The organism is Streptosporangium sp. NPDC051022 (genome assembly GCF_040683035.1).
In the GTDB taxonomy this organism is placed as follows: domain Bacteria; phylum Actinomycetota; class Actinomycetes; order Streptosporangiales; family Streptosporangiaceae; genus Streptosporangium.
Genome location: NZ_JBFBCF010000028.1, coordinates 1 through 55,681, shown reverse-complemented (window position 1 = coordinate 55,681; position 55,681 = coordinate 1). Strand labels below are relative to the sequence as shown.

Here is a 55,681-nt window from a genome sequence, read left to right as displayed (position 1 = left end):
GCCGACAGACCCGGAGCCGTGAACCAACTCGCTGACGCGCTCCGCTCCCAGGCCGCACTCGCCGCCGACAAGAAAACCGATCAGTGACCAGGACGCCCGAGCAGGCGGCCGTCTTCGCTAACGCTTCGGACGGCACCATGCCGTGCCCAGTCCCTGGCCCCGAGTCGGGCATGCCCTGCTCCAAGAAGATCCCCGCCGGATGGACCGCCGACGAAGGACACGGCGGTGGACACTTCTGGATCGGCCCCGAACTGGAAGCCATCTTCGACGGGGGCCACTACGACGCCGTGGCGGCGCTGTCCGGGCAACCGTTCGAAGGCCACCTGCCGGAGAACTGCCACCCTGAGTGCCCGAAGTGGAAGGCCCCTCATGAATCCTGACGAGCACCGTCCCGCAAACCGCGAGCTCGACGCCTTGCAGAAGGTCGCGGACGCGGCCAGCCAGGAGCTCGCCGAGCACATAACCATCACCTCTGCCGAAGGTGTCGTAGCGAGCGCCCGGGTGGCCCAGCTCAATGAACAGAGCCGAAAGGCGTTCCGGAGGATCTCCTCGATGCGTGGGCAGCTGACACGGGCACAGAAGGATGGCGACGCCGCGAAGATCGCCGCAGCGCGCAAGAAGCTGGACCAGGCATCGGATGAATTCGACCGGATCTCCAAGGCGTGTATCGCTGAGGGGCACGAGATCGTCCAGGCCGGGTTAGAACGCACCGGAACAACGTTTGCCCTGATGAGAGAGTCATGGGATGCGGGCGACGCGGTGGTCGAAGCGCACCGCCATCCGAACGAGAGCAGGCAACGAGATGAATGAGGAACCCCGCAAGGACTCCAACCCCCGCCACGCCGGGACCCCGGAGGGAGAGTTTCGCGAGTTTCGCGAGGCATTCGCGCACGCGCGCGCGGGAGGCGGCGCGGACGCCTCGGCCGAGGTGGCTCCGTCTGAGGTGCGGGAGCTCGCCGAGACCCTGCGGGCATCGATCGCCACGCTGAACGAGCAGATCGAGGCGCGGGCCCAGCAACTCGCCGCAGAGCGGATCGCGAAGCTGGAGGAAGGAATCCGCTGGCGGGACGACATCCTGCGGCGCGCGTTCGGCGGACCTGACGAGATCGGCTCTCTCGAACGCCGGGCCCAGGAAGTGAGCGACATGATCAGGCACCTCTTGGAACGCCTGACGGGCATGACGGTTCCAGGTACGGGGAGGCACTGATGCTCACGTTCTGGATCGACCATGAGGACGACCGCAGCCGGGCGTCGGACGGGGTGTCCCGGTACGGGGCGTACGTGCGGGACCGGGCGGTCGCGTTCGCCGAGTACTGGGGGGAGGACGGTGAAGGGCCCGACCAGGTGAGGTTCGCCGTGAAGGCGTGGGAGGTCGCGACCCCGCCGATCCTGACCGGCTACGTGCAGACCCACGCCCGGGTTCTGGGATCCCGGCTGGAGCGCAACTCGTGGGAGGGGGCGTTGCAGGGCGTTGTCGAGCTGGCGGTGCCGTGGCCGGCGCAGCTCGCCCGGGAGGAGCGGGCCTGGCGTGGCGGGGGCGGGTTCTGGCGGGACTGGGAGCGGACCCCCTTCGGGGGATTCCACGAGCCTGACGAGGAGCAGGCGTCCCGGGCGCCGTACCTACTGACGACCTCGCACCTGACGTTCCCGATCCCCTTGGACGGGCTGCCGCCTGCCCCTGCCGGGCCGTACGACGACGTCGCGACGATCGCGGCCCAGACGGTAGACGTGCTGGTCGGCAAGCTCAACGCGGTGGTTGACCCGATCATCGCTCAGTTGGAGAAGTAGCAGTGGTTGTTGAACGTCTGCCCGCGGTCGTCGACCATGAGGGGGCGGGGCGGCTCCCCGCGGTCCCGGTGCCGGTGGACCCGGCGAAGGACCCGTACCGGGTGTACCTCGACCGGCTGGACGAGAAGACGTCGCGGCCGACGATGCGGGGGTGCCTGGACCGGATCGCGCGGCTGCTGAACGAGGACGCGGTGTCGGGGGCGGGCCAGCCGTGGCACCTGCTGCGGTATGAGCACACCAGCCGTATCCGGGCGATGCTGGTGGAGCAGACCCGCGTCAACCCCCGCACCGGGCGGGAGGAGCCGTGGTCCGCGGCGTACGTCAACAAGCACCTCGTCGCCCTACGCCGCGTGCTGAAGGAGGCGTGGAGGCTCGGCCTCATGACCGCCGAGGAGCACGCACGCGCGGTCGACGTCGAGCAGGTCGAAGCCACCCGTGTGCCGAAGGGCAAGCACGTCGCCGCCGAAGCGGTCGGCGCGGTGTTCGCCGCGTGCGACTCCGACATCGACGGGGACGGCGTCGTGCGGCCGGTCGGGGTGCGCGACCGGGCGCTGCTCGCCGCCCTGTACTCCACCGGGTGCCGGCGTGCCGAGCTCGCCGGGCTCCGCCTGGCCGACTACGACCCCGCCGAACGCTCCCTGAAGGTGCTGGGCAAGCGAAACAAGGAACGCGTCGTGTTCCTGACGTCGGACGCGATGCGGGACCTGGAAGCGTGGATCGCGGTCCGCGGGGAGGAACCCGGCGCGCTGTTCCCCCGCATCTGGAAGGGCGGAACCGCGGCCGTCGACAAGCACGGCGTGCTAGCGCACATGACGCCGCAGGCCATCCGCCACATCCTGGAACGCCGTACCGGTGAAGCGCAGGTCGCTTACCGGTCGCCGCACGACTTCCGCCGCACCTTCATCGGCGAACTCCTCGACGCCGGGGTGGACCTGGCGACCGCGCAGGCCCTCGTCGGGCACGCCTCCCCCGCCACGACCGCACGGTACGACCGGCGGCCGGACCGGACCCGGCGCGCGGCCGTCGACAAGCTCGTCATGCCGCAGGCCCGGCCAGTACGGCGAGCAGCGACGGAATAACCCCACGCGACCCGCACACCAGTTCACCTACCCTTAATCCGTGACAACGCCGACCAATGCATCGTGGCGCCCCCTCTGGGAGCGTCAAGCCGGACAGACCGGTGAACGTGAGCTCGTCGAGGGAGTCCCTGACTACCTCGAACCGTATGTGACGCGGTGGCTCAATCGGGCCCTGCTTTCGCACAGAGGCCTGGACACGTCTATCCAGCTCCGGATACGGAAGCAGATATACGGGCCCAGACCCCATCCTCAGACGGGGCCTCCGTTGAACCTCGACGAGGATGGGCTCCTTGAAGCGATCGACGCTGCTCTAGCCACTCAGGCTCCTCTCATCAAGGCGAAGGGCCTTGAATATCGGGAGCGCAGCAGAGATTGGATCATCCATGTCAAGGAGCTCCATTTCCGTCTCACCGAGGCGGGGTCTGCCTGGCAGCCGACCGAGGATCTCGACGGCCTTGAGCGGAGGGTCGACGAAACCGTTGCTCAGGCCGCCAAGGCGACGATCGCCGCAGCTCCCACGGACGCGGCCGCTCATCTGAAGGCCGCCTGGTCGGCAACGTACGGATTCAACCCCGATCCGGAGAAGGCGTACAGCCAGGCAATCAAGGCGGCCGAGGCGGTCGTCATCCCGGCAACGATCCCCAAGGACGGAAGGCCAACTCTGGGCCTGGCGCTGTCACACCTGGAGAACACCGCCGGGAAGTGGACAACGGTCCTGCACGACAAGAGCGGGAACCCCGCCCCGGCGCAGCCCATCATCGGCCTGATCAAGCTGCTCTGGGAAGGACAACGCGACCGGCACGCCGGCGGCCCGACGTCGCAGAAGACCACGCAGGAAGCCGCGGAGGCCGCCGTGCACGCCGCGGTCCTGATCGTGCAGTGGTTCAACAGCAAGGCCATCGTCAAGAACCCGTGACGGCCGCCGGTACGGCCCGCGCACCCCTACGAGCGCGGGCCGTGCCCGTTCAGACGGGCAGGTCCCAGCTCGGCCCTTCGGGGTCGCCCAGCCACACGTATTGCCGGTCCCGGGTCACGGTGAGGCCGAACCCGGACTGGTGCGGGGAACCCGCCCCCTGCCAAGCCAGCACGGCGTCTTCGACGGCGTCCCACAGACGCAGCGGCCCGTGTTGGCGAACCGTCCACCCGCCGCCGGGGGAGGCGGCGGTGCTGGCCTGAGAGCCGGTGGCGACGTCCAACAGGACCACCTCGTCACCCGCCCCGATTCTCTGGGCTGAGGGGGCGGCGAGCTGGGCGACGAACAGCCCCGCCGGAGTGTCCAGCACGTGCGGGTCGATACGGCTTTCCCTGGTTTCGCCCCGCAGGTAGGGGGCGGTGATTGGCGGTGGTTCGTGTGGGCGGGCGGTCATGAAGTAGATGTCCTGCTCCAGGAACCGGCCGGTGGCGGTGCCGTCGTCGGCCAGGGTGAGGTGAGCGAACGCGCTGCCGTACATCCACCCTGACAGGGGGGCGGTGATCGTGCCGCCGTCACGGACCTGCCACATCCATGGGAACGGGATGTAGCGGACGGCGCAGGTGGCGATCAGCCGGTCGTACTCGGCGTTCTTGTCATACCCCGCCAATCCGTCCCCGACGACGAGGGTGGGTGCGTACCCGGCCAGGCCGAGCGCGCGGCGGGCACGATCGGCCACCTCCCGGTCGTACTCGATGGAGGTCACGGCCTCGGAACCGAGCCGGTGGCACATCAGCGCGGTGGAGTAGCCGGTGCCCGTACCGACCTCCAACACCTTGTCGCCCTCGGCGATGTCGGCGGCCTCCAGCATCTGCACCACCAGGCCGGGCAGGGTGGATGACGATGTCGGCGCCCCCGGCATGAGGCCGCGGCTGGTTTCGACCATGACCTGGTCGATCTGGGTCACCCACGTCTGGTCGCTGTAGACCAGACGCAGCCACTCCTCGGACGACACCTCGTCGCGGCGGGTCACCCGCCAGCGGTCGCCGTACTCGGTGGCGGCGGCGACCGCGGCCCCAACGAACATTTCACGGGGGACGGTTTCGACCGCTGCCCGCCACGCCGGATCGTGCAGGGCCCCGGTGTCGGCGAGGTGGTCGGCCAGCGTGCGGCGTAGCCGCGCCGCAGAGAGGTCAGAGGCGGTCATGTTTCTCCAGTAGTAGGTCGGCGACGGCGGCGGCGATCGGCGCCCCGGTGGCGTCCTCCAACCACCCCCATTGGCCGTTGGGGTTGCACTCCAGGAAGAACGGGGTGCCGTCCCGGTGCAGGGCGAAGTCGAACGCACCGAAGTACAGCCCGAACTCTTGCAGGTAGGCCAGGCACCGGTCAGCCAGGCCCGGCGGCGGGTCGACCACCGTGTAGGACAGGCGGTCGTAGTCCTGCCGCCAGTCAAGCAGGCCAGAGTCGATACGGACGCAGAACACCCGCCCGCCGACGACGGTCACCCGCAGGTCCGCGACCTTGTCGATGAGCGTCTGGAACAGGTGCGCGGTACGGCTGACCGTGTCGTCCAGCTCCGCGGGATCGACTCGGGTCGTCCACATCGCGGCGGACTGCCCGTCCTGGCCGGTGTAGGGGGTGGCGCGCAGCGGCTTGTAAACGATCGGGCCGTGCTCGGCGGCGAACGCTCGGACGTCGTCGACCCGGTTGGTGATCAACGTGGCGGGCACCGGGAACCCGACCTGCCGCGCCGCGATGAGCTGCCCGGGTTTACGCTCCGCCGCGTTGATCGCCCAAGGATGGTTGACGTACCGGCACGGCAACGCCACCAGGAGGCCGCCGACACCCAGCCGCGCTTGCGTCCCGGTGAAGCGCTCGATCTGTGAGGGGTTGTCAGGCAGGTAGGGGGTGGGCCGCCGGTAGTAGACGGCCCGAGCCTGTTGCAGGTCCACATCCCGCGACGTGGTGCACAACCGGACGACCGGCCGGTCAACGAACCACGCCGACACCTCAGCATGGCCAGGGAAGTCAGCACCCGGGTCGAAGCGAACCACCTGGGCGCCGCGGGCACCCAGGTGGCCGATCACCATGTCCGCGGTCTGGTCCTCCAGGTGGGTGAGGACCAACACCAGCGCATCGGTCATCAGTCGCTGCTGTAGTCGGTCACGGTGACCTCGTCCGAGCCCGAGGGGGCCGACCCGTCGCCTCCTCCCCTCGTCTTCTCCTTCTTCGAGGTCTGCTTGTTCGTGCCGTGCTTACCGGCCTCGATGATCTGCCCGGTCGTGTCACGGTAGACGCCCATCTGGGTGGCCGGGTCGAGCTCTACCCGGACCCCGGCGGCCGCGGGGGCGGGAGCGGGGAATGGCTGGGTCTGGGTCAACCCCCAGGGAAGGTTGTGCTGGTTGTTCATCAGAGTCCCTTTCGCGAGATCCACTGAACGGATGGCACAAGGGCACGATCCGCCGTCGCCGTGCGGGCGTCAACGAATCGGCGCGGAACGGGTGGTGTGGGCTGGCCGAGCGCCCCCCGGCCAGCCCACACCGTGCCCCTACCGTGTCTGCATCGGCCCCGAGAAGACACGGTAGGGGCGGCACGGCAGCCCGTAGGGTCGTCACAGTCCCCACTGGGCCGGTCCCTCGCATAGAGCTGCCGCGCCGATCTCACACCACCGGCCTGGCCACTTCGGTGCCGGAGCCGGTGGAAGATTCGGTGAGGCGTTCAGCGATACGCCGCGCGGCGTCACCCGCCTCGGAGACAGGAACGTGGCTGGCGCGCTCACCGCCGGCTTTCCAGAAGAACATCTGCTCGCCAGGGTCGGTCCAGATGGTGAAGTCGGTCCGCACGACGATCAGCCGCGGAGCGCCGTCGTCGTAGCCGAGCGTCGTGAACACGCTCTCCGCGATGAGCAACTGCTGAAGGCTGCGTAACGCGGTGCCCGCAGGGTCGTAGGGGGCATTGATGATCTCGCGCAACGCATCGGCCGCGGGCGTGCCGGGTGGAAACACCGTTCGGCTCCTTCGTGATGGGGCGGCGGCCCCAGGATCGTCCGGATCGACCTGTGGCAAGGTCTCCGGCGTCGGAGATCCCGGGGCCGCCCGGGAAGTGGCTTGGCCCTGGTGACCCGTGCGGGGCTGCGGGTGGGTCACCGGGAAGAGGGGCCTGCCACAGGCTCAGGACGGGGTTGGTGGCCAGGTCACTGGGGAGCCGCACCGAAACCCCCAAGAGCGCGGTTGGCGGCGAGACGCGCGGCAGCCAGGGATGGGGTGCGGTAGATCGCCCACCGGAGTCTGCCGTGACGGCCCGGCCGTGGGGCGGGCCACCAGATGTGCTCCCCGTCCGTCGTCGCCACCAGGCCGGGCCCTACCGAGATTCCGACGCGGCCGGAGATGAAAGGCCACAGAACAGCCTGGACGCCGCGGTCGTGAAGCGCGCGCTGGAGCTGTTCGGCGGTGTGAGCAGCTCGGTCGAGGCATGGGCCAGCGACCGGGACCGTGGCCGGTAAGCCGAGGAGAGCCATGGCTTGACGTTAGGAATTGACGAACCACTCCGGAAAGGTCGCGGGTGCGTCACCATGCGTCGTGGGTGCGTCATTTCCTAGACACACCCCATGCAGTAACCCGAGTAAGGGGTACGAAAGGAACAAGCCCTTAGGGTTGAAGCCCGCTCGGGGGAACGCACGGCCAGCTCATCCATTCATCCTGTGAAGAACGGGTGTGACCCATGCCCAACCACAGCCTCCTCAAGGTGCTCTTGGCGAAGCGGCACCTGACGACGCGTGCGGCGTTCGCCACCGAGTACGACAAGGTCGCCCGGCAACTCGACAGAGCCCTGGTCGGGACGGCTCCCAGCCGGGAGCAGTTCACCCGGTGGCTGGCGTGCAAGGTCAAAACACTGCCGCGCGCTGATCACTGCCGTGTGCTGGAACGCATGTTCCCCGGACACAGCGCCCGGGAGCTTTTATCCCCATACGACCCAATTACGGCTTTTCCGGATACCGGAAGCCCTCATGAAAAGGAGAAGAGCACGAACAGGCGAGAGGTATTTCGGCTGGGCGCGGCGGCCATGGCCGTTGGGCTCGTCGAAAACGTGTGGAACGGCCCGGATCTCCTGGAACAGGTCTTGGATTCGGGAAGTGTCAGCGAAGGACGCCTCCTGCTGCTGGAGCAGGAGGCCGAACGGCTCGGCCAACGCGTGGTGAAGGTCCCTCCGGCGACCCTGCTCCAGGAGACGCTGCTGAACCTGTCGAGCGTGCGCGAACTGCTCGGGCAGCGGCAACCAGCCCACGCGCAGCAGCGCCTGGCCCGGGTCGGCGCCCAGCTCGCCACCGTGGTCGGCGAGATCCTGTTCAACTCCAACCAGTTCCCCCTGGCGCGACGCTGGTACCTCGCCGCGGCGCGCGCAGCCCGCGAAGCCGGGGACGGCTACCTCAGCGACATCGCGCTGGCCGGCGCAACCTACCTGCCCACCTACGCGGGGGAGCCGCGCGAGGTCCTCGCTCATGTCCTGCCCCGCCTGGAGCAGGCTCCATCTCCCAGCCCGGCGGTGGCCTGGCTGTGGGGGTTCGCCGCCAAGGCTCACGCCGCCCTTGGCCACCGGGACGCCTTCGAACGAGCGATCGAGGCATCCCATGCCGCCCTGGAACGGTCACCCGCCGGCGCCATCCGGCCGGGCATCTTCTCCTTCCTGCCGGAGAAGCTCGCCTTCTACGAAGCACGGGGCCGGGTAGACCTGCGAGACACCCCAGGAGCCGCGGACGCCGCCGCCCGAGCGCTCGCCGCCTACGACCTGACCGACACCACCGAACCCGCCCTGGTGCGCTTCGAGCACGCCTCTGCCCTCGCCCAGACCGGCGAGACCGAAGAGGCCTACCGGATCGCCTTCGGCGCCGTCACCGACGGCCACATCTTCCTCAGCGTCAGCGTGATGACGCGCGCCCACGAGTTCGGTACGCTCCTGCCCCCTGCGAGCGCCGAGGCCCGCCAATGGCGCGACGTCCTCACCGGTCTTGAAGGCCCCGACGCCCTGCCTGCCCTCCCCCCAGCTTCAAGGACTCACGCATGACCACGGCCCGCGCCCTGCTCCAGAAGTACGTCACCGGCGGCTCCCTCATGCAGCTCGCCACCCTCACCGGCGACGGCGCCCCTCAGGCGTGCAGCGTCTGGTACGACCCGCACTTCACCCCTGACGTGCTGCGGTGGATCTCCCGCCACGACCGCGCCCACAGCCACGCCATCACGAAGGACCCGCGGGTGGCCGGTGCGATCATCGCGATCCCCCTGGACGGCCTCGGACAGACGGTGCGCGGCGTCTCCTTCACCGGGCAGGCTCGGCAGCTCCCCGGGGAAGGGATCGATGAGCAGATCGCTCAGTTCGTGGAGCGGTGGCCCGCAGCCGCGGGCGCCCTGGATGCGGAGAAGCTCGTGGCTGGGAAGACTCCGACGCGGCTGTACGAAGTCGCGATCGAGGAATGGGTGCTGTTCGACGAGAAGAACTTCCCAGGAGACCCCCGGCAGGTAATCCCGTGTGAGTGAGGGACTTACTCCTCGGCCTCGGGCGGGTACAGCCTGTCGAAGGTTCGGCCGGCGACGACCGCGCAATACCAGGCCAGTTGGAGCGCGGATCCGCCGATGAACAGGGTGGTCATGCTCGCGGCGTCTTCATGTTCGAGAATCGCCACGGTGATCACGGCGAAGACCGCGATGAACACCTGAGCCTGGAGCAGGCGCCGCTTGGTCTCCCGGGACATCGGGTTGGCCGTACCGGCGCGGGCCACATCGGAGATAAGCGGCGCCGATGAGGCCTTCTGGGCAAGGGCCAGAGGGAATGGCCGATGCTCATCGATGATGACGAGATCGCTTCTGGCGACCATGAGCTCCTGAATGGTGAGGTGCACAAACTGGAAAACAGCCGTTTCCATAGGGCTGTCGAAAGGCACTGCAAGATCATCAAGATCACCGCTCGGGGTGTAGAAGCGCTTAACGATCTCGAAGAACTGGCGCTGAACGTCATCATCAGACGGCTCGCCACCGGTGAGGTTCACTTCTCGGACCCTATGTCGTCGCCGGGGCGGAGGTCCCCATATCGAAGGCAGACGTAAGCACCTGTCCCCATCTACCTTCCGTTCTCCCACCCCCTACTAGGGAGAACACGGATGCCCCTGACCACCGTCCTGGGCGAGCCGCAGACCACGATCCGCTGGCCCGTCATCATCCGCCGCTACTCGCCGAAGTCCCGCCGCACCCTACGCCGCCTCCTCCTGGCAGCCGAATGGGCCGGCGTGCACGCCACCGCCACCCACGACTGCGGCGTGGTCTTCCGGCTGCATCTGCTGACCCTCACCGGCACCCGCGAGAACCTCCTGCACTTCCGCCGTGTCATGCTGCGCGTCGCGCCCGCGGTCAAGCAGAGGGGGAGCCGATGAACCACGAGCACTCCATCGCCCTGCACACCGCGGTCGCGCTGCGCGTCAAGGCCTTCAGCGACCGGCCCGGCTACAACCGTGCTTGGGAGGTCTGATGGCCGCCCCCCAGCTCTACATGGCACCGCTCGGGACCAACCCCGCCGACGCCGACGCCTGGACGCCCATCGGGACGATCGCCCCCCTGTCCTACGACCTGACGCCTGTGGGGCAAGAGTCGCTCGGGGACTGGCACGCCCCTGGCCGTGCGAGCTTCTCGATCTCCTGCCGCGTCACCATCTCCTGGCGCAGTCACCTGTGGTGGTTCCGGACCCCGCACCCGGCCGCGCGCCGGGCCAAGACCGAGTACCACCGGAGGCGCCGGTGAGCCAGGAAGACCGTAAAGCCCGCGGTGACCGTCGTACCTGCGCCCCGCACGCCGTCGTACGCGACGAGCTCCTGAGCCTGCGGCATGACTGGCGCAGCCACCTGTGGTGGTTCCTGGCCCCGCACCCAGCCGCGCGCCGTACCAAGACCGAGTACCACCGGAGACGCAGATGACCGCCGACCTGATCGCCGCGTTCCGCACCCAGCTCGCCGAGCGCGAGCGCCAAGCCTGCGAAGCCCTACGAGAGCCGGGGCACCTGTACGACAGCCCCGCCGCCGGCCAGTTCCTCACCGAAGTGCCATTCCAGGTGCTGCTCGGCGTCGTCGCGGCCCGGAACCTGCTGGATCTCCTGGAGGCCGCCCACCGGCGGCGCGACGCCGTACAGGCCCGCGCAGCCTGGACGGAGATCACCGCGCCCGCCTTCCCGGACCCATTGCCGGACGGCCCCGGAGAGGAGATGCTGCCCGGCCTGGAGCTCGCCGTCCGTACCCTGGCCACGCAGTTCGACGACCCGGTGCCCGCCGTACGGCAGATGCTGGAGGCCATCACGGACGCCTGGGAGCGCGGCGACCCCGCACCCGCATTTAACATCCGGGCGCTCGTCAACCACGCCTGGTGCGGCTTCGAGGCCCACGCGGACATCGCCCCGGCCCCGGGGCTGACTCCGGAGCAGCTCCTGTCCCGGCCGCACGGCGGACTGAAGATCGCCTTTCACGCCACCCTGTTCAACGGGGTGACGGTGTCGACCTCCGAGCGGGTGGTCTCATGATGTCGAGGAGTGTCGAGCGCCGCCGTATCAATTGGCAGCTCCTGCGCCTGGTCTGGCCTCTCCTCGCTGGGATAGTGCGTGCGCTGTTTCTCCGTGATTTCGCCCAGCTCGACGACGTCGAAGCCCGCACCAAGGCCCTTCATGCTCAGCGCGACGCGCTGAACCGCTGCCCTCACCGAAATCACATTACGTGATCATGTCTCGGAAATCCCGGACTCTACACCTACACACAGTGACATTCCGTCGATCGCTCCCAGAAGAAAGGCACTCCCCATGACGACCCGGTTTGAGGGTGCCCTTCCAAGCAACGGTGACCTCAAAGTGGGCTCAAAGCCGCGGCGCCGTCCTGAGGACGACGGGTGGATCGTCTACGAGGGCCCTGCCCGGCTGGAGCACGCCAAGAACCCGGGCCTGTGGCGGCCGGTGCGGGTTCAAGCTGTTCGCCTCGACGACCCCAACCATGAGGAGTGGGTGAAGCAGCCGAAGTGGAGGTTTTCTCCGTCGCCCGCGCCGATCGTCGAGGTACGGCCCGACCGGCAGATAGAGGGAGCCGACTACACCTTCCCGTTCGACGCCGGTCCACTGCACGAGGACGGGGAGTGGCTGGTGATCCTCCTCGAAGCCGCTCCGGGAGGCGAGCTGGTACGGCTGGCCACCAGTTTGCGCTGCGCAGCGGAGCGACTGCCCGACCGCGACGGGCTGGACTGGGAAGCGATCCTCGACGTCGTTGCCCTGTACGTACGGCAGCCTGTTCCCGGGCCCGGCTGTCCGGGGTGTGGCCACCGTGACGGTCACGCGGACTCGTGCCTGGTCGGGTGCGGCGACTGTTCAGGGAGGGACGGCCAGCACGACGAAGGGTGCTGGCAACGGTGCCCTATCTGCGGATTCGGCAGGTGGGAGGAACGAAACTCCCTGCCGGACGATGACGGCGGAGCACGCCGGGTCTGGGTGGGGTACGACTGCGGCCACGCTCAGGAATCCGCCTGAGCTGCACGTCCGGTTACGGTCGTAGGTGGGGTGGGGCTCCGAATCTCGCGGCCATGCTTGACCGGGGCCCCGCCCCCTTCACCGCCGCCGGGGGCGGCCTTCCCCGGCCGTTCAGGCTGCGGTTACCCCTCCTCGGTGGCGACAGCGAAGCTGTGTCCCCGCTCCACGTGCCCCTGCTCCAGTGTGCAGGTCAGCCACGCGTACAGCCCCTCCTCGTACGGGTCGTCCAGCTCGGCCGTGCAATGGCAGCGTGGCAGCCGCTCGCCGAGGGCGCGCTTGGGCAGCAGCGTCACAGTGCGCCGGGTCTCGGGTAGGGAAGGCCATTCACCGGGGCCGGTGATGGCGCCCCACGGGTAGCGGCCGTCCGGGTGGCCCACCTGCAGCGCGTCGGCCGCGGCCTGCGCCGTGTAGGTGTCCCAGCACCAGACGGCGGTGCCCCACTCTCCTTCGCCACGCTCGGTGGGGCTCCAGACGTGCAAGGCGTACCGCACCCAGAGGAGGCCGGGCACCTGCTCCAGCCAGCCGGGTTCAGCGGCCAGGTCCGGGCCGACACCCTCGGGCCGGTACCGCCCCAGCGTCTTGACCGGCCGCTCCGGCTGAGGCGGCCGCTTCCCGGCGGCGGCGGCCTGGTGCAGCAGAACCGGCACCTCCAGCTGCTCGCCGTGCCGTGCGGCCTCCAGGGCGGCGCTGTAGTCCCATACGTGCGCGTGCCTGGCGCCGCCGTGCCAGGCGACCAGGGCGTCGGCCAGTTCCGTCGCGTGCTCTGCGGAGCTGCACCATCCGGCCGACGTCCACGCGGCGGGCTGGCCTGCGTACGCCGGACGCAGCTTGCGCACCTGGTACGGCAGCGACAGTGAGAGCGGCTGCGGTTGGGGGGTGTCGACCGTTGCGGTTCGCTCTTCGTCGAGACGGCGAAGGGCCGCGGTGTGGGAGATGCCTTCGGCTGCGGCCAGGGCGCGGGCCTGTTCACGGCGGGCAGCGCTGCTGTTCTTCGGCATGGTGTTGTCCTTCCGGCGCAGGCGCCCACGCCGCCTTGCCTTCGAGGATTCACATGCGATCAGCAGAAGGTGAGGCGATCCGCGGGCCCGATGGACCTTGGCCGATGATGCCGACCCGACCGGCGTGGGCGGTGGTGGCAGCAGCGAGGAGCGTGCGCGTCCTGACTCCAGCGACCACGATAGCGACCAGGCTGGTCTGCTGTCTCTGACAAAAACCTGACATCTTCCGGTGTCCCTGGGCGGCAGCGACCTCGTGCGGAGTGTCCGCGCGGGTTGCTACCGTCGCGTCATGTCCCAGGACCGAGCCGCCGCGTGGGCTGCGCTGAACGAGCGGCAGCAGACGTACATGCGGGTTGTCTACGACGCCGACCAGGCCGCCGAGCAGCGCGCGAAAGGCGCATGGGCGCGCGGGGAAAGGTCGCAGCCCGCGGCCGAGTGGCGGTGGCTGGACTACGGAACGGTGGGCGACTCGATGGCGCCCCTCGGCCGTCTCCAGAGGAATCTGGAGGCGCGGGGTGTGCGGGATTCCGGCGCCGGGTCGACGCTGACGGCCCTGGAGAAGGCCGGGCTGATCGAAACGCAGTCCGTGCCCGGTGTGGTGGGGTACCGGCTGTTGGTGAAGTTGACCCGGCACGGCCGCGCTGTGTGCCGGGCCGGAGGAGTGGATTCCGCCCGGCCGGGCTCCCCCGGGCGGGGACAGCTCTCCGAGGGGCTGTGGGGGATGCTGGTCGACGTGCACGCCGCCGGCGAGGAAGGACTCCGGCGGGATTTCGTCGACGGGTGGCTCCGGCTCACCGAGCGGGAGCCGGAGCCGTACGTTGTCGCCGAGCCTGACCGTGAGCGGCGGTACGGGTATCGGCTGCGGCTGACCGAGGCGGGTGCCCGTTACTACGCCGACCAGTGGGAGGCGTACGCCCGCCTGTACCCGGCCGTGGACGCGCTGCGGCCGGACGGTGGGCAGGCGTGGCCGGGTGAGGTCGATCGGGCGTTAGGGGTGCTCGATGCGCGCTGTCAGGAACTGCGTGGCCGCTTGGACGGCACGGTCGCCGAAGCCGAGCGGCTCCCTTCCGGCGTGGCCCGGCGGGTGCCGAAGAGGCCGGACCTGCCCGAGCTGGAGGCGCTCACGACGGCCCGGAACCGGGCGGCGCGTGCGTACGACCTGGCGTTGGTGCGGGCCGCTGAGCAGTACCGGGCCGCGCTGGACACTCAGAGAGTGGAGTTGGAGGGGCTGTACCGGCAGGCGTGCGTGCGGTACGCCGCGGTGGCCACCGCGGTGGTGGCCGCCGTCGCGGCCGGGACGGATCCCGCCGCCGCAGTGGCGGCCGTCGAGCCGGTGACCGAGTGGCCGTGGCTGCCCCCTGAACCAGTTACCGGGCTGGCTGAGATCGATGTCGGCCTGTCGCGGCAGTGGCGGCGAACCAGTGGGGCACCGGAACCGCGGCGCGGGCGGAAGCGGCCCCAGCCGGTGCAGATCGAACCGGACGGGTTGGAGGGGCGGCTCGCCGTCCACGCTGGGTACCTGGCAACCTTGGTGAGGGGCGGCAAACTGGCTCGGCTGATGCTGCGCCGCTGACCGGAGCCGGACAGTACCCGTGCCCGCAGTGCACCATGCCGGGCATGACCGCTGGTATCTGGCCCTGGGAGATCGAGCAGGGCAGCGACTTCGAGGCGGAGTTGACGCTCTTCACGAAGCCGCCCAACCCGCAGCCGATGATGCTGACCGGGTACCGGGCCCGCGCGCAGATCCGCCCCAGCTACGGAACCGGCACCGCTGTCCTGTACGAGCTGACCACCGAAAACGGGCGGTTCACGATCGACGGCCCCGCTGGGAAGATCAAGATTTCCATCCCAGCGGAGGACTCCTCCGCCTGGATGTGGCTCGAAGGCGTCTACGACCTCGAGCTCATCTCCCCCACAGGACGGCCGACACGGCTGCTGAAAGGCCCCGTCACCGTTGACCCGGAGGTCACCCGGTGACCGCTCTGCCCGCCGTCGACGTCACCGTGCAGCAGACCGGCGGCATCGACGTCCACATCGACCAGCCAGGCAGACCGACCGTGGTCGTCGAGCAGACCGGGTCCGTCGCGGTCACCGTTGCCGTTCCCGGCCTTCAAGGGTCCGCCGGCCCAGCCGGTGCCCCCGGCCCGCAGGGTGAGCCGGGGCCGCCCGGCCCCGAGGGGGGCGCCGCGCAGTACGACTACGTGATCGCCGCCCCATCGACGGTGTGGGAGGTCACCCACACCATGGCTCGCCAACCCGCCGTCACGACGTTCTCAGCGGACGGGCAACCCGTCCGCGGCGACGAGACCTACCCCGCACCCACGACTGTGCGCGTCACCTGGGCCGTGCCCATGTCCGGCGTGCTCCGCCTCACCTGACTCTCGGGGGAATCCGCCATGCCCAACTGGTACAGCCAGCACAAGTTCAACCAGATCCCGGTCCTCGGCCTGGTGCCCGAATCCTCAGCGTCGGCGCCCGCCGCCCCCGTCGCGTTCCAGTTCTGGGGCGACACCACCAGCGGCCGAGCGAAGTGGCGCACCCCGGGCGGCGCGTGGGTTGCGTTCGACGACGTCGCTGACGGCACGATCACCGACGCGAAGATCGCCGCCGGGGCGAACATCGCCCTGTCCAAGCTGGCCACCAACCCGCTCGCCCGCGCCAACCACACCGGCACCCAACCCGCCTCCACCATTTCGGACCTGGCCACCGTGATCCGCGCGGTGCGCCTGGACGAGCTCGCCGCGCCTGGCGCGGACCTGTCGGCCGCCGGGTACCGCATCACCAACCTCGGCGCCCCTCAAGGAGCGAACGACGCCGCCCGCTTGGCCGACATCCAGGCCGCCGCTGCGGGCATCAGCGTCAAGCCCGCCGTCCGCGCGGCCACTACCGCCGCCATCACCCTGTCCGGCCTTCAGACCGTCGACGGTGTCGCCCTCGGCGCCGGTGACCGGGTCCTGGTCAAGAACCAGGCCGACGCCACCACCAACGGTCTCTACACCGCGGCCGCCGGAGCATGGGCCCGCACCGCGGACGCCCTGTCGCCGAACACCTTTGTGTTCATCTCCGAAGGCTCCTCCCTGGCCGACACCGGCTGGGCGATCTCCACCAACGGCATCATCACGGTCGGCACCACCGCCATCACCTGGGCCCAGTTCGCCGGAGGCGGCGGCACCTCCGGCCCCGGCGCCGGTCTCGTGCAGTCGGGCGCCAACCTCGACGTCGCCGCCGCCAACGGCAGCATCGTCGTCAACGCCGACTCGATCGAGGTCGGGCTCGTCCCGATCAGCAAGGGCGGCACCGGGGCGACCACCGCGGCCGCCGCGCGGACCGCGCTCGGCGTTGGCTCCAGCTACAACGCCGACCTGCCCGCCCTGACCGCCGGCGTCGGACAGAACGTCACCCACAACCTCGGGACGAAGGACATCGTCGTGAGCTTCTACGACGTCGCGTCCGGCGCGGACGTGGAGCTGGAGGTCACCGGTCGCCCCGACGTCAACACCGTCACCGTCCGGTCCGACATCGCGGTCGCCGCTGCCGCGCTGCGGATCCTCGTGCGGTCGTAGCAGCGTGACCCGCCTGTATACGCCGCTCCAGCTCACCCACCTGGACGTCGCCCCGGCTGCTCCGGCGGCCGGGGTGGCGGTGTTCGCCCAGTCGGGCCGGTTGCTGTGCAGCGTCGACGGCGCGGTCGGGGTGCCGCTGATGCCGGGCATGCTCGCCCTCGGCGCCGACGTAGGCGGCAGCTCATCCGGGGCAACCGTGACCGGGCTCGCCCTGCCGGTGCAGGCGGGCACCTACACCCTGAGGTACGCGGCCACCTACACCGCCACCAATACCACCACAGGCATCAAGGTGCAGCTCACCGGTCCTGCGGCCTCAGATACCGCAGTGGTCATCCAGCGGTGGACGTCCGCGACAGCGTGTGTAGTCACCCGCCTGGAGGCGTTCGGCACCTGGTCGGCGACGACCGGCGCCTCCGGCGGCGCGACCGCCCGCCCGCTGTTCATCGACGCCACCATCACGTTCACCGCCGGAGGGACACTCAACCTGCTGGTGGGCGCTTCCAACGCCAACACCGCGACCTTGAAAGCCGGCTCCTACCTGACCTCTTGGTGGTTGACGATCTCGTGAAACTCAACGGTCCAGCCCGGTTCGCGCCGATGACTCCCCCCTCGCCGCCCGCCGGTGAGTCCTCGCTGTACTCCAACGTCGTCAACGCGCCCAGGGTGGCTCTGGCAGGCGTCAACGCCGTTCCGGTCCCGGGCAAGTACTGTCGCTCGACCGGCAACGTCGTCAATCCCGCGCAGTTCGTGTACATCACCCAGTACGACCTTGCCGTGCCCCCGGGCCGGTGGACCTTCCAGTACATGATCAACTACACGACGGCTTTCAGCGGCACCGACAACCAGTACGTGGGCTGGGGCATCTACCTTTCCAACAGCGCGACATGGATGTCCACACTGGCCACCTGGAGCGAGAATGGCCAGAGCGGTTCCCGCTGGGGCGCCACATACCTCTCCGTGTGGATCCCCGCCTCCGGCCAGGACGACTTCTTCCTTGTGGAGGGAGCCATTGAGTTCAGCACGACGAGCACGATCCGGCTGGCGTGCAACACCAACGACGGCGGGGCCCCAACCGTGACGATCCGCCGGTCCAGCTCCAGCCACGTCATGCCCGTCACCGCCTGAGGAGACGCCCGTGGGCCTACGCCACACCCCGATCATCCTGCCCACCCTGGCAGCGGCCCCCGCCGCACCCCCGGCAGGTGTGAGCAGCCTGTACGCGCGCTCAGACGGGCGGATCTACCACCAAGCAGGCAGCGGCTCAGCCCAGCCGCTGCTGGGCGTGTCCGCGCGTTTGACGGCTGACCAGGTCAAGACCGGCACCACCGCCAGCAACATCACCGGATTGCAGATCCCCGTGCAGCCCGGCACCTACTACCTGCGGTACCTGCTGGGGTACACGGCCGACACCAGCGGCGCCATCCGTCTCGGCCTCAACGGGCCCACCGCCTCCGCTGCCCAGATCACCGTCGACGTCTACACGACCGCTGACACGCCTCCCACCCCGCACCGGCTGGACGTGATCGCGGCCCTCGACACCCTGTCGACGGCCGCCACGGGCGTGACGACCGGCGTCGCGCTGGCCGCGATCATGACAGCACGGGTCGTTTTCAGCACGGCGGGCAACGTCACCGTCCGGTGGGCAGCCAGCGCGGCGGCCAGCCAGGTCACGCTGAAGGCCGGCTCCTACGGGGTGTGCTGGGCGGCACAGTGAATCATCACGCTGCCTGATCGCTGTGTCCTCGACGGGTTCGTCAGGTGGCGCATCCCGCTGTAAATGAAACCAAATGGTTGCTTGTAGACCAGATAGGTCTACAAAAAAAGCTACAGGCGTCAATTCCAATTTGCTGGGCAAGTCTGGTCCGCCCCAGTAGCTTTCACACGAGCACCATCAGCACCAGTCGGTCGGCATACCCGCGGGGTCGATCGAGCGGCCGGGATCGACCTCCCACAAGGAGATGACCGGCCGATGGGGAGGAGCCTCCTGTGGCTGATGTGCTACCGCCGAGAGAACCAGGCAATGGCGAGGAGTGGCTGCTGATCGCGCAAGCGCTGGTGGTCCTGCTCGACCTGCTGCGCTCCCTCGGCGGGGGCGGAGGGCTCAGGTAGCCGTACGGCTACCTGAGCCCGGGTTTCACGAGGCCCCGGCATGCTGTTTCCCGACACTGCCGGGGCTTCGCCCGCGCAATGCCGCGGACTGTCCACAGTACGGGCTGTGGCACTCTTTACACCACACCCGCCGGACTCACCGCGCCGACACCACGCGGCGGCCGATCCGAAGCCTTACCCCTTGCGGCGATTGTCGGAAAGAGGGTCCCCTTACACCTGGGTGGCCACCTCGGGCGGTCTCCCGCCGCCCCTCCAGAACGCGGGCGATGCCCAAGGTGACCACGTGCAGGCGCCATCCCCAGGAAGGGGAACCTGACACCAAATTCGGTCGGCGAATCAGGTTCCCCCAGGTTAAGACTGATGACCTTATAGTCACAAGACCTTGGCACATAGTAGTGCTGTGACCATAAGACTCTGTGAAGATCGACTTCGGTGCCGACCGGCCGCACCACCGCCAGCTGGCCGACATCCTGCGCGCCGACATCGCCTCCGGCCGGCTCAAGCCCGGCCAGCCCCTGCCGTCACAGTCCGCCCTGATGCAGCGCTACGAGCTCGGCACCGTCGCCGTACGGCAAGCCCTGGCCATCCTCCGCGGCGAAGGCCTGATCCGCACAGCGAAACGCGAAGGGTCGGTCGTGATGCTCTACGACCGTAAGCCGTACCACGTCGAAGCCGGCGCGGACGTGGAGTTCCGCATGCCGTCCCCCGACGAACGCCGGGACCTGCGCGACGAGACGACAGGCGAGACCGAAATGCCCGAAGGGGTGCCGATCGCCGTCATCAAGCCGGGCCCGCGCAAGCACCGCGTCGTGCTGCGCGGCGACCAGTGGCGGCTGGTGTTCAGCGACTCCCCCGCCGGGCCGTAAAACCCCTGGTTTTCGCCCGGGACACCGCAGGATGCTGAGAGCGTTCCCCCGGACGAACGAAGGGATCCCCCTTGAAGGACAGCGACATCCTCGCCTACGCCCGCCAGCAGGCCGATGAGCTAGAGAAAGACATGTCGTGGGTGACGGTCGAACCCGGCGCCAGTGGCGGCTACTGGAAGGCCGACGACCCACACATGCTGCACGTCATCGTCGCCCGCGCAGCCTCAGCGCTGGAGGTGATGCGCCGCTACGCCGGGGAGGGAAGCTTTTGGAGCAGACAGGCCGAAGCGGTCTACAGCAATCACGGCGTCCGTCAGTCAACCGAATCCGGCGCCCGAGCTTTAGCGCCGCTGCTGCGCGAGTGGTGCAGCCAGGTCGAGGCAGGCATCGTGGAGATCGTCGGCTCCCGGGTGTGGGCGGAGGCTGACACCGCCAGCACCGACCTCATGGGGCAGGTGCGGCGGCTGCTGGAAGACCGGCGTACTCATCCGGCCATGCCGATCGTGCTGTGCGGGGCTGTCCTGGAGACCACGCTGCGGGGGCTGGTCGAGGCGCGCGGGCTGCCCATGGGTCACGAAAAGCCGTCCCTGATGGGGTACGCCCGCGTCCTGCGGTCGGCCGGGCTCCTCACCAAGCAGGACATGAAAGACCTGGAGCAGTGCGCCGGACTGCGCAACTCCGCAGCGCACGGCGAGTTCGACGACCTCAGCGGTGAGCGGGCCGGCCTGATGGAGCAGCAGACCAACCTGCTGCTGCGCAGGCTCGCAGAGTTGCAGCCCTACCCCGACGCGTAAGGCAACTCGTCGCTTCCAGCGATCAACACGCTGTCATCCACCCAGATAGGCGGGCGACACGCCACCGAATCGCTCCCCTTCTGGTTCTGAACCAGATATGGTCATCGACCATGAGTGGATTGAAGGCTGGCCCTGCGAGAGCCCACAGTGTGAGCCGCGGCCGCACCGCGGGCGGTAAGCCTGGCCGCGCCCCGAAGGGGGGCGTGCGGCAGAGCGTCCGATTCACCCACCAGGACGTCTACGACCACCTCAACGACAACTGGCAGGCGATGGGCTTCGACAGCTTCTCCTCCGCCGTGGACTTCGCGCTCGCGCTCGCGTTCGGCAAGTGGCAGGAGCTGGGGTTCGCCGACGAGGAGGAGGGGCGGGAGTACCTCGCGGCGTTCGCGCGCCGGGAAGTGATCCGGCCGCCGCACCTGCGCCACGACCAGGGAACGTTGCCACTCACCGCAGACTGCGCCGCGTGATCATGCGGCAGCACGCCACCCGCTCAGAAGGAGCCCCATAAGCAGCAGATCATGAACTGCGGATCTGTCCGCACAAAGCAAGAAGGCCCCCGCGCGATTCGCCGACCAAAGCTTCTCGCGGAGACCTTCTTCCAATGACATCCGGCCCGGCTCGTGTCGGCTGGAGCGCTTTCGCGTGCCTGGCCGGAGTCCATCACGTCAGGAGCCACCATAGACGATGGCACCCTGGCTCGGCCACTCATGCCCGAATTCGGCGTGTCGAATCTGGGCGATATTGGCCCAGCCACGCCGGACAACTCCATATCCGCCCTGTCCCGGGAATCCGGGCATGGCACGCTGACTGCTGCGGCGACGTGGGCGCTGTGCGCCCCCCGTCTGGCTGCCCGAGACTGGGTGCGCCTGGCCAGGAGCGGTAAGAAGGTGGGATTCGAAGGCCGCCGGGAGATCGCTCTGACGGCACGGCTGCCCGCTCTCGTCGCCGCGGTCTACATCTACTTCCACGGCCTGACGAAACTCCTCGTCCTGGACTTCGACGTCAAGCGCGCCCGCACGGCCGGGGCGGCGGATCCCGCCGGGTTAGTCGAGGAGGAGCTCGCTGACGCCGCCGCGCTGATCGCGGCCTGCGGTGGGGAGTGTTTCTCCGACGTCTCCCCCACCGGCGGCCGGCACCTGTACGTGCTGTGGTCGGCGAATCGCCCCAGCGGGCCGATGAAGCGGCTCGTGCTGGCATTGGAACGCCGCTACCGGTCCCTCGACCCGTCACCGATGCTGAACGAGCGGGAAGGGCTGATCATCCCGCCCGGCGCGTGGGTGGGAGGCAGCGGGTTCCGGCGGCTGACCGACGACCCCGCCTACGTCGACTGGGTGCTCGACCACCCCAACGGGCCGGAGGTATGGTCCCGCCTTCTGGACGCGCTCCGGCCCGAGCTGGAAGAACTGGAACGGACCAGCGTCCGGGAGGCGGCGGTGGCCGGTCCGGCGGTGGCCAGCACCGCCGGACCCGGCATCCCCGCCCAGCAGGCGCATGCTGCCGCGGCGTGGGCGATCGTCCCCGACGAGGACGGGGTGAGCATGTGGCGGCGCCCGGACGGGCGCCGCCTGCCTCGACTGTCTCGCCTGATGGAGGCCATCGCACGCACCGGCCAGTACGAGCTGGGCGCCGGCAACGGCCGCTACCGCTCCAACTCCGAGGCCCGCCAAGCGGTACTGGCCGCCGCGGTCTCCTGCGGGTGGCGGCTAGCCGACGTCGCCGTAGAGATGCGCCGCGGTGCTTGGCCGGGCCTGGTCAGCTTCTACGCCCGCTACCGGGACGACCAGGCCCGTCTGTCCCGGCTGAGGAAGGACTGGGAAAGAGCAGCCCTCTGGATCGCAGGGCGGGAATCCGGCCGTGAGATCCACACACGGAGAAGAACACACGGGGGGGTCCAGGAGGTGGTGGTCGAAGGGCTGCCGATCCTGCTGAAACCTCGGACCTCTCCCATGGAGTTGCCTGTGGTGTGGGAGTACACCCAGCGGTGGCACTCAGCGTTCCGGGCGGCGGAGAAGCAGCGGTGGTGCGGCCAGGCCGGGATCACCAAACGCAGAGTCCTGCTGGCGATGCTCAAGGCCGCTCAGCTTAGCCACAGCATCCTTGTCGACTTCGGATGCCGGGAGATCGCACTGCTGGCAGGGTTGGACCACTCGACCGTCGCCAAGGCGCTGCGCCAGCTCCGGGACGAAAACGACCCGTTCATCGACCTCGTCCAGCCGCACCACCACGACCAGGCCGACATCTACCGGCTGGTCATCCCGCTCGGCTACACAGAAGCGGCGGCGTGGAGGACACCCCAGTACGGGCGGCTCGGCGGCATCCACCCCGTGTTCCGGATCTTGGGTGGGCCGGCGGCGTTCCTCTACGAACAGCTCACCGACACCCCGACGTCGTCGTTCGACCTGGCGGGCCTGGCAGGAGTTTCGCTCACTGCGGCGAAGACCGGATTGCGGACGCTCGCTGAGGAAGGGATGGCCGTACGCGAGCGGAGCGGGTGGGTCCGCGGCTCGGAGGACCCGAAGAAGGTTGCCGACCGGGTCGGTGTACCCGAGCTGGTCGAGGCGATCGTCGCCCGCTACCGGAAGGAGCGCGACGCTTGGAGGCTCTACCTGGAGCAGATGGAAGCCAGAAGGGACATCCCCGTCGTCGAGCCGCCGGAGCATCCCGTGCCGTTGCAGCGGATCGCTGACGAAGGCCCGCCCCCGTGGATGAAAGCCGAACCGCACGGCCCGCCGGTGTTGGTCGGCGCGGCCGACATCTCCTGAACCCTAGATCATTCTGGGGTGATCGCCTTACCTTGGACGCATGTCCGAGGTCGAGCCGCTGTTCGACGTCGCCGATCCGGCCGACGTCGACACCGCGGCACGCCTGCTCACCGACCGGTACGCGATCGGCGCGGACCTGGCGGTGTGGCGGCAGCACGGCGTGATGCTGCCACCCGAGGAAGTAGTACGGGCGGTGCTCGCCGACCCTTCGCCGCCACGCGACGCCCTCGTCGCCGCGCTGGCGTTGACTCCGCGAGGTCGGGAAGCTTGGGACGCCTACGAGCAACTCCTCATGCGGCTCGCGCGGGAGGACGGCGCCCCGTGGGAGGTGCTCGGCCGCGCGCTGCGAACATCCAAGCAGGGAGCTCAGCAACGCTACGAGCGGCGTCAACGAGCCGTTGACCAGCTGGTTATTCACCAGGCGGTGCTCGAGCGGCCCCGCCCCACCGAGGTAGCCCGTGCCTGGTTGGATGAGCACGCTGGCGAGCTGCGGGGTGTGTCGATCCTGGTGCTGCGCCACCACGCTGAGCTGCGCGGCTTGGGCATGGCCGTCGCGGCGGCTGTCCACCGGTTCTCCGGCGTGCACTACATGCTCGGCGACGCCGACGTGCTGGCCGCTGCCCGCCAGGTGGTCGACGCGATCGGCGACGTCGAGCGGGAGCGTGCGGATCTACCGACGTGGGACCAGGTCCGGATGTCGGGCGGGTGCCGTGCCGCAGTGGATCGCCTTGCGGATCTGGTGGCGACCGCGCCGAGGTGAGTCACTGATCACGGCCCTCCACTCGGGTTCGTGCGATGAGTCCCAAAGTAACTGTGAGTGACTACGGTTGCGGTCGGTACAGGCCGCTCAGTCCTCGGCCGGTGCCGCGATCACGAGGAGCATCTCGGCGGGCCACGAACGCCCGCAACTCGCGGCGCTGGCGATCTTCCTCAGCCAGCACCGCCGCCAGGATCCGGTGATCCACATACGGCTCCACGGCGGTCAGCAGAGCGCGCTGCAACTCGACCGGCTCCAGCGCCTCGACCTCCCACTGCACCGGCCGGTCGGGGTCGAGGTCGTGACGGGCGGCGAAGGCGGGCCAGCGCGGATCATCGCGCTTACCCTCGGCCGCCGGGAGCCCGCGGGTGCGGGTCTGCTCACCCGTGAGCAGAACACGTTCGGCGTGCGCCCAGCAGCCGGTGCGGGCGATCCAATCCCGTTCGATGTCCTCACCGGAGGCGTCGAAGTCCCCGACGTACAGCAGCACCGCCGGGCGCGGGTCGAGGTGGGTGCGGCGGCGCAGAATCTCCACGTATGACTGGCTGCTGAACCCGCGCACCACCACGACCGGGATTCCGAACTCGGCAAGCCAGTCGGTGAACATGATCCGGAGCGTGTCCTTCTCGGCGGCCACGTACAGCGCGCAGGATTGGCCTCGGGTCCGGTCCAGGCGGAACCACCCTGGCGCCTCAGTGAGGAACGTAGTGATGCTGGGCCAGGCTGGGGCGACGTGTACTTCACGGACCGTGTCAATCAAGTCGGCCCACCGGTAAGGCTGCTGCCACCAGCCGCCATCTGCGGCAAAGTCCCAGGTGGGGCGATCGTTACCTGATGGTTTGCGGTTTCTGGGACGTGGTTGATCGCTTACAAGTCGGGGAAGCGGTCTTCGCGCCGGGCCTGGGCGAGACGCGAGGACAGGTGCCGGTAGGCCGTAGGGACGTTCGGCAGGATGCCAGCGGTCACCAGCCGGTAGTAGACCTGGCGCAGGGTGACGTCCCCGCCGTAGCTCTCGACGATTCGGCGGGCCTGCTCTACGACCGACGTCCACTGGATGCGGCCCATACCGGTACATGTACCCCTCTAAGTCCACTCTCTGTGTTTTTGCAGGTCACTACGTGTGGACGTTAGCTCTCTGGCTGCGTAACTTTCCGGCTCGCTTGACGATGTCCCGCACACCTCCACCTGTTAACCCGTAGACCCTACACAAAATATACATTACTCTTTAAGGGTTAGTTCGGGTGGTCATGCGGGATCGCCCTGCTTCACCGGAAGGAACACGATGGACACCCGGACACGGACCCCCGTCCGCCGATACCGGAGGCGAATCCTCGCCCCCGCGTCTCTGGACAGCTCCCACGCGGCGTACATCAGCCGCCGGACCGGCAGCCGTCGCCGCGTCCTCGTCACCCTCACCTGCGACGGCAGCGGGCCCTGGCTGTCGATCACGGTGGCCCGCGGGTACCTCCGCCGCCACGTGATCATCGCGTCCCCCAGCCGCAGCTGGCCGCTCCCGGCTTTCCAGGTGCGTCGTCTCCTGCGGTGTCTGTGAGGCCACCATGACCGAGTCGATCGCCAACACCGACGCCGCCGTCCTCGACGGGGTTCAGGTCCCCGCCGGGACGTACAACCCCAATCTCGAAGACCCTCGCCACCCGGGGCTAGGTCGGCAGCGCAAGCACGCCACCGACCTGATGATCCGCCTGTGCCAGGTGTACGGCATCGACTACGAGACCCGCCCCGAAGGTGAACCGTGGCCGCCCGGCTTCCGCGACGACCTGTACCTGGTGCTGGCCATGTACGAGGACCTCGTCGCCGACTACCTCTTCTACATCGTCACTCGCCCCAAGAAGACCAAGGGGGAGCCGTGCCCCGGCGAGCCGAACGCCGCGTGACTCCGGAACCCGCCTACCCGGAGCTGATGGCGCTCATCGCCCGGATGCGCTCCGACTGGGACTCCGAGCAGATCGTCGCCGAACTAGCGGGCTGCCCCTGGTCGCCGCACCTGGTGGTCGAAGCAGTACGCGCGACCAACAGCACTGATGACCGGCTCAACGTTGCGCACGCGTTCGTCCGGATGCCGTCCGAACGGATGCGGGTCACGCCCGAGCAACTCGCCGCCTACACCGCCTACGTCCGGCGCCGTCTGGCCGCCAGATCGGACACCACCGATGGGTAACCGGATCAGCCCCGAGGTTCAGGAACTCGTCGCCCGCGTCGTGTGCACGATCCGGGACGACGGCGTCAACGCCGCGTCGCGTCTCGTCGCGGACCTCACCGACACCCAGCACATGGCACTGACGCTCGCCCTGGCCTGGTGCGTCCCGGCGGACCAGCCGCTCAAGACCTTCTCCCCCACACCGATTTCCGACGAAGAAGGCATGGCCAACCAGCGTGCGCTCGCCGCAGCTCTCGTTGAACACCACCTTGTTCAACGTCTCCCCAACCGCCACCAGGAGGCGGCGTGAAACCCCTGCCCGAGCCCACGTGGCTCGCTGACGCCCCGTACGCACCGCCGGAGGACGGTGGCTCGCACTGGACGGACTGCGAACGCGTCCACCCCGGATGCGCCTACCGGCTCGGCCGCCTCCACGGCCGCCAGGAGACCCGGCCGGCCACCACTGACCACGACCCCGACGAGGCCCTCGACCGGGCTGTCCTCGCGGGCGCGTGCACCGATGAAGCCAGCACTTTCCCCCTCTGACTCCTAACGAGGAGAACCCCCCTTGTACGAGACCCGCGCCTACGACAACGACCACGGCGACCCCGTCATCGTCATCGTCGCCACCGGTACCCATGACGTATCCCGCCTCGCACAGCTGCTCAACACCGGCAACAGCGAGCAGGTCCGCCTGGCCCGACAGGTCCTCAACCAGGTCCGCCGTCACAACGGCGGCCGGGCCGCGCTGAGGCTGCTGGCCGAGCATGGCGGCCCGGACCTGCTGACCCAGGTTGGCCAGACCCCTCCCCTGTTCGACCCGCCCATGGCGGACATGCCGCTTCCGCCTGTCGCTGGCGACGCCGACCCGGCGGAGCGGCTGATTAAGGCATACGCCGGATTGGCCCTGTACGACTACGCGCTCGCCCGCAGGATCTACCCCGGTCCCTCTGGAGGGCCGGAAAAGACGCGCCGGTGGGCCCTGCGGTATGGGCAGGCCGCCCTCCGGTACGGCATCGTGCTCCTCCTGCGCGAGCTGGCCAAGCGTGACCCGGCGCAGGCCAACGAGGTCACCAACCAGCTGTTGAACGCCTGGGACGACGGTGGGGATGAGGTGAGCGACTGGCTCGTCGAGTGGGGCATCGATGCCGAGAAGGTCATCCAGGCCGGATACCAGGACGCCCTGACCGTCGACGTGTACCTCGGCGCCGCCACCGACGAGGAACACAAGCTGCGCGCTGAGCTGGCCCGCCAGGACGAGAAATTCGGTGAGCAGAACCACCCGGACGGCACCGGGGAGGCGTTCACCAACGAGTTCGGCACGATCATCGGCCCCTACCTCGCGAAGGTGCACCAGCGCCTCTGCCTGGAGGCCGCCGACAACGGCACCCTGACGTGGCGCCACATCCTGCTGGAAGAGGTCTACGAGGCGCTCGCCGAGACCGATCCCGAGCGGTTGAAGGCCGAGCTGCTCCAGGTCGCCGCAGTCGCCATGCAGTGGCGGCGCGCGATCGACCGGTGGGCCGCGCGCGCCGCAACCAACGCGGAAGTCCCGGCCGGAGGCGAGAAGACCAGTGCCTGACCAGTTCCCTGAGAGCGAACTGCTCGACCGCACCCGGGAGGCTCTCGCTGAGCTGCTGCGGCACGTGCGAGGCGAAACGACCTGCGGCGACGGCTGCGTCTACTACGGCCTCTTCGGGAGCGAAACCGACGTTCCCCAGTGCCCGGCCTACCACAAAGCGGTGGGCATCCTGGCCCACCCCGGACGGCCGATCGTCCTGGACGCGGTGACCTCCCCGATCCCCGGTATCGCCAGCGTCGCCGTTCCGGGCGGCGATGTCGGCATCGACCCCTACACGCTCAGGATCGTGCACACGACCGAGGACGGCCACTCCGAGGTGCTGAGCCCGGACGACGCCTACGCCCGCGGTTCGGTGTTCGTCGCCGCGGCCCTGGCCGCTAAGCGCGAACCCGAGCTGGAAGACGTCGCCGCGCTGTCCTCGCTGATCGCTGACTTCCCCGACACCAACATCAACGAGATCGCCCGGCACATCCTGCGCTCCGGCTACCGGCTCACCCCCAAGCAGTAACCCCCTCCGGTGGGAGCCGACCCCGTTCGGCTCCCACCTTCTCCCTCCCCGGAGGCTCCTCATGACTCTGCCCACCCCCAACGGGGTCCCTCGCCCCGAGGTACAAGAACAGGCCATCGCGGACCTGGCCGCCGCGTCGTACGGCCCCCGCCTGGACCTGTTCAACGGCCACGGCGACCCCCTGACCGGCGCCTACCAGGCGTGCATGGACGCCCTCGTCCTCGCCAAGCAGGCGATCATGGAGCGGCAGGACCTGCCGCAGTTCGCCACGCCGTCCTCCGTCCTGTGCGACTGGTGCGGGACCGCGGTCGCGACGTGCGTGGTCACCATGACCTACTCCCCCGGCAACCAGACGCACTTCTTGCTGTGCCAGGCCGACGCCGTCAAGGCGGAGACGCAGGGCCCGTCCTACACCTACCAGTTGCGGTGTCTCCCCCTGGCCGGTGAACCCGCCCCTCCCGCCCCGGTCAACGTTACGCTCGTCGACCCCCAGGTCGAGATCGTGGACGCGGTGACCCACCTCAAGGAGGTCGCCGCCCGCGCCCGGCAGGAGATGCGCGACGACAAGCACTGGAACGACCTCATCCCCTACGGGGAGGAGATCACCTCCGCCCTCGGCGGGCCCTGCGGCGACCTGGCCGGCGTGTTCGACCCAGACCTCGTGTTCCAGCTCGCCGAGCTGCTCGACCGCCTGGGGCACGACCTCGCCACGCAGGTGGAGTCCTGGGTGGCTGCCCCACCCCGGGAGCCGATCCCGGTGCTCGTCGAGCAGCGGTACGCGCTCCTGCTGGCGGTTGTCCGCCACATCAACGCCGTCAAAAGGGCGCAGCCGTGAGCCAGCCCCCCAAGGCGAGATGGGCGACTGTGGCCGAAGCCGCGGCCCTCTACCGGGTGTCGAAGATGACCATCTACCGGCTCGTCGCGAGCGGAGAACTCCCGTCGACCAGGGTCGGTAAGTCCATCCGGATCCCGGAAGATGAGCTCCAGGCGAAGTTCGGCCCTGCCTCCGCCGCCGGCGTCGACGACACCGTGGACGGCGGGGAGATGACCCTCACGACCTTCACCGCCCGGCAGGGGATGGTGGAGGTAGCCGTAGCCCCTCCGGCCGAGTTCGCCAAGAACCTCGTCGCGGCCAGCCGCCACATGCTCGGCAAGGCCCGTAACTACGTGGAGTTCGCCTTCACAGCCCGCGACACCGGAGATCGGTTCGTGCTCACCGTTCAGCGGATGGGCGCAGAGTTCATGACCCCGCACGAGGCGCGGCAGACGACTGAAGCCGAACGGGATGCGGCGCTCGCTGAGCTCGCCTCCGCCCGCCAGGACGCCGCCCGGTGGAGACGAGTCAAGTCTCTCCTCGACCAGGCCCAGCATCACGGTTCCCCCCTCGATCCTGAGGTCCTCCTCAACGCCACCGACACCTTCATCACCCCTGAGCCCCCCGCGGCTCCCGACCTGGCGGCCCCCGCGGTCGTCACCCTGGAGGCCTGACATGACCGACACCACACCGCAGGTGGTCTGCGCCAACCCCGACCACCCCCGCCCGATCAAGGCTGTCGCCCGCATGTCGTGGCCGGACGGCCGGTACAAGCGCACCACCGCGTGCGCGACAGACCTGCGCTGGCAGGTGCGCTCCTCGATCGAAGAGGGACACCCCGTACTCGTCGAGCCGATCGAGGACTCCAAGAAGCCGGTCGTGACCGCCATCAAGGAGGTGGTCACGCTGTACCGCCGCGCCTACTCCGAGCCGGTGAAGGCGATCCTGCTGGAAGCGCCGGACCAGCCCGGCTACGACGAGCTGCCGGAGACGATCGAGGAGCGGCGCAAGCTCCCGGCTCGGTTCCACGTCCCGGTGTGGACGGACACCGGCGAGCCGCCGATGTGGGTCTGCGCGGTCTGCTGGGAGGACGGGGTCGTCTACGGGTGGCCGTGCCAGGTCGCTGCCGAGAACGGCGGCGAGGTGTTCGCGCGGTGAGCACCGCCGAAGCGTGGACCGCCTGCGGGGCAGTGAGCGAGCACGGGGATGTGTGCGCCCGCGAGGAAGACCACTCCGGGCTGTGCCGATCCGACGGCCCTCGCAAGCACGTGAGCGCCCCCGAGAAGGCGGGGAAGCCCTGGTGCTGGTACCGGGACGACGCAGTCTCCTGGAACGCAGATCACCCGGTCGGGACTCCGGTCCGCTACTGGCCAGGCGGGCGTGAGGGCGAGCCCGGAACGGCACCAACCCCCTTCTGGAGGACACCGTGGTGACGAAACGTGCCTCCCGACCGGTGACGCCGGTCGGGATCTCCCAGGAAGAGCATCAGCGCCTGGTAGCGCGCGACATGCTGGAAGAGACGCTCCAGATGAACGTGCGCCGTCTCGCTGCTGCGATGGGGTGGCGAGTCCACTGCTGGTACAACAGCCGAAAGTCCCCGCCCGGCTTCCCCGACCTGGTGCTGATCCACGCCCAGCGGGGCCGGATCTTGTTCCGTGAGTTGAAGCGCTCCGGTAGCCGAGGCGTGATCAGCGCCGCGCAGGCCGCGTGCATGGCCGACCTCGCCGCGGCCGGTATGGACGTCGCGGTGTGGCGGCCGGAGGACTGGCTGAACGGCACGATCGAAGCCGAGCTCGCGCGCTGAGCATCGCGGCGACGGCGGGTTCCGTGAACTTCACGGCCCTGCGTCTTCTTGGAGGCGCGGGGCCGTTTCGTGTTTCTCCACACCCTCCCCGAAGAAACCCCCACAACATGATGTAACATCCGCAGCAGGTCGATCATTTGATCTGCCTGATCGGACAGCTCAAACCGTGCCCCTCAGCGGACGAAGGAGGGCACCCACCACAAGGACACCCGCCATGGAAGACACCACCATTGAGGCAATCCAGGCCATGCCGCCCGGCGCCGGCCGGGCCCGCGCCGCGCACGAAGCCACCGAAGATGCGAACATCGCGGCAGCGATACACCGCCAGACCATCACCGGGCTGGTCGCCGTGCTCGAAGGGGACTACGGCCACACCAAGGCCGACCTGGGACGCAGCACGGGCATCGCGGTGCAGAACCTGTTCCCGCCCAACGCGGTGCTGCCCCGCCCGAAGGGGAAGGCGCCGAAGGAGCCGCAGGCGGTGAAGCAGCTGGCAGAGGAAGCCACCGGCTATCGGGATGAGCGAGCGAAGGCGAAGGCCGTCCGGGAGATCCGTCGCGATGACGTCGCAGCGCTCTACCAGGGCGCCCTGGACGGCCGCCAGTGGGAGACGGGTGAGATCGCCCGGGAGACCGGCATGTCCGACAGCCTGGTGAAGGCCGACCTGAAGGCGCGCGGTGTCGACCTGCGGCCCGCGACCGGCCCCCGCACAGCGAGCCTCGATGATGAGTCCGCGACCCTGGCGGAGATCGCGCGGATGCTGCGAGTCGACTACAAGCGGCTCAAGGACGCGGTGCAGGCGCACACCCGCAGCCGCACCCTTCCAGAAGAAGCTGAGGCAGGCGGTGGAGCGGCCGATGACCGCCGGTATGTGCCGCGGGTGGTGGCCGAGTGGTGGCCGACGATCCGGTCGGCGAAGCGAGTCGCTTACGCCCCCCAGGGGGCGAAGCTGTCTGATCTGGCGCGCCGGTATGGGGAGAACTACGAGAAGGTCAAGACCGCGGTCCGCTACGCCGAGCGTGCCGGGGAACTCGCCGAGGGGGTGCGCAACGACGACGGCACCTTCAACGAGCAGGCCTGGCTGGAGTGGTGGCGGGCGCGTGGCGTGACCTTGTCGGACATCGCCGCCGAGCAGGGCGTCGACTACGAGAAGCTCCGGCAGCGCGTGCGGGCCTTCCTGAGTAAGCACGAGCTCGCCGAAGGGGTGCGGTTGGACAGCGGCCGGTGGAACCGGGAGCGGTTCCTCGCCGAGGTGTGGCCGAGCGTCCAGGACTGAGCCACCCCGCCGGGCCCCGGCCGTACTTCTACGGCCGGGGCCCGTCGTGTTCAGGGGATGATCTCCGAACGCTGACGTAAGCGTTCCAGGGAGGCATCCTCCGGTGCCGTGACCAGGCACCAGGCATCCCAACGGCGCGACCTCGGCGCGTGTCTGCCGTCTGGTGGCGGTTGGGGCATCGGGCGGCGGCCGTGACGGCGCTCGCCCTGCCTGCCCCGCACGAACTGCGGCGCGGCCCGAAGTCGGTCGTCGCGTCCGGCATCCTGGCGGACCTGAAGGCCCTCCCACCTGCGGTACGGCGGCCGCTGCTGGCCGAGATGACGCCCGGCGACATCCGGCAGATCCTGGAGACGTCGGCCGTTGAGCTCGGCACGCCATACGGAATCTGGCGGGACGACCCGGTCGGGTTCACCGAGCAGGTTCTCGGCGAGGCGCTGTGGAGCAAGCAGCGGGAGATCCTCCAGTCGCTGACGGAGTTCAAGACAGTGGCGGTCCCCGCCGGATTCGGTCTCGGCAAGACTCACCTTTCGGCGCGGGCGGTGTGCTGGTGGTGCTGCACGCACCCGATCGGCACCGCGCTGGCGGTCACCACCGCGACCCGGATGCGGCAGGTGCACCGGCAGATGTGGCCGCACATCCGGCACGCGGTCGCTCACGGTGCCTTGCCCGGTGGGGCGGACATGGTGCAGTGGAAGGTGCGCGACAGCGCGGGCGTTGACGTCGTTGTCGCGTACGGCTTCACGGCGACTGAGCATGACGAGAGCGCCATGCAAGGTATCCACGAGTCGAACTTGTTGCTGGTCGTGGACGAGGCTGGCGGTATCGGGCCAGTCATCGGCCGCTCTACCCGTAACCTCCTCACCGGCAGCAACGCGCGCATGCTGGCGATCGGGAACCCTCCGACCGACGTCGAACGGTCCTGGTTTGAGCTGTTGTGTGAGGACGGCGATGACCCCGACCGGCCGAACGTGGTGACGATCCCGCTCGCCGCGACCGACTCCCCCGCCGTCACCGGCGAGAAGACCGACGACCGGGTGTGCCACTGCCCCGCCGGCGACGAAGGCCACCTCGTGTCGTCGCACCTGGTCGACCAGGAGTGGATCGACGAGGCGATCCGCGACCACGGGCCCGACGCGGCATACATCACCGCGAAGGTCCACGCCCGGTTCCCGAAGGGCGTCGCGGACCTGGTCATCCCCTCCACCTACGTGGACGCCGCCCTCGAGAAGGAGGACCCCGAAGGGCCCGGGTACGTGCGGCTCAACACGCTCGGCTTGGACGGGGAGACTGCGGCGCACACCGTACGGGTGGGACCCTCCACGTGGGTGCGGCTCGGCGTGGACGTCGCCGCAGACGGCGGCGACGAACTGGTCGTCGCCCGCTGCGTCGGGGACCTGGTCACCGTTGAGCACGTCTCCTCCGGCATGGCCAACGCCGAGTTCAGCGATGTTGCGGGGGTGGTGCTGGAGCACGTCAAGCGGGCCGAGGCGCTCGCCCGTCGTCTCGGGTCGCAGGCGCGGGTGCGGGTGAAAATTGACGTCAACGGCGTTGGGTGGGGTGTGCACGGAACGCTCGCGGCGTGGGGGCGGGAAGGGGTGCACGGCGCGGAGATCGTGCGGGTCATGGTCAGCGAGGACACCTATCGGGAGCCGGACATCGCGACGATGCGGCCCTGGCACAAGCGCGACGAGATGTGGCTGGCGGGCCGGACACTGCTCAGGCCCGATGCGGACGGCGTTACGCCGCTGCGGCTGCGGGTGGACAAGAAGACCGCGGCGCAGCTGTCGGGGCCACGCAAGTTCACCCGTTCCTCGGGGCACATGGTGGTGGAGTCGAAGGACTCGATGCGGAAGCGGAAGCTGCCGTCGCCGGACCGCGCCGAGGCGTGCCTACTGTCGGTGTATGAGCCGGTGCAGAAGCCGGGCAAGCAACCGATCCAGCTCATCGTGCCGTGACGTCGTGGACGCGCGTTGACCTCGAATGGTTCACACGGTGTCGGGATTGCCTGAACCGCACTGGTTTACCGTCGTAAACAACTCGTGGCGCCTGATGCCCTTTACTTCCTGTACTCAGCGTGATCATAGGTTTAGGTTCATCCCACGGATCCCGTCGTCCCCGAGCGGCCGGAACCGTCACATGATCGCTTACAGCGCCAGCCAGCCGCGCCCTTCCCCGGCTGGTGCTGTCGCACCGCCACGGGGCGGGGAGGGGAGTGGTACATGGCCAAGGCAGCCAGGTCGGAGGTGCCCACGCAAACGCACGCACAGGGGCATGACTGGAACGCGGGAGCGGATGTCCCCATCACCCCAGAGCAGGCCCGGCAAATCATGGTCCGCGACACATTCATGATCCACGAGAAGACCTACGCGAGGGCCAGGAGGGTCTACTGCAACTGGTGTAACCAGGACTACGAACGCGTCGCCGACACGCCGTGCCCAGGCCCGCAGGCTGAGCATCTCCACGGCGGCACCCCCGGGGAGCGGGCCAAGCGTAAGCAGACCCCGCACGAGCTGCGCGCCGACACGGTCGCGCTCATGCAGGCCAGCCGGATCGATTTCCTCAACTGAGCATCCCCTACGTCCCCGCCCTATCACCCGGGCGGGGACGTAAGCATGCCAGGGCTCCTAGCCTGCCCGCCGTACCAGCCGGAGCGGCCCAAGGAGCGCCTACGTGGAACAGCCAACCCCCGATGCGGCATCCCCAGAGCGGCGCCGCCTGGACCTCGTCGCCGTGATGCTCATGCTCATCGGCTACCTCGGGCTCGCCGTCACCCTGGCTGCTGTGCATCCGCTGCTGGTCGCCGGATACGTTTCCCTGTCTGTCGCCGCGGCCGGGGTCGCGCTCGGCATGAGCCGGTAAGGGGTGGTGACGTTGCGATTCCTGCCGTCCCTGCGCACCAGCAACCCGGCGCCGGCCCAGGAGACGAAGTCGTGGGACCTGTCCAGGTGGCCGCTCACCTCCCGGTTCCGTGGCACCCGCCCCGCCATGACCATTGAAAGGGTTGTCGCCGAGGGGTACGAACGGGTCATCTGGGTGTTTCGGGCGGTCGACACGATCGCCTCGGCTCAGGCGAAGCTGCCGTTTCGGTTCGAGCAGCTCCTCGATGACGGCACCCGTAAGCCGATCCTGGACGACCCGCTGGTGCGGCTGCTCAACTCCCCCAAGAAGAAGGTCAACGCCCTGGAGACGGGCCGACAGTTCCGGCACCGCCTCTCAGGGCAGATCCTGCTGTCTCCGATGGGTGCGTTTGTTGAGGTCGAGCAGAGCAACGCGGGTGAGCCGATCGGGCTGCACCTGCTGCCGCCTGGCCGTACCCGGCCCGTCGCCGGGTCGGGGAAGCTGCTGAGCCACTACGAGACGATCGACGCGGGCGGCATCCGCCACGAGGTGTCTCCCGAGCGGGTCCGCTGGTTCAGGAAACCGCACCCGACCGACCCATTCCGGGCGATCACTCCGATGGAGGCCGCGGGCCTCGCGGTCGACCTTGAGTTCTTGGCGCTGCTCTACAACGTCACGTTTTTGCGGAATGACGCGCGGCCCGGCGGCGTGATCGGCATCAAGGGCGACGAGGTCGCGCCCGGGGAGATGGAACGCATCCAGAAGATGTTCCACGCCGGCGCTCACCACGCCGGGAAGATCAGCGTTCTGGGCGGTGAGCTGTCATTCATCGACCTGGCGGCCAGGCCACGCGACCTCGCCTACGGTGAGCTGTCGAAGCTCACCAAGGAGATGATCCTCACCGCGTTCGGCACGCCGGAGTCACTCCTCGGCAACGCTGGCGGGAAGACGTTCGCTAACGCCTCCGAGGAGGAGGACAACTTCTGGCTGATCACCATGGACGACCACCTGTCGATCGTGGCGACCGGGTGGGATCAGGACAGCGACGACGACGTCGAGGCCGGGTTCGACCTGTCCGGTGTTCCGGCGTTCCAGCGGCTGGAGGCCGCCCGCCGGGCCGAGGCGCGTGAAGACGTCGCGGCCGGGCTGCGAACGATCGACGAGTACCGGCAGGTCGCCGGGCTGGAGCCGTTCGATATGCCGCATACGCGGGCGCTGTACGTGCCGCAAGGCAAGACTCCGATTCCGACGACCGAGGAGGACGCGGTCGCGCTGGGTATCGCCCCGCCGGAGGAGTCCGGCACGACGGTCGACGTCGAGCAGATCCCCAACGAGGAGCCCGGAGCAGGGCAGGCGGCGCTACCGCCTGGCAGCAGCAGCCAGAGCGAGGCCGAGGGGGCGTCCGGGCCGGACAGGGGGGCCGCGGCGGCGATCACCCGGTTGCAGAACCTCCTCGACGGCGAAGGAGAGGATGGCGAGGACGACGGAGCGGTGGCTTCCGAGGCAGCGGGAGGCAGGCAGACGAAGGCGCTCCCCGCCTCGACGGAGGCGCCCGCCCTGCACGCTGTCGCCCAGGTGCGCGACCAGCTCGACACGGATCTCCAGGCCGCCTTGGGGGGGCTCGTCGACCGGCTGGCCAAGCGGACGGCGGCGCGGGTTCTGTCGCCCAAGAACCGCAAGGGGACCAGACACTTCGTGCCGGAGTACGAGGTGGACACGAGGGTCGGCACGGCTCCTCTCGACGTCGGCAAACTGGTACCCGTCGACTACCAGGTCGAGGCGGAGCAGACGCTGCGTCCGCTGGTCGCTGCGGCCGCGGACCGGGTGGCTGAGCTCGGCGGCATCAAGTCCGGGCAGCAGGGAGCGGTGACGGCCGACGTGGTGGAGGAGACCACCCTGTGGCTGGCGTCGCAGGTCGGCGCGACAGCTGTTGACGTGCGGACGTTGGTGGGTCAGCTCGACGCGCGAGGCGAGACGGCCGAGGAGATCGCCGCGTCGGTGCGGGACACGGTGGCTGATTGGTCGTGGTGGCTGCCCGGCGGTGCGGCGCGGGCAGCGTCCGCGCTCGTGGGGGCGGCCGGCTACAAGGCCGCGGCGCACCTGGCCGGTGGCGAGGACCGGGTGGTGAGCATGTGGCGGGCCCGGCACGCTGAGCACGAGGTCGTCGATGGGCAGGCGCAGGTGGGTGGTGAGCCGTTCCTGGTGCACGACATGGTGTTGCGGCATCCCGGGGATCTGACCGGGAGCGTGTGGGAGACGACGGGCTGCACCTGCTACACGGTGCACATCCTCCCGGAACCTCTCACATGAAACCTCTAGACGCTATCTCAAATAAGAATTACTCTTTGAGGTGTTAGTTGGTGCTGGCGCTCCTTCACATCGAAGCGAGACGTAAGCACCCCCTATGCGGTTGCCTGTGCTGTCCAAGCGGCGGACGGCCCAGGGCGACCTGCGTCATCCCCGGAAAGGACACCAGAATCATGTGGAAGTCGATCACTGGACGAAACACCGTACGAGAGCCCAACCCCCCCTCTGTGTGGGTGAGCGTGCCCTGCATGGACGGCCGCCACCAGGCGTGCAAGGCCACTGGCTGTGGCTGCACCGCCCCTTCCTGCCCCCACCCCCCGGTCGAGGCCCAGCGATGATCGACCTCGACTTGGCCGCCAGGCCGCAGCCGCGGATACGAATCATCAGCTTCGGGTACGGCCACGGCGAAGCCCCTGTCGCAGACCTTACGGTGGACGGCCGCCGCCACTACCGAAACCCCCACCATGATCCCGCGATGCGGGACCTGACAGGCCTGGACGACGCGGTGCGGCGGCACGTGATGACCACGCCGGGCGTCCGCGACGCCGTCGCCGCCGCAGTGTGGTTCGCGCGCCGCCTACTGGACGAGGTCCTCACCGCCCACGGCGGGGCCGTCGTCGTCGCTTTCGGCTGCGTCGGCGGACGCCACCGCAGCGTCGCCATGGCTCAAGCAGCCGCTGCTCTACTTCGGGAGGCCGGAGTTCCGGCCGAGGTCGAGCACCGCGACGTGACGAAACCAGTTATCCAACGCTAGACCCGCTGCACAGTGAAGGGGCGGCACCGCGATCGGTGCCGCCCCTTCGTCGTGACCAGACGCAAACCGGGGCGATCCGGTTGCCTGCCCCCTGCCGATTGAGGTCGAACACGCAGGGGGCACGGTGACGGTCACACAGGACGATGCGCTTACCTGGACGGTCGGAGGCGTCACCTACGAGGTAAAAGCCCGGCGCCGCAACAGTTTCGACCCTGATCAGCCCAGGGATCGTAAGGGCAGGTGGATCGAGACCGGCGCTGAGGTGTCGATCTGGGGTGGCGGCCGCGGTACGGTTTCGCGCAACCTCGGCGGCGGCTATCTCGAGGTCAGCACCGATGACCAGCGGAAGCTGCGCGTCCACCGCAACTACCTGACCGTCACGAAGCGGCCGAACGGTGAGGCACCGTCCGACCGGCCCAAGGACCGGCCGCGTCCGCTGCGCCCAGGCAAGCCGTCCTCCGGCGTGCAGGACTTCACCCCGGACACCCCTGACACCCGGGTCCAGGTCGCGGACCTGCAACCCGATCAGGTTGCCCTGGTTTATGGCCACGACCAGGAGGGTGCGGCGACCTCCCGAATCGGTCGCGTTGCCAGCGTCTCTGAAGTGGGCCCGTCTGAAGGTGCCGACACTACGCCCGGCGAAGGGTGGGCAGTCACCTTCAACAATGTCAACGACGGCAAGCCTGACACCATCTACACCAGTCACGACGCAGTCGCCCGTGTCATCCCGAGAGCGGACTTCGACCAGCTCGCCGAGGCTGAATGGTCCGGCGATGGGGTAGCGGCAGCCCGGATCGCTACAGCGATTTTCCGGAAGGTTCACGACGCCGACGACGCCGAAGCCAACGCAGGGCCCGGCGATGGCAGAGAAGGCGGTAAACGCGGTGTTGACGCCCCTGACGCCCCCGCGCAGGCCGCGCCCGCTGCCCCGCCAGCACCAGACGCTCCCGCTGAGCAGCCCGCCGCCCCCGGCAAGGTCACCGCCGCCGACGTGCAGACCGGAGACCGCGTCACCTTCCAGGTGCCTGTCACCAAGGCCAACGCGGCGCGGTTCGCCAACGGCTCCTCCCCACCGAAGGTCGGCGACACGGTCACTGTGCGGGGTGTCCTCGCTGACACTCCTGAAGAGGACATGTTCGGCGGCCACACCGTACGGCTTGGCGACGGTGCCCGGTGGGAGACCGGCCGCGGCATCGGCCCCCTCTCGGGAGACGGGCGAGAGTGGCAGCTCGACGAAGGCCACGAAATGCAGAAGATCGGCACCGGCCAGTCTGCACATAAACCCGCCGCTGGGCCGCCTTCCAAGGTTCAGCAGAACGGCTTGTTCCTCGAGCCGGACCGAGCTGGTACGCAGGAGATGTTCGACCCGTACGCCGCTGACTTCGAGACGGTCAACGGGCAGGTGCCGCGTCCTGAGCCTGAGAGGGCGCCAGCTTCGGACGTCGAGGCCGACATCCGGGCCGCCTACCGAAAGTTTGCTGACAGGTCCGGCGGCTATGTGAGTCTGCACCGGATACGCGCTGAACTGGGCGACACCGGCCCCAACAGCCCGCGCCGTGCTGAGGTCGATGCGGCTCTGCGGCAGATGTTCCGCCAGCCGGATGTGCACATCAGCGAGGACCACAACCGGAAGGTCGTGAGCGCTGAGCAGCGGGACGGGGCGATCCGCCTTGGCGACCAGGACCTGGACCTGATCTCGATTGAGGAAAATGATTGGGAAGGCCAGGGTGAGGAGGCGCGGCCGGAACGCAACCGCGACCGCGAGCACACCGGCCAGACGCAAGCAGCCCTCGACAACCAGCCAACCCCCGCCCCGGCTGCCGACCCGCCAGCCCCAGTTCCGGCCCCGGCGGGGATAAGCGACCGCGACCGCGACCGGATCATCTCGCTGATCGAGGAAGAGGCCGCGGCGTATGCGTGGACCGGTTCCCCGGCTCGCTACCTCGCCGAGCTCCATGCCAAGAACACCGGGGCGGCGAAGTACCCCGGCGACTCCGACCCGGCGGTTCAGCGGTGGATGGAGGACTACCTCAACGACCACCCCGACTTGCTGAACCTGTCGTCCCGTGCCCGTGCTGACCGCAAACGACAGCGCCAGGAGCGGGAGGAGCAAGAGCTCGCCCAGGCCCAAGCGCTGTCGCGGCAGGCCAGCGACAGGTTCAACGCCGACGACTTCGACGGGGCCGCCGAGCTGATCGAGGAAGCCGCTGACCTGGCCCCGACCGCGCTGGACTGGGACCGCATCCGTCAGACGATCGCCGAAGGCCGCGCCAAGGCTGCTCGGGATGAGCGGTCCGGCCTGCAAAACCTGACCGACGACGAGTTGGATGCTCAGGTCGCGCGCGGGCAGCGCCGGGTTGACGCGGCCCGCGCGGCTGGGGCCCGCGCGCGAGACGACGGCGATAGCGAGCTCGCCGAGGCGCTCAACGCTCCTCTCGTCGCTGAGCAGGCCGCGCGACGCCAGCGGGCTGTGGAGCCTACCCAGAACATCCCGGAGGAGGCAGCGCCAGCCAGGGCTGCCGCGCCGGAGGGGCAGGCGTACGCCGATGAGATCCGCGTCGGTGACACGATCACGGAAGCGACGTGGAACACCCCTTCCCGAGGGGATGGGCGGATCCGGCAGGGCAGCACCGTCTACGCCAACCCCGCCGGGCCTGCCCGGTTGGGTCAGCCGGACCGCGATTCCAAGAAGGTCGTCGACGTCCAGCCCGCCATGGGCGGCGACGGGGTCACGCTGATCCTGGACGACGGCACCAGCGTGACCCGCCCCCGGGACGCCCTGGTGACACGCGGTACCCCGGCAGAAGTCGTCGAGGACGGGCAGCGCGTCGGCGAGTGGGCACCCAGCACTGCGGCCGCCGCCGGAGACCGGATCCGTTTCCCAGCGGGGACGCCGACCCTGCCGACTCGCCTGGACCGGGACGGCCTGGGGCTGAACCGTACCGAGCGGCTCACCGTGGAGGGACGTGTCGTCCGGCGGCAGTCTGGCCAGCCGACCGCGGTCTTGACCGATGTGACGCTGATCCGGGCGGACGGCACCCGAGTGCCGGTGGATGCCGAGTACTCCTGGCGTCTTCCCCGCCGTGTCGTTCGCCTCGATGACTCCCAGCCAGCTGAGCCGCCGCGGGAGGCGCTGCCCAGTGACCTGCATGACGGTGACCGCATCACCACCCCGGACGGCGACGTGCAGATCGACTCCACCGAGGCGTTGCCGGACGCGGGCGTGGTCATCGCGCATGTGCGTGATGACGAGGACCGGCGCAGCGTGCGGGCGCTCCAGGGGGACCGGCCTGTGCAGTTCGCTCCGGACACGCCGGACGCCCCGGCTGCTCCCCCAGCGGAGCCGGAGGCGGTGGCTTTCGCCGACGTCGCCACGCTTCCGGAGGGGACGCCGTCCGGCAGGGTACGGCTGCGGACCGACCAGCGTAAGCGTCTGCTGGAGCTCAACCTCGACGCTGCGGGTGGTGACGCGCCGGAGCCGGTACGGCAGGCCGCCGCCCGGCTGAGAGCGCGTCAGGAACTGTCGGGCGAGCAGATGCGGGCCCTGGCCGGCCACCTGCGAGCCCTGTCGCGGGACGAAGGGCAGCCTGGGGCGCGGCGCCGGTCCCTGGCCCGCACCGCCGGGTGGGTGGATGCCGCCTACGCCCGGCTGGAGGGGTTCCCGCCGCCGCCGCACGACCCCAACCGCACCGCCCCCGAGAAGGCCCACGCCCGCAACCTGACCATGGGCGACACGATCGCGCTGCCCGGCGACGACGGCACCGTGTCGTGGGGCACCGTCACCGTGATGCGCCCCGTCAAGGGGTACGGGCTGGTGGCCGTGCACGTGCGCCGCGAGGACGGCAGCGTGGAACGGCACGTCCTGCCGGACCGGGTGGACCTGTGGGTGATGCCGGACCTGCCGGACGACGTGCCGGCGGCGCCCGCCATGCCGGACGGGTACGTGCGTGAGCACGTCACCGCTGACCGGGTCAACGTCGGCGATCAGGTTCGGTGGGACGGAGACGATGCCACCGACCCGATCCTGGGCACCGTCGACAGCATCACCCGCGTCGGCGATGAGTTCGCCGTGGCACGCCAGTACCAGGTGACCGTTCTCGACAGCGACAACCAGTCACGCACCTTCACTGTCACCGATCAAGGGTGGCCGTCGCTGGTGCGTCTACGGCGGGGCGGTAGTTCGGCCGGGCAGCCGTACGACACGGTCATGCCGCCCGAGCCGGACGCGAACTACGCCGGGTGGCGGGACCTGAAGGTGGGCGACCGGGGCAAGGTGGACATGGTGACCGGCACCATCACCGGCATCACGCGCCACCCCGCAGTCGGCGACACCCCTGCGGGGGCGACGATCACGCTTCTGTCCGACACCGGGCAGGAGCGGGCCGTACCGGTGTTCGACGACCCGGACCTGCCCGAAGGTGTCGTCGACCCCACCGTGATGCGGCTCATCCCCGCTGACCGCAACGCCTCCGCCCGGGTCCGCCAGATCGCCCGGCAGCAGGCCCGCATCACCCAGGAGCGAGAGTTCACCGCCGCGCTCGCCACCCACGAGCGCAACCGCACCCGGTGGGCGGCCACCGACGTACGCGACGCCGTCCGCGAGCTACCGGCCACCACGGACCGGGACACGACGCTCGCCGCGGCGCTGGACGCCCTCGACCGGATCGACAGCATGGACGACACTGCGGCCGCCGCGCTGGCGTTCCAGCTCGGCGCCGCCGACACCATGCAGGCCGCCGCGATGATCCCCTCCACCCAGGCGATCACTGACGCCATCACTCGCCGCGCGACCGGGCGCCTGCGTGAAGCGCTCACCGAAGCGGACCTTCTGCCTGGTGAAACCTGGCCCCGAGCTATGGCGCGGATCGCCCGCGGCTACCGTAACCATCCGCCCGCCCAGGGGGTGGTGCCTGCCGGGGCGGCGCTCGCCCGGCTACGGGCCCGCATCACCCGGCGGTCGAACGACCCGGCGCCGGTGGAACGGCAGCTTGCGGCGCTGCCGGAGAATGCGGACCTGTCGGCCCGGCTCGTCGCTTACCGGGCCGCGCTGCCGGACGACCTGGCTGATCTCGGCACCCACCAGGTGACCCGCGCAACGTTCGAGGAGACCACCCTCCAAGACCTGGAAGCTGGCCGGGTGCCCGCAGTGCGCACCACCACCGTGCCGGTGCCCGACATCGCTGAGGACGACGGGCCTGGCGAGCAGGCACTGGTGCACCTGGCCGCCATCAGGGCAGCCGGGCGGGACGTCGACGCGCGCTTCCGCACCCACCTGGGCGGGCGGGACACCGCGATCCAAGCCGAACTCGACACGGTGACCCGGCGCCGCGGTGAGGCGTGGAAGCAGCTCGACGCCGCGGACGGGGAGGTGGTGCGGCTGCGCCGCGGAGGCCTCGACCACGCCGCGCAGAACCTCGGCTACGGCGATTTCGCGGAGTTCCAAGCCGCTGACCCGGCGGCTGCGAAGGCGGCAGCGGCCCGGGTGGAGCAGGCCATCCCGGCGGAGGTGATCCAGCGGCGGGAGGCTGCCGCCGCAGCCTGGCACCAGCAGGCCAGCCGGGAAGCGGAGCTACGCGGCATGCTGGCCACTGCCCGCCGGGACGCCCTGGTCGCGACCCTGTCGGAGATCCGGCCAGTCGGCGGGGAAGGCATCACCTACACCGACCGGACCGGCAAAGCCTTGACGGGCCGGGCCGGGTCGAACGCGGCGGCGCTGCGGTACGTCGAGCAGGCACTGCCTGCGGACTGGTTGGCGGTGGCCCGCGCCCTGGGGCCGGTAGAAGTGGTGTCCGGCAACGGTCGCCATGTCCACGACCCGGAGACCGGCCGCTACCAGATCGGGCTGCCCGCCGACCGCGCCGCGGAGATCAGCCAGCGTGACGGCGCCCTGGTCTCGGTGCCGGTACCGTCCTCACAGCCGGGCGGTGTGCCCAAGGCCAGTGTGGCGGCGCACGAGCTCGGCCACCACATGGAGGCCGCGGTGCCGGGCCTGGTCGCCGCCGAGCGGCTGATGCACTTCGACCGCACCAGCTTCGGCCGTACCGGGGACCGTACCCGCTCTGACCCCGTGACCGGCACCGACCGCGGGGCTGACTTCGAGGCCTACCCGGGCGACTTCCCCCACCCCTACACCGGCCGAGTGTACCGGGACGGCGAAGCTTACGAGGTGTTCACCAGCGTGCTGGAGTCGCTGGCTGGTGGCCGGGACAACGCCGACGACGACATGCGGCACTGGGGGCTCGGCGTGCTGGCCCTGCTCGGCACCACCCCGGAAGGTCCGCGCGGCGGCACCCCGAAGGTGGCGCAGACGCGGGATCCGCTGGACGGCATCACCCTGTCGGCTCTGTCGGATGAGCAGCTTCGGGAACTGTTGGGGCGGCTCGGCGACCCCGACGCGCGGGCGCGGGTCCGCGCCGAACTTGACGGCCGTGCTGCGCCGGAGCCGGACACCGACCTGTCGGGCCTGTTGGAGGCTGACCTGCTCGGCATGTTGGAGCGGGGGTGGGCCCGCTACGGGGAGGATCCCGACGCGACCGCCACGCAGGATCGGGTGATCGCTGAACTCGAAGCACGCGAAGGCGGGCGGCGGGATGACCTCGACGGCATCGCGGAATCCGACCTGGCCACCATGGACACTGACGACCTGGCCGGGCTGCTTACCCGGAACTGGCCGCGCTACGACGCCGAGCCGCAGGTCGCGGCGATGCTCGACCAGATCATGGCCGAGCTCGACGGGCGGGAACGGGCCCGCCGTGAAGGCCGGGACGACCCGTATGCCGGGATCGATCTCACCGCCCGCTCCGATGAGGACCTGGAGGAGCTGCGGGCCCGGCACGAAGGGCTCTACGACTCCGATCCGGACTCCGCTCGCCTGACGAAGCGGATCTTCGCGGAGATGGACGCCCGCGACCTCGCCAAGGCCCAAGCCGTCGAGGTGTCGGAGACCGACCGGCGGATCGACGCTCTCATCTCCCAAGGGTGGACCCCCAGGGACGCCTACGCCGAGGTGCACGGCCTCGACGTCGAGGAGATGGAACGTCAGGAACGGCTCGCCTTGGTCGACGCGGAACGGCAGAAGGGGGAGCGGCGTGAGGACGCCGTCCGCCGGATGTACCGGCAGTGGGTTCATGAGCAGTGGCTGGCCGCTGAGCAGGCCACCCGCGGCTACCTGCTCAACCGGGCCGGCGTCACCGCCGGGATCGACCCCAAGAGCCTGTGGGGCGGTAACCGGGCCCGCGCCGGAAAGTACGCGTCGGAGGAGTTGAAGAGGTGGTGGTCCGAACAGCCACAGGGTGGTCGGATGACCTACGACGAGTGGCGGGCCCAGTGGCTCGGCGACCAGGCAGACCGGCGCACCGCCCGGGAGCGTCGGCAGAGCGGCGGAAGAGGGGACTTCGGACTATGAGCGAACCCAGTACGGCGGCGCCGAGCATGGGGGTGCTGGCGGACGTGCGCCGTTCCGGCCGGCTCGCCGCCACCAAGGGCTTCCCGCCGGGGGTGTGTCCGCACCCGGCAGGCAGCGTGTTGGCGCAGGTGTGGTTGCAGGCCTACACCGACGCTGCCGGGGGCGACATGGCTGAAGGAGGTGAAACGGCGTGATCATCCAGGGGTACATCGACGGCGTCTACTACGCGGTCACGGTCGGCGCTCCCCGCCCGGAGGCGGCGGCCAGCATCGGCATCGTGTCGGGTTCCCGGCGCGCGGTGCTGTTGCTGGAGCAGCACAACACCGGGCAGGAGATCCCCGAAATCGGAGCCCCGCTCGACGTCAACGACGCCGAGTCGGTGCGGGCCGTACTGGAGGCCCTCACCGAGGTCATCCCCAACGACGACGGTGCGGAGGACGAAGCCTGACAGAAGGCGGGCCGGTCGGCAGCATGCTGTGCCGTGCGGGGGAGATGGGAGAGGCTCGGGTTCGCGATCGGTGTCGCCGTGGGGACGACGCTGCTCGTCGTGGTGACCGACCACGTCGGTCACCGGCCCGAGCCTCCACCCATCATCTTCGAACCCCCGCCGCCGACCATGGAGGGGGACTCCCATGACCTTGCACACCCAGGACGGCACGCAGCTGTCCAAGACCGCCGCCACCGCGCTGTTCACCCCGGTGACCGACACCGACCCGCTGATCAAGGCGACCGTCAACATCGACGAGCGCTACGACCAGGACGGCGCTGACCCGCGTTTCCCCTACGACGGCAAGCGGCTCGCCATCCGTAAGGGGCAGGTCATCCGGACCAGCGTCCTGAACGAGTACTTCCCGGCCGCGACGGTCGACTCGATCAGCCCGGCGACCGGCCCGGCCGCGGGCGGCACCGCCGTGACGATCAAGGGCAAGAACTTCACGCCCGGCAGCGTCCCGAAGATCGGCAACGTCGCCGCGACCACCGTCGTGGTCATCGACGCCCAGACCATCACCTGCGTGTCCCCGGCCAAGACGGCGGGCACGCACGACGTGACCGTGACGACCGACGCCAACACTGCCACGAAGGCCAGCGCGTTCGTCACGACCTGACCGATGACAACTCACACATGGGTCCGGTGGGGTGTCCTGTTCACGGCCACCCCACCGGAAACGAAAGCTGGCCACTCTCCTGGTGGAGAGTGGCAACCACGTGGCTGGCACGGTAGATGGATTAATGCTGGGGCTGTGGTGCGTCTGCACGGCGGCGGCAGAGCTACCGTCACAGAGTCTCTACCTGGAGGCTGGTACCGGGTTCGCCACCCCAACGGGCACGTTGGCAAGATTCATGCCCGGCAGATCGCGGAGGTCATCAAGGAGGCTCCCGGGCGTAGCAGTGCCGACTCTCCCCATGGTTCTCTCCCCACAGCGGTGCAGCCTGGCAGCCGTCCTCACGCCGCTGACCTCACCCAACTTGATGAGCTCCTGTGGGGTGATCTACATCCGGCGGGGCGGCTCGGGCTTGCGGACCTGGGCCCGCGTGATGAGGACATGTATATGCGCAATCGCGCATTGGCTAAGCGGGCGGTCGCCGAGGATTTAACTAAACGCACGGCGTATGTAGACGACCAGTATGTTCTTGATGCCCCTGTGCGGGAGACGCTGGCCAGGCTGCGTTCGGGCGAGTCCGTCATGGTCCGGTACCCCACTGAATATGTCGCCCAGCACCAGCAGCCTGAGTCGCCTGAACTGCCTGACGACATCGCTGACTGGAATTACGCAGAACTGACACCTTCCGCATTCGAACGGGCACGCACCCAAATGGACGTGAGCGACTGGGAGGTCATCGACGCTGAAACGTATCGTAGTTTCCACCGCACCCGAGCGGTTTCTCAGCTCGTTAACGCTTGGGCGACCAGCAGCACTTCCCCGAATTCGCTAGCCGTGCAGCTCACTGTGCGTGACATGTTCGATCTGGCGGACGCCAACAATCTAAGCGGCGTAAAGTCCGAATGGCTGGAAAAGGCAACAAGGATTCGTGCTGAGCGGGGGCCTTTCCTGGAGGCGTTCGCCCGCGCCCAGTACGACGCAACTCAGGAATGGCTGGCTCGGGCAGGGGTAACTCACGTGTACCTGTTACGCGGCATGTATTGGGACCTGGAGGCATACACTCCCCCGGAGTGGGCCGACCCGGCGCGCGGGCCAGGACCATACGAAGCCGAAGTTTCGCTTCACCCGCTTAGTTCTTTCACGCTCAATCCGTTTACAGCGCAAGAATTCGTTGGAGACGAAGGCGATTCCGATTGGGCAGGTGACCACGGCGTGGTCTTGGACGGTACCGTCCCTGTTTCCCGGGTTTTCGCTCTGCCGCGGACCGGGATTGGTTGCCTCAACGAGTGGGAAGCCGTCGTTTTGGGCCGCACGGATCAGTGGCGGGTTTCGGGCCGAGTCGGTAAGTATCGCTTCTACGTGCAGCACCTGATCGCTACAGCGAATACTCGATACGAACAGGTCGTGGCGATAGAGTTTGCGCGTAGCATAGGCATGTTGGACTTGATCCCGCCTGAATGGCTCAACGGGGGCCAGAAGGCGCTTCCCCTAAAGGAGCCCGTTATGCGTCGCAAGCGTGCCTGGGACGTGTGGAACGGTGGCCGTCTCGCAACGGACCTTGACACCTGCGCGCAGGCCGCCGGCTTGAGCCGAGAAGAGATGGCGCATGACCTGCTCAGTAGGCAGGACCAGGTGGACATTCCCGTTGAGCTGCTCGCGGAATGCGAATCCGTGACGCAGTTCGTCGGCTAGATTCCTCCCTTACTCAACGACCGGCCACTACGAGTTTTGAGCGGGGACGGTAACCCGCCCGGTCCGGCATGCTCCCGGTGACCGGACCGAGGGGGATCGCCGTGACCACACCGACGCTCGAACGTAAGGCCCTGGCGCCGCTGGCGCCCGTGTGGGGCGTCACCGACGACGACGAGGAGGGAACGTTCGTCTCGCTGGTCGCGGTGACCGGCGTTGAAGACAACGTCAAGGACATCATCGTGCCGGGCGCCGTCAAGGCGTCGCTGGTCGAGCGCCTGCCGAAGGGCATCCACTCCCACGACGACAAGGAGTGGACCGCCCGCACGATCATGGCGGAGGAGTGGCTGCCAGGCGACCCCCGGCTGCCGAAGAAGACCCGCGACGGCAAGCCGTGGCCGCGCGGGGCGGGCGCAGTCGCCGTCAAGGGCCAGTTCAACCTGAACACCCCCGAGGGGCGGCGGGCGTACGAGAACGTCAAGTTCTTCAAACAACAGTGCGAATGGAGCATCGGATACGCCGTCGTCCCCGGCAAGTCGAAGCGGGACCGCAAGGGGGTCCGCCACATCTACGAGCTGGCGCTGTACGAGTACAGCACGGTGCTGGTCGCGGCCAACCCGCTCGCCATGACCCTGTCGGTGAAGTCCCAGTTCGGCGACGAGGCCTGTGTTGAGGTGCCGGTGCCGGACGGCGTCACCCCCCGCGACATCACGGACGCCGTCGCCCAGCTCATCGAACGCAAGGACGGCGGCGCCGACCGCAACCGCGGCGACGCCGAGGACCTGCGGCACTGGTTCACACAGGGTGAAGGGGCTGCCCGTATCGGGTGGGGGGCGGACGGAGATTTCGATCGGTGCGTGGCGATCGCGTCGGAGCACATGACGCCGGAGCAGGCCAAGGGGTACTGCAACCTGCGGCACCACGAAGCGACCGGCACCTACCCGGGGCAGGGCCACAAGAGCGCGACGTCTCCGGTCGTGAACATCACCGTGCCGGAGGGATGGCGCGTGGACGACGCTGACTTCCTCGCACGGCAGATCCTCGGCAGGCTGGAGGGGAAGGCCGACCCGGTGCCCGCCCAGTCACACACGTACGGCGAGGACGGCGAGCCGGCCGCGATGGTCGCCTTGATGCTTCCGCTGGACGTCGCCGCGCAGGCTGCGGTCAACGGCGGCCTGGCGCCGGAGGAGATGCACATCACCCTGGCCTACCTCGGCAAGAGCCTGACGCCGGAGCAGATCTCCGCGGTGGAGAGCACCGTCATGGAGGTCACCGCGGAGGCGGCCCCGTTGTCCGGGACGATCGGCGGGCTCGGCGTGTTCCCCAGTGGGGAGGATGGGGTGCCGGTGTGGGCGCCGGTGGATGTTCCCGGCTTGGAAGTGCTACGTCAACGCCTCGTTGACGAGCTTCGGGAGGTTGGGGCGCCGGTCGTGCTGAACCACGGGTACACGCCGCACGTCACCCGCGCCTACCTCACCGAAGACGACCCGCTCCCCGAACCTTTGCCGCCGATCCCCGTGGAGTTCCACGACCTCGAGGTCGTCGTCGGCGGCCTGCGCACCCCCTTCCTCTTCGAAGGGGAAGGGGACCAGCACGGAGATGAGGAGGAGCTCGTGGATGAGCAAGCCGAGCAGGAGACGGAAACCAAGGGATCCCGGGCGGAGCTGCTGCGCGCCGCTGGCATGCCGGTCCCCTTGTCGTATGAGGAGGTGGCGGAACGGATCCGTACCGCCATGCAAATGTGGCTGCGCCAAGACGCGCCTGAGCAGGACCAGGCGTGGATCCACACCGCGGCGACCTACCCCGACATGGCGATCGTGACCGCCGAGCACCACGACACCCTCCAGGCATGGCAGGTGCCATACACCATCGCCATGGACGGCACAGTTCAGCTTGGTGATCCCCAGCCAGTCGCGATCGGCATGACCCTGCCCGGCGCGGACCGTACCGCGGCCGTCACCCAGGTCCTCGAAGGGGCGGTCGCCGCCATGAAGAGCCTCCTGGCGGACACTCCCAGAGCGGAGGTAAAGGCCGGACAGGTGCTTTCCAAGGTCAACTCCCGCAAGCTCCTGACCGCCTGGGCCGCGATCCGGGAGGTTCTGAAATCCGCAGGCGTCGAACCCGACCCGCCCGCGGATGAGATCGAGGACCCCGAGGAGTTCGAGCCGATGCCGCCGGAGGCGCCGATCCAGCCGGATTCCACCGCGCCGTCCGCGCGGCCGAGCGGCCTGAAGGCGCTGCCGGCCGACATGGTGGCGTTGAGCGCCGCCGAGGTGATGGAGGGCCTGGCGCTCGTTGCAGAACTCTCGGCGGAGATGGCGTGATGGGGTGGCGTGATCGGCTGCTGGCTGTTCGGCAGCGCGGACGGCAGGTTCAGGATCTTGTCGAGGCCGAGCGGCGTATCGCGGAGTTGGCCGCCCGCCTGCGGGAAGACCGTGCCCGGATCAGCGAGCTGGAGCGGCAGGCGGAGCGCTTCCGGACGGAGACCGTGGTGCTTGAGAACGCCGACCTGCGCCAGGAGCTCGCGGTCCTGCGGACTCGGCTGGCGTTCGGCGACAAAACGGACCTGCTGCGCGAGCGGGAAACCAACCGGGTGCTGGAGGCACGTAACGCGGCTCTCGAGGCGCAGCTCGAAGCGCTCCGCCAGGGACGGGTCAGGGCTTGATGCCAAATTCCTTCAGCGCGGCTCGCACCTGAGTCAGGCCCGTGCCTGTTGTGCGGGCCGGTAGCTTCCAGCGGGTCGTGTCCCCGGCTGGGGTTTTGAACAGCAGGGTGCCGCCCGCGGTTGGCAAGTCGAAGTCGATCACGGCGATCTCCGGCTCTCCCGGCTGGAGGTTACGCGCGAGCAGGGATGGTGCTCGCCCGACCCAGGGTGCGTTCAAGGCGTTGCCGTTGCCCTTCGCGATGAGTTCCTCGTCGCCGTCTGCCCGCCAGTAGAAGCCGCCGCCGTCGATCGGTGGCGCGAGGTAGTCCGGCTGCTGCTCCGCTTCCAGGCGGAGGCTGACTGCGACCAGCCACTTCTGGGTGGGCTTCACCTGGTTGCCGTCTCCTCGCGTGTACAGGATTCCGACCGGTGTCACCTTCACGGGGTTTTCGGCCTTGCCGTCGACCGTGGCCGGTGTCCCCCACTCCAACACTTCGGGCTTCGCAGGTTTTGCCGACTCAGCCGGAGCGGAGTCGGGGCCGCCTGTGTAGAGGTCGGACGGGCCGCCGCTTTCACATGCGGATAACGCGGCAACCAGGAGAAACACGGCGATTACGCGAGCAGGACGCATCCAGCGGGCCCTTCGTTGGGAACGATCCATGACCTTTCGACAGGCCGCCCCCGAGCAGCCGCGAGCCCTGACCATAACGGGCTGATCGTCGGGCTGTGACGTAAACAGGTCAACTCTGCTCAGATCGCCTCCACGACGGGGGTCGTCAATGTCCCGGTGCTGACCGGGCGTGCTCACCCGCACCGCAACGCACGCACGTCAGCACACAAGGGGGACGCTCACCATGAGCACCAAGGTCGACAACATGCGCGTTCGCGAGCTGAAGAGTCAGCTTGCCGCGAAGGCCGCCGAAGTCCAGCGGATCTCGCAAACCTTCCAGGACGAGACCGGCAACGGTCACATGGTCATCAGCACGGAGCAGGCCAACGCCTACCGGGCGCGCCTGGGCGAGGTGAAGACCATCAAGGGCCTCATCGACGCCGAGATGGAGGCCGCCGACGCGTTCGACTGGCTCGGCGCTTCGGACGGGGAATCCATCGGCGCGCAGGTCAACGCCGGGCACGAGGTCAAGCGGGCCCGCGGTGGCCGGGAGGCCAAGAGCCTGTCGGACCACTTCCTTGAGTCCAAGGCGTGGGAGCAGATGCGGGAGGACGGCTTCCAGCGTCTGGGCCGCTCCCACCTCATCGAGGCCAGCGTCCACGAGCTGGAGGCGAAGGACATCTTCACCGCCAGCGGCGGCACCCACGTCATCAACGGGTTCGGCAGCGCCGAGAACCTCGGCATCCAGGAGCGCATGCTGAGGCCGGGGAGGGTCCGTGACCTGTTCCCCGCGGTCCGCACCACCAAGAACTTGATCTACTTCATGCGGCAGACCGGGTTCCTGAACAACGCCCGCCCGGTGCCCGAGCGCGTCGCGGCCGACGACGTCTCCCCCGCGACCGGCCTCGACACCGACCGGTTCGGCCGGGCACCCCGCTCGAAGTCCAGCTTCAAGGGGTTCAGGGCGCCGATCGTGAACATCCGCCACATGCAGGACGCCCACAAGAACGTCCTCGACGACGAGCCGCAGCTGCGTGACCTGCTCGACAGGGACATGATCGACGGCGTCAAGATGGAGGAGGACTGGCAGATCCTCTGGGGTGACGGCGACGGCGACAACATCGAGGGCCTGTTCAACACCCCGGGCGTGCAGCAGTACGCGGGCCGCAACACCGACCGCAGGTCCGCGCAGATCCGCCGCGCCGCCACCCAGTCGCTGCTGGCCTGGTTCCAACCGACCGGCGTCGTGCTCCACCCCTACGACTGGGAGGAGCTGGAGCTCGAACAGGACAAGAACGGCGCCTACGTCCTGGCCGTGTCCGTCGCGCTCGGCGGCGACAAGACCGTGTGGCGGATGAAGGTCGTCGACACCACCGCCATGGCCCAGAACAAGTTCGTGCTCGGCAGCTGGGGCTACGGCGCGAAGCTGTTCGACCGGGCCGAGACCACGGTGTCCGTCAGCACCGAGAACGCCGACAACGTCGAGAGGTCGGCCGTGACCATTGTCGCGGAATCGCGCGTTGGAATGGCGGTGACCAGACCGGAGTCGTTCGTCATCGGCTCGTTCACCCAGTACAACCCTCAGGCGTAGCAGCAGAACAAGCGGTGGCAGGCGGGCGGGGACGTGATCCCTGCCCGCCTGCCACCGTTCGGCCATGAGCGCCGCGACGGCTCGGGCCGCCCTGGGGCGTAGCGAGACGCAAACCGGTCGGGGCGGCATGCTGCGCCGCATGACGAGAGCAACGGAAATCGATATCGCTGAGGCGGCCCGCCTGTACGGGGAGGGGTGGCGGCTACGTCCCCTCGCTGAACACCTGGGGTGCTCGTTCCAGCGGCTGAGCGTGCATCTGCGGCGCGCGGGGGTGGAGATGCGGGGGCCGTCCAGTCCCCGGGCGCCGCGGCTGCCGATCGGGGCGCGCCGGGAGGCGATCGTGGCCGCGTATCGGGCCAGGATGCCGATCACGCGGATCTGCGCGAGGTACTGCACCACCGCCCAGTCGGTGCGGACGCTCGCGGAGATGGCCGGGTTGTCGGTGAAGCCGCCCCGGGGGCGGCTGGACCGGGAGTTGCTGCGGCGCCTGCACGTCGGGGAGAAGCTGACGCGGGCGGAGATCGCCGAGCGCACCGGGTACCGGTACGGGACGATCTCAACGGCGCTGCGGGAGATCGGGCTTGCCCACCACCGGCGCCGGCCGAAACCCACCTCGTAGCGGCCTCTGGGGTCAGAACAGGGGGATGTTCTGCGCTTCGATGCCGATCTCGATGCGGTGGATCTCAGCGTCGCGGGCGCGGGACGCGGCGATCCACCGCTGAACCTGCTGCCGGGTGAGGATCATCGCCGCGTCGAGCCCGGCAGCGTGGTTGGTGCCTTCGCAGACACAGTCGCAGGCGGTGCCTTTGCGGGCGTCGTAGCAGCGGGCGTCGCACCGCTGGGTACGGCTGCCGGGCCGGATGATCGCGAGCAGCGTGGCCATCGGGAGCCTCAGTCCCAGCAGCAGTAGTCGGTGTCGCACACGTGCGGCGGCTCGGCCAGCTCGTCGCCGGGTTTGCCGGTGGGGCCGAACGGCAGCGGCGCGAACCCTCCGGCGGCGGCCAGCCGGTCGCGGTCGGCCCGCCACGCCGCCGCCACCTGTTCGGCGTCCCACCCGCCGTAGAACACCCTGAAGCGGCCGTTCCACAGCACGACGACGCCCTCCCCCGTGCTGCCCCAGTCCTCCCGTTCCCATGAGCGGGTGGTGGTCGGGTTGATGGTGTCGAAGACGTGGGCGGGCGCGGCGGGGTTCTGGATGGTCCAGCGCAGGGTGTGCCACATTCGCTCGGGAACCGGCGCGGGGTCCTCGTCGAAGGGCCACTGGTGGGTTTCGGAGCCGCGGGTGAGGCCGCACACCGTGCCGCTGATCTGCTGGCGGCACCCGGCCGGGCCGTGGATGTAGCGGTGCAGCACCGCGGCCGGTTGCTGGTCGAGCACAGTGATGAGGTGCGCGGCGGCTGTACGGCACAGCACCGAGAGATGGTCTTCGTCAGTGCCGGGCGGGATGCTCAGGTGGGAGGCGAAGTGCTCGCGCAGGGCGGTCTCGTAGAGGCTGTGGCGGTCATTCATGAGGTTCCAGGCTTTCGTACGGAGGGTCCGGGCGAGGGGGATGCTGTCAGGTAGTGAAGCTTGTGTCTCGGCTCGGGAAATGCGCAGACCCGGCCTCGTGGGGGCCGGGTCGGTGCTGTCGGAAGCTGGGCCGGCGGGTGCCCGCTCGGCTGGTGTGTGATGAACGTCTCGTCGCTGTCGGTGAACTCGGCCTGAGCGCCGCACTTGTCAGCCATGTCGTTTCTCCTTTCAGGGGGAGCGTCTGCTCCGGGCACCCGCCCGACCGCACCGGCCGGGAGAGCGCCCGCACAGTGTGCTACCGGGCTGTGGCTTTGTTACGGAGGTCTCCTAGGAGGCCGGGAAGCTCGTCGGGCTTGACCATCACCTCGCGGGCCTTCGACCCGTCACTCGGCCCGACCACGTTTAGGTTTTCCAGCAGGTCCATCAGGCGTCCTGCCTTGGCGAAGCCGACCCGCAGCTTGCGCTGGAGCATCGAGGTCGAGCCGAACTGGGTGGTCACGATCAGCTTGGCCGCCTGGACGAGCAGGTCGAGGTCGTCGCTGATCTCCTCGGCTGGGGGACGGGGAGAGGTTGCGGGTGGGGTGAGGGCCTCCATCGGTGGGGGGCTGCTGTGCTGCTGCTTGCAGTGCTCGACGATTGCTTCGATCTCCGGGTCCGAGATGAAGGCGTTCTGTAGGCGGGTGGGGCTGCTGGCGCCCATCGGCAGGAACAGCGCGTCACCTTGGCCGACCAGCTTTTCGGCGCCCGGCTGGTCCAGGATGACGCGGCTGTCGGCGAGGCTGGAGGTGGCGAAGGCGAGCCGGGAGGGCACGTTGGCCTTGATCAGGCCGGTGACCACGTCCACGCTGGGGCGCTGGGTGGCGATCACCAGGTGGATGCCCGCGGCGCGGGCGAGCTGGGTGATGCGGACGATGGAGTCCTC

The 55,681-nt window shown here is 69.1% G+C and carries 64 protein-coding genes and 1 pseudogene (1 of these 65 cut by a window edge); 53 read left to right on the top strand and 12 right to left on the bottom strand.

The genetic code is table 11. The features are described 5' to 3' along the window. The 7 genes from AB0N02_RS34760 to AB0N02_RS34730 all read left to right on the top strand — a co-directional run. Window positions 1-87, top strand: the final stretch of a protein-coding gene (locus AB0N02_RS34760) for a hypothetical protein (RefSeq protein WP_363955317.1). It extends 333 nt beyond the left edge of the window; the window shows 87 of its 420 coding nt (coding positions 334-420); the start codon falls outside the window, past its left edge; it ends in the stop codon at window positions 85-87. After that, window positions 84-380: a hypothetical protein gene (locus AB0N02_RS34755; RefSeq protein WP_363955315.1), complete on the top strand. Its 297-nt coding sequence runs from the start codon at window positions 84-86 to the stop codon at window positions 378-380. Before AB0N02_RS34760 ends, AB0N02_RS34755 begins: the two co-directional genes overlap by 4 nt. Continuing rightward, entirely contained in the window at window positions 370-810 is a 441-nt protein-coding gene (locus tag AB0N02_RS34750) for a hypothetical protein (protein WP_363955313.1), read from the top strand. Before AB0N02_RS34755 ends, AB0N02_RS34750 begins: the two co-directional genes overlap by 11 nt. Further along, a complete protein-coding gene (locus AB0N02_RS34745) occupies window positions 803-1,207 on the top strand; it encodes a hypothetical protein (RefSeq protein ID WP_363955310.1) in 405 nt (134 codons plus the stop codon). The genes AB0N02_RS34750 and AB0N02_RS34745 overlap by 8 nt, the downstream gene beginning before the upstream one ends. Next, complete coding sequence (locus AB0N02_RS34740; RefSeq protein WP_363955307.1) at window positions 1,207-1,788, top strand: hypothetical protein; 582 nt, start codon at window positions 1,207-1,209, stop codon at window positions 1,786-1,788. The genes AB0N02_RS34745 and AB0N02_RS34740 overlap by 1 nt, the downstream gene beginning before the upstream one ends. 2 nt (window positions 1,789-1,790) lie before the next feature. Further along, window positions 1,791-2,867 carry a tyrosine-type recombinase/integrase gene (locus tag AB0N02_RS34735; protein ID WP_363955304.1) on the top strand — a complete coding sequence of 359 codons (1,077 nt, stop codon included), beginning with the start codon at window positions 1,791-1,793 and terminating at the stop codon, window positions 2,865-2,867. Window positions 2,868-3,132: 265 nt separating this feature from the next. Then, window positions 3,133-3,783 carry a hypothetical protein gene (locus tag AB0N02_RS34730; protein ID WP_363955301.1) on the top strand — a complete coding sequence of 217 codons (651 nt, stop codon included), beginning with the start codon at window positions 3,133-3,135 and terminating at the stop codon, window positions 3,781-3,783. 49 nt (window positions 3,784-3,832) lie between these two features. On the opposite strand, the gene tgmC is transcribed toward AB0N02_RS34730, so the two are convergent. From tgmC to AB0N02_RS34710, 4 genes are all read right to left on the bottom strand, one after another. Beyond that, window positions 3,833-4,984, bottom strand: coding sequence for an ATP-grasp peptide maturase system methyltransferase (tgmC, locus tag AB0N02_RS34725; RefSeq protein WP_363955298.1), 1,152 nt, complete (start codon window positions 4,982-4,984; stop codon window positions 3,833-3,835). Further along, window positions 4,971-5,921 (bottom strand): ATP-grasp ribosomal peptide maturase, encoded by a 951-nt coding sequence (tgmB, locus tag AB0N02_RS34720; RefSeq protein ID WP_363955295.1) that lies wholly within the window; start codon window positions 5,919-5,921, stop codon window positions 4,971-4,973. The genes tgmC and tgmB overlap by 14 nt, the downstream gene beginning before the upstream one ends. Beyond that, a complete protein-coding gene (gene tgmA, locus AB0N02_RS34715; RefSeq protein ID WP_363955293.1) occupies window positions 5,921-6,187 on the bottom strand; it encodes a putative ATP-grasp-modified RiPP in 267 nt (88 codons plus the stop codon). The genes tgmB and tgmA overlap by 1 nt, the downstream gene beginning before the upstream one ends. Window positions 6,188-6,437: 250 nt before the next feature. Next, on the bottom strand, window positions 6,438-6,782 hold the full coding sequence (locus AB0N02_RS34710; RefSeq protein WP_363955290.1) for a hypothetical protein: 345 nt from the start codon (window positions 6,780-6,782) through the stop codon (window positions 6,438-6,440). A 715-nt stretch (window positions 6,783-7,497) separates the two neighbouring features. Between AB0N02_RS34710 and AB0N02_RS34705 the strand changes: the two genes are divergently transcribed. Further along, window positions 7,498-8,838, top strand: a complete 1,341-nt coding sequence (locus AB0N02_RS34705) for a hypothetical protein (protein WP_363955287.1) — start codon at window positions 7,498-7,500, stop codon at window positions 8,836-8,838. Then, complete coding sequence (locus tag AB0N02_RS34700) at window positions 8,835-9,308, top strand: pyridoxamine 5'-phosphate oxidase family protein (RefSeq protein ID WP_363955284.1); 474 nt, start codon at window positions 8,835-8,837, stop codon at window positions 9,306-9,308. The genes AB0N02_RS34705 and AB0N02_RS34700 overlap by 4 nt, the downstream gene beginning before the upstream one ends. A 5-nt stretch (window positions 9,309-9,313) precedes the next feature. Here AB0N02_RS34700 and AB0N02_RS34695 read toward each other — a convergent pair whose 3' ends face one another. Then, complete coding sequence (locus AB0N02_RS34695) at window positions 9,314-9,817, bottom strand: hypothetical protein (protein WP_363955282.1); 504 nt, start codon at window positions 9,815-9,817, stop codon at window positions 9,314-9,316. A 111-nt stretch (window positions 9,818-9,928) separates the two neighbouring features. On the opposite strand from AB0N02_RS34695, the gene AB0N02_RS34690 reads away from it, so the two are divergent. The 5 genes from AB0N02_RS34690 (at window position 9,929) to AB0N02_RS34670 (ending at window position 12,318) form a co-directional block, all read left to right on the top strand. Next, window positions 9,929-10,198 carry a hypothetical protein gene (locus AB0N02_RS34690; RefSeq protein WP_363955279.1) on the top strand — a complete coding sequence of 90 codons (270 nt, stop codon included), beginning with the start codon at window positions 9,929-9,931 and terminating at the stop codon, window positions 10,196-10,198. Between the two features lie 94 nt (window positions 10,199-10,292). Next, window positions 10,293-10,562, top strand: a complete 270-nt coding sequence (locus tag AB0N02_RS34685; RefSeq protein WP_363955276.1) for a hypothetical protein — start codon at window positions 10,293-10,295, stop codon at window positions 10,560-10,562. Next, entirely contained in the window at window positions 10,559-10,735 is a 177-nt protein-coding gene (locus AB0N02_RS34680; RefSeq protein WP_363955273.1) for a hypothetical protein, read from the top strand. The genes AB0N02_RS34685 and AB0N02_RS34680 overlap by 4 nt, the downstream gene beginning before the upstream one ends. Further along, window positions 10,732-11,331 (top strand): hypothetical protein, encoded by a 600-nt coding sequence (locus tag AB0N02_RS34675; RefSeq protein ID WP_363955270.1) that lies wholly within the window; start codon window positions 10,732-10,734, stop codon window positions 11,329-11,331. Before AB0N02_RS34680 ends, AB0N02_RS34675 begins: the two co-directional genes overlap by 4 nt. Window positions 11,332-11,652: 321 nt before the next feature. Continuing rightward, window positions 11,653-12,318, top strand: coding sequence for a hypothetical protein (locus tag AB0N02_RS34670; protein ID WP_363955268.1), 666 nt, complete (start codon window positions 11,653-11,655; stop codon window positions 12,316-12,318). 122 nt (window positions 12,319-12,440) lie between these two features. On the opposite strand, the gene AB0N02_RS34665 is transcribed toward AB0N02_RS34670, so the two are convergent. Then, window positions 12,441-13,316: a hypothetical protein gene (locus AB0N02_RS34665; RefSeq protein WP_363955265.1), complete on the bottom strand. Its 876-nt coding sequence runs from the start codon at window positions 13,314-13,316 to the stop codon at window positions 12,441-12,443. 289 nt (window positions 13,317-13,605) lie between these two features. Between AB0N02_RS34665 and AB0N02_RS34660 the strand changes: the two genes are divergently transcribed. The 13 genes from AB0N02_RS34660 to AB0N02_RS34600 all read left to right on the top strand — a co-directional run bounded on the left by AB0N02_RS34660 (window position 13,606) and on the right by AB0N02_RS34600 (window position 24,170). Then, window positions 13,606-14,889, top strand: coding sequence for a hypothetical protein (locus tag AB0N02_RS34660; protein ID WP_363955263.1), 1,284 nt, complete (start codon window positions 13,606-13,608; stop codon window positions 14,887-14,889). 44 nt (window positions 14,890-14,933) lie between these two features. Further along, window positions 14,934-15,293 carry a hypothetical protein gene (locus tag AB0N02_RS34655; RefSeq protein WP_363955260.1) on the top strand — a complete coding sequence of 120 codons (360 nt, stop codon included), beginning with the start codon at window positions 14,934-14,936 and terminating at the stop codon, window positions 15,291-15,293. Further along, complete coding sequence (locus AB0N02_RS34650; RefSeq protein WP_363955257.1) at window positions 15,290-15,694, top strand: hypothetical protein; 405 nt, start codon at window positions 15,290-15,292, stop codon at window positions 15,692-15,694. The genes AB0N02_RS34655 and AB0N02_RS34650 overlap by 4 nt, the downstream gene beginning before the upstream one ends. Window positions 15,695-15,712: 18 nt before the next feature. Further along, window positions 15,713-16,879 carry a hypothetical protein gene (locus AB0N02_RS34645; RefSeq protein WP_363955254.1) on the top strand — a complete coding sequence of 389 codons (1,167 nt, stop codon included), beginning with the start codon at window positions 15,713-15,715 and terminating at the stop codon, window positions 16,877-16,879. Between the two features lie 4 nt (window positions 16,880-16,883). Further along, window positions 16,884-17,447: a hypothetical protein gene (locus AB0N02_RS34640; protein ID WP_363955251.1), complete on the top strand. Its 564-nt coding sequence runs from the start codon at window positions 16,884-16,886 to the stop codon at window positions 17,445-17,447. 29 nt (window positions 17,448-17,476) lie between these two features. Further along, window positions 17,477-18,004 carry a hypothetical protein gene (locus AB0N02_RS34635; protein ID WP_363955249.1) on the top strand — a complete coding sequence of 176 codons (528 nt, stop codon included), beginning with the start codon at window positions 17,477-17,479 and terminating at the stop codon, window positions 18,002-18,004. A gap of 10 nt (window positions 18,005-18,014) precedes the next feature. Beyond that, window positions 18,015-18,593 carry a hypothetical protein gene (locus AB0N02_RS34630; protein WP_363955246.1) on the top strand — a complete coding sequence of 193 codons (579 nt, stop codon included), beginning with the start codon at window positions 18,015-18,017 and terminating at the stop codon, window positions 18,591-18,593. A 272-nt stretch (window positions 18,594-18,865) separates the two neighbouring features. Beyond that, on the top strand, window positions 18,866-18,988 hold the full coding sequence (locus AB0N02_RS34625) for a hypothetical protein (RefSeq protein WP_363955243.1): 123 nt from the start codon (window positions 18,866-18,868) through the stop codon (window positions 18,986-18,988). Between the two features lie 416 nt (window positions 18,989-19,404). Continuing rightward, window positions 19,405-19,854: a winged helix-turn-helix domain-containing protein gene (locus AB0N02_RS34620; protein WP_363955240.1), complete on the top strand. Its 450-nt coding sequence runs from the start codon at window positions 19,405-19,407 to the stop codon at window positions 19,852-19,854. Window positions 19,855-19,985: 131 nt separating this feature from the next. Continuing rightward, window positions 19,986-20,648 carry a hypothetical protein gene (locus tag AB0N02_RS34615; protein ID WP_363955237.1) on the top strand — a complete coding sequence of 221 codons (663 nt, stop codon included), beginning with the start codon at window positions 19,986-19,988 and terminating at the stop codon, window positions 20,646-20,648. Between the two features lie 203 nt (window positions 20,649-20,851). Next, complete coding sequence (locus AB0N02_RS34610; protein WP_363955234.1) at window positions 20,852-21,115, top strand: hypothetical protein; 264 nt, start codon at window positions 20,852-20,854, stop codon at window positions 21,113-21,115. A 240-nt stretch (window positions 21,116-21,355) separates the two neighbouring features. Next, entirely contained in the window at window positions 21,356-23,410 is a 2,055-nt protein-coding gene (locus AB0N02_RS34605; protein ID WP_363955231.1) for a hypothetical protein, read from the top strand. A 40-nt stretch (window positions 23,411-23,450) separates the two neighbouring features. Further along, window positions 23,451-24,170, top strand: coding sequence for a hypothetical protein (locus tag AB0N02_RS34600; RefSeq protein ID WP_363955229.1), 720 nt, complete (start codon window positions 23,451-23,453; stop codon window positions 24,168-24,170). 61 nt (window positions 24,171-24,231) lie between these two features. Here the strand turns inward: AB0N02_RS34600 and AB0N02_RS34595 are convergent, their stop codons facing one another. Together AB0N02_RS34595 and AB0N02_RS34590 are read right to left on the bottom strand one after the other, a co-directional pair. Next, window positions 24,232-24,774 (bottom strand): hypothetical protein, encoded by a 543-nt coding sequence (locus tag AB0N02_RS34595; RefSeq protein ID WP_363955226.1) that lies wholly within the window; start codon window positions 24,772-24,774, stop codon window positions 24,232-24,234. Window positions 24,775-25,034: 260 nt separating this feature from the next. Further along, window positions 25,035-25,232, bottom strand: coding sequence for a hypothetical protein (locus tag AB0N02_RS34590; protein WP_363955223.1), 198 nt, complete (start codon window positions 25,230-25,232; stop codon window positions 25,035-25,037). A 217-nt stretch (window positions 25,233-25,449) separates the two neighbouring features. Here AB0N02_RS34590 and AB0N02_RS34585 point away from each other — a divergent pair, with 217 nt between their 5' ends. The 24 genes and pseudogenes from AB0N02_RS34585 to AB0N02_RS34470 all read left to right on the top strand — a co-directional run bounded on the left by AB0N02_RS34585 (window position 25,450) and on the right by AB0N02_RS34470 (window position 51,070). Further along, window positions 25,450-25,719, top strand: a complete 270-nt coding sequence (locus tag AB0N02_RS34585) for a hypothetical protein (protein WP_363955221.1) — start codon at window positions 25,450-25,452, stop codon at window positions 25,717-25,719. A gap of 7 nt (window positions 25,720-25,726) precedes the next feature. Then, window positions 25,727-26,062, top strand: a complete 336-nt coding sequence (locus AB0N02_RS34580) for a hypothetical protein (protein WP_363955218.1) — start codon at window positions 25,727-25,729, stop codon at window positions 26,060-26,062. Continuing rightward, window positions 26,059-26,346, top strand: coding sequence for a hypothetical protein (locus AB0N02_RS34575; RefSeq protein ID WP_363955216.1), 288 nt, complete (start codon window positions 26,059-26,061; stop codon window positions 26,344-26,346). The genes AB0N02_RS34580 and AB0N02_RS34575 overlap by 4 nt, the downstream gene beginning before the upstream one ends. Next, complete coding sequence (locus AB0N02_RS34570) at window positions 26,339-26,635, top strand: hypothetical protein (protein ID WP_363955213.1); 297 nt, start codon at window positions 26,339-26,341, stop codon at window positions 26,633-26,635. Before AB0N02_RS34575 ends, AB0N02_RS34570 begins: the two co-directional genes overlap by 8 nt. After that, the gene (locus tag AB0N02_RS34565) at window positions 26,632-26,871 is read left to right on the top strand and encodes a hypothetical protein (RefSeq protein ID WP_363955210.1); all 240 of its coding nucleotides are present in this window, start codon (window positions 26,632-26,634) and stop codon (window positions 26,869-26,871) included. Before AB0N02_RS34570 ends, AB0N02_RS34565 begins: the two co-directional genes overlap by 4 nt. A 22-nt stretch (window positions 26,872-26,893) precedes the next feature. Beyond that, window positions 26,894-27,907: a hypothetical protein gene (locus AB0N02_RS34560; RefSeq protein WP_363955207.1), complete on the top strand. Its 1,014-nt coding sequence runs from the start codon at window positions 26,894-26,896 to the stop codon at window positions 27,905-27,907. Next, a complete protein-coding gene (locus tag AB0N02_RS34555; RefSeq protein WP_363955204.1) occupies window positions 27,900-28,415 on the top strand; it encodes a hypothetical protein in 516 nt (171 codons plus the stop codon). Before AB0N02_RS34560 ends, AB0N02_RS34555 begins: the two co-directional genes overlap by 8 nt. A gap of 61 nt (window positions 28,416-28,476) precedes the next feature. Next, window positions 28,477-29,250: a hypothetical protein gene (locus tag AB0N02_RS34550; protein ID WP_363955201.1), complete on the top strand. Its 774-nt coding sequence runs from the start codon at window positions 28,477-28,479 to the stop codon at window positions 29,248-29,250. Then, a pseudogene (locus AB0N02_RS34545) lies at window positions 29,247-29,399 on the top strand (helix-turn-helix domain-containing protein); the annotation flags it as partial. The gene AB0N02_RS34550 and the pseudogene AB0N02_RS34545, both read left to right, overlap by 4 nt. A gap of 505 nt (window positions 29,400-29,904) precedes the next feature. Next, a complete protein-coding gene (locus AB0N02_RS34540) occupies window positions 29,905-30,387 on the top strand; it encodes a hypothetical protein (RefSeq protein WP_363955198.1) in 483 nt (160 codons plus the stop codon). 268 nt (window positions 30,388-30,655) lie between these two features. Further along, window positions 30,656-31,033: a VRR-NUC domain-containing protein gene (locus tag AB0N02_RS34535; protein WP_363955195.1), complete on the top strand. Its 378-nt coding sequence runs from the start codon at window positions 30,656-30,658 to the stop codon at window positions 31,031-31,033. 214 nt (window positions 31,034-31,247) lie between these two features. Continuing rightward, window positions 31,248-32,309: a hypothetical protein gene (locus AB0N02_RS34530; protein WP_363955192.1), complete on the top strand. Its 1,062-nt coding sequence runs from the start codon at window positions 31,248-31,250 to the stop codon at window positions 32,307-32,309. A 149-nt stretch (window positions 32,310-32,458) separates the two neighbouring features. Beyond that, window positions 32,459-34,264 carry a hypothetical protein gene (locus AB0N02_RS34525; RefSeq protein WP_363955189.1) on the top strand — a complete coding sequence of 602 codons (1,806 nt, stop codon included), beginning with the start codon at window positions 32,459-32,461 and terminating at the stop codon, window positions 34,262-34,264. Between the two features lie 264 nt (window positions 34,265-34,528). Next, window positions 34,529-34,876 (top strand): hypothetical protein, encoded by a 348-nt coding sequence (locus AB0N02_RS34520; RefSeq protein ID WP_363955186.1) that lies wholly within the window; start codon window positions 34,529-34,531, stop codon window positions 34,874-34,876. Window positions 34,877-34,979: 103 nt separating this feature from the next. After that, complete coding sequence (locus tag AB0N02_RS34515; RefSeq protein ID WP_363955183.1) at window positions 34,980-35,168, top strand: hypothetical protein; 189 nt, start codon at window positions 34,980-34,982, stop codon at window positions 35,166-35,168. Window positions 35,169-35,174: 6 nt separating this feature from the next. Further along, window positions 35,175-37,457, top strand: a complete 2,283-nt coding sequence (locus tag AB0N02_RS34510; protein WP_363955180.1) for a phage portal protein — start codon at window positions 35,175-35,177, stop codon at window positions 37,455-37,457. 94 nt (window positions 37,458-37,551) lie between these two features. After that, a complete protein-coding gene (locus AB0N02_RS34505; protein WP_363955178.1) occupies window positions 37,552-38,208 on the top strand; it encodes an RNase adapter RapZ in 657 nt (218 codons plus the stop codon). A 124-nt stretch (window positions 38,209-38,332) separates the two neighbouring features. Beyond that, window positions 38,333-45,613, top strand: a complete 7,281-nt coding sequence (locus AB0N02_RS34500) for a hypothetical protein (RefSeq protein ID WP_363955175.1) — start codon at window positions 38,333-38,335, stop codon at window positions 45,611-45,613. After that, complete coding sequence (locus AB0N02_RS34495) at window positions 45,610-45,807, top strand: Rmf/CrpP family protein (RefSeq protein WP_363955172.1); 198 nt, start codon at window positions 45,610-45,612, stop codon at window positions 45,805-45,807. The genes AB0N02_RS34500 and AB0N02_RS34495 overlap by 4 nt, the downstream gene beginning before the upstream one ends. Beyond that, on the top strand, window positions 45,804-46,061 hold the full coding sequence (locus tag AB0N02_RS34490; RefSeq protein WP_363955169.1) for a hypothetical protein: 258 nt from the start codon (window positions 45,804-45,806) through the stop codon (window positions 46,059-46,061). Before AB0N02_RS34495 ends, AB0N02_RS34490 begins: the two co-directional genes overlap by 4 nt. Window positions 46,062-46,245: 184 nt before the next feature. After that, window positions 46,246-46,719: an IPT/TIG domain-containing protein gene (locus AB0N02_RS34485; RefSeq protein WP_363955167.1), complete on the top strand. Its 474-nt coding sequence runs from the start codon at window positions 46,246-46,248 to the stop codon at window positions 46,717-46,719. Window positions 46,720-47,163: 444 nt separating this feature from the next. Beyond that, window positions 47,164-48,408: a hypothetical protein gene (locus tag AB0N02_RS34480; RefSeq protein WP_363955164.1), complete on the top strand. Its 1,245-nt coding sequence runs from the start codon at window positions 47,164-47,166 to the stop codon at window positions 48,406-48,408. A 101-nt stretch (window positions 48,409-48,509) separates the two neighbouring features. Next, on the top strand, window positions 48,510-50,729 hold the full coding sequence (locus tag AB0N02_RS34475) for a 2'-5' RNA ligase family protein (protein ID WP_363955161.1): 2,220 nt from the start codon (window positions 48,510-48,512) through the stop codon (window positions 50,727-50,729). Further along, window positions 50,729-51,070: a hypothetical protein gene (locus AB0N02_RS34470; RefSeq protein ID WP_363955158.1), complete on the top strand. Its 342-nt coding sequence runs from the start codon at window positions 50,729-50,731 to the stop codon at window positions 51,068-51,070. Before AB0N02_RS34475 ends, AB0N02_RS34470 begins: the two co-directional genes overlap by 1 nt. Here the strand turns inward: AB0N02_RS34470 and AB0N02_RS34465 are convergent. After that, the gene (locus tag AB0N02_RS34465; RefSeq protein WP_363955155.1) at window positions 51,060-51,656 is read right to left on the bottom strand and encodes a hypothetical protein; all 597 of its coding nucleotides are present in this window, start codon (window positions 51,654-51,656) and stop codon (window positions 51,060-51,062) included. The two genes, AB0N02_RS34470 and AB0N02_RS34465, sit on opposite strands and share 11 nt — an antisense overlap. A gap of 247 nt (window positions 51,657-51,903) precedes the next feature. Between AB0N02_RS34465 and AB0N02_RS34460 the strand changes: the two genes are divergently transcribed. Continuing rightward, window positions 51,904-53,250 carry a phage major capsid protein gene (locus tag AB0N02_RS34460; protein ID WP_363955152.1) on the top strand — a complete coding sequence of 449 codons (1,347 nt, stop codon included), beginning with the start codon at window positions 51,904-51,906 and terminating at the stop codon, window positions 53,248-53,250. 139 nt (window positions 53,251-53,389) lie between these two features. Further along, complete coding sequence (locus tag AB0N02_RS34455) at window positions 53,390-53,869, top strand: hypothetical protein (RefSeq protein WP_363955149.1); 480 nt, start codon at window positions 53,390-53,392, stop codon at window positions 53,867-53,869. Window positions 53,870-53,881: 12 nt separating this feature from the next. Here the strand turns inward: AB0N02_RS34455 and AB0N02_RS34450 are convergent, their stop codons facing one another. The 3 genes from AB0N02_RS34450 to AB0N02_RS34440 form a co-directional block, all read right to left on the bottom strand. Beyond that, complete coding sequence (locus tag AB0N02_RS34450) at window positions 53,882-54,133, bottom strand: hypothetical protein (RefSeq protein WP_363955146.1); 252 nt, start codon at window positions 54,131-54,133, stop codon at window positions 53,882-53,884. Window positions 54,134-54,141: 8 nt separating this feature from the next. Beyond that, window positions 54,142-54,759, bottom strand: coding sequence for a hypothetical protein (locus AB0N02_RS34445; RefSeq protein ID WP_363955143.1), 618 nt, complete (start codon window positions 54,757-54,759; stop codon window positions 54,142-54,144). Between the two features lie 295 nt (window positions 54,760-55,054). Beyond that, window positions 55,055-55,681, bottom strand: a 627-nt coding sequence (locus AB0N02_RS34440; RefSeq protein WP_363955140.1) for a DNA translocase FtsK, incomplete at its 5' end; no start/stop codon positions are given.

Bases quoted from the DNA above. Each gene is read 5' to 3' on its own strand.
- tgmB (WP_363955295.1), bottom strand. From the start codon at position 5,921: ATGACCGATGCGCTGGTGTTGGTCCTCACCCACCTGGAGGACCAGACC.
- AB0N02_RS34675 (WP_363955270.1), top strand. From the start codon at position 10,732: ATGACCGCCGACCTGATCGCCGCGTTCCGCACCCAGCTCGCCGAGCGC.
- AB0N02_RS34550 (WP_363955201.1), top strand. From the start codon at position 28,477: ATGACTCTGCCCACCCCCAACGGGGTCCCTCGCCCCGAGGTACAAGAA.
- AB0N02_RS34690 (WP_363955279.1), top strand. From the start codon at position 9,929: ATGCCCCTGACCACCGTCCTGGGCGAGCCGCAGACCACGATCCGCTGG.
- AB0N02_RS34460 (WP_363955152.1), top strand. From the start codon at position 51,904: ATGAGCACCAAGGTCGACAACATGCGCGTTCGCGAGCTGAAGAGTCAG.
- AB0N02_RS34495 (WP_363955172.1), top strand. From the start codon at position 45,610: ATGAGCGAACCCAGTACGGCGGCGCCGAGCATGGGGGTGCTGGCGGAC.
- AB0N02_RS34580 (WP_363955218.1), top strand. From the start codon at position 25,727: ATGACCGAGTCGATCGCCAACACCGACGCCGCCGTCCTCGACGGGGTT.
- AB0N02_RS34520 (WP_363955186.1), top strand. From the start codon at position 34,529: ATGGCCAAGGCAGCCAGGTCGGAGGTGCCCACGCAAACGCACGCACAG.
- AB0N02_RS34480 (WP_363955164.1), top strand. From the start codon at position 47,164: ATGCGCAATCGCGCATTGGCTAAGCGGGCGGTCGCCGAGGATTTAACT.
- AB0N02_RS34660 (WP_363955263.1), top strand. From the start codon at position 13,606: ATGTCCCAGGACCGAGCCGCCGCGTGGGCTGCGCTGAACGAGCGGCAG.
- AB0N02_RS34600 (WP_363955229.1), top strand. From the start codon at position 23,451: ATGTCCGAGGTCGAGCCGCTGTTCGACGTCGCCGATCCGGCCGACGTC.
- AB0N02_RS34585 (WP_363955221.1), top strand. From the start codon at position 25,450: ATGGACACCCGGACACGGACCCCCGTCCGCCGATACCGGAGGCGAATC.
- AB0N02_RS34705 (WP_363955287.1), top strand. From the start codon at position 7,498: ATGCCCAACCACAGCCTCCTCAAGGTGCTCTTGGCGAAGCGGCACCTG.
- AB0N02_RS34745 (WP_363955310.1), top strand. From the start codon at position 803: ATGAATGAGGAACCCCGCAAGGACTCCAACCCCCGCCACGCCGGGACC.
- AB0N02_RS34505 (WP_363955178.1), top strand. From the start codon at position 37,552: ATGCGGTTGCCTGTGCTGTCCAAGCGGCGGACGGCCCAGGGCGACCTG.
- AB0N02_RS34645 (WP_363955254.1), top strand. From the start codon at position 15,713: ATGCCCAACTGGTACAGCCAGCACAAGTTCAACCAGATCCCGGTCCTC.
- AB0N02_RS34615 (WP_363955237.1), top strand. From the start codon at position 19,986: ATGTCGTGGGTGACGGTCGAACCCGGCGCCAGTGGCGGCTACTGGAAG.
- AB0N02_RS34450 (WP_363955146.1), bottom strand. From the start codon at position 54,133: ATGGCCACGCTGCTCGCGATCATCCGGCCCGGCAGCCGTACCCAGCGG.
- AB0N02_RS34455 (WP_363955149.1), top strand. From the start codon at position 53,390: ATGACGAGAGCAACGGAAATCGATATCGCTGAGGCGGCCCGCCTGTAC.
- AB0N02_RS34470 (WP_363955158.1), top strand. From the start codon at position 50,729: ATGGGGTGGCGTGATCGGCTGCTGGCTGTTCGGCAGCGCGGACGGCAG.
- tgmC (WP_363955298.1), bottom strand. From the start codon at position 4,984: ATGACCGCCTCTGACCTCTCTGCGGCGCGGCTACGCCGCACGCTGGCC.
- AB0N02_RS34570 (WP_363955213.1), top strand. From the start codon at position 26,339: ATGGGTAACCGGATCAGCCCCGAGGTTCAGGAACTCGTCGCCCGCGTC.
- AB0N02_RS34655 (WP_363955260.1), top strand. From the start codon at position 14,934: ATGACCGCTGGTATCTGGCCCTGGGAGATCGAGCAGGGCAGCGACTTC.
- AB0N02_RS34530 (WP_363955192.1), top strand. From the start codon at position 31,248: ATGGAAGACACCACCATTGAGGCAATCCAGGCCATGCCGCCCGGCGCC.
- AB0N02_RS34750 (WP_363955313.1), top strand. From the start codon at position 370: ATGAATCCTGACGAGCACCGTCCCGCAAACCGCGAGCTCGACGCCTTG.
- AB0N02_RS34540 (WP_363955198.1), top strand. From the start codon at position 29,905: ATGACCGACACCACACCGCAGGTGGTCTGCGCCAACCCCGACCACCCC.
- AB0N02_RS34700 (WP_363955284.1), top strand. From the start codon at position 8,835: ATGACCACGGCCCGCGCCCTGCTCCAGAAGTACGTCACCGGCGGCTCC.
- AB0N02_RS34635 (WP_363955249.1), top strand. From the start codon at position 17,477: ATGACTCCCCCCTCGCCGCCCGCCGGTGAGTCCTCGCTGTACTCCAAC.
- AB0N02_RS34605 (WP_363955231.1), top strand. From the start codon at position 21,356: ATGCCCGAATTCGGCGTGTCGAATCTGGGCGATATTGGCCCAGCCACG.
- AB0N02_RS34595 (WP_363955226.1), bottom strand. From the start codon at position 24,774: ATGTTCACCGACTGGCTTGCCGAGTTCGGAATCCCGGTCGTGGTGGTG.
- AB0N02_RS34485 (WP_363955167.1), top strand. From the start codon at position 46,246: ATGACCTTGCACACCCAGGACGGCACGCAGCTGTCCAAGACCGCCGCC.
- AB0N02_RS34590 (WP_363955223.1), bottom strand. From the start codon at position 25,232: ATGGGCCGCATCCAGTGGACGTCGGTCGTAGAGCAGGCCCGCCGAATC.
- AB0N02_RS34685 (WP_363955276.1), top strand. From the start codon at position 10,293: ATGGCCGCCCCCCAGCTCTACATGGCACCGCTCGGGACCAACCCCGCC.
- AB0N02_RS34445 (WP_363955143.1), bottom strand. From the start codon at position 54,759: ATGAATGACCGCCACAGCCTCTACGAGACCGCCCTGCGCGAGCACTTC.
- AB0N02_RS34740 (WP_363955307.1), top strand. From the start codon at position 1,207: ATGCTCACGTTCTGGATCGACCATGAGGACGACCGCAGCCGGGCGTCG.
- AB0N02_RS34665 (WP_363955265.1), bottom strand. From the start codon at position 13,316: ATGCCGAAGAACAGCAGCGCTGCCCGCCGTGAACAGGCCCGCGCCCTG.
- tgmA (WP_363955293.1), bottom strand. From the start codon at position 6,187: ATGAACAACCAGCACAACCTTCCCTGGGGGTTGACCCAGACCCAGCCA.